At 39.1% G+C, this 57671-nt stretch carries 47 protein-coding genes and 2 pseudogenes (1 of these 49 running past the window's edge); 20 read left to right on the top strand and 29 right to left on the bottom strand.

The genetic code is table 11. The features are described from left to right. Positions 1-86: 86 nt before the first annotated feature. Positions 87-344, top strand: a complete 258-nt coding sequence (locus A33Q_RS07960) for a hypothetical protein (RefSeq protein ID WP_009036210.1) — start codon at positions 87-89, stop codon at positions 342-344. A gap of 5 nt (positions 345-349) precedes the next feature. On the opposite strand, the gene A33Q_RS07965 is transcribed toward A33Q_RS07960, so the two are convergent. The 11 genes and pseudogenes from A33Q_RS07965 to A33Q_RS08020 all read right to left on the bottom strand — a co-directional run bounded on the left by A33Q_RS07965 (position 350) and on the right by A33Q_RS08020 (position 5519). Then, positions 350-748: a hypothetical protein gene (locus tag A33Q_RS07965; RefSeq protein ID WP_009036209.1), complete on the bottom strand. Its 399-nt coding sequence runs from the start codon at positions 746-748 to the stop codon at positions 350-352. 102 nt (positions 749-850) lie between these two features. Continuing rightward, complete coding sequence (locus tag A33Q_RS07970; RefSeq protein WP_009036208.1) at positions 851-1360, bottom strand: DUF4199 domain-containing protein; 510 nt, start codon at positions 1358-1360, stop codon at positions 851-853. 111 nt (positions 1361-1471) lie between these two features. Next, positions 1472-1963 carry a response regulator transcription factor gene (locus tag A33Q_RS07975; RefSeq protein ID WP_009036207.1) on the bottom strand — a complete coding sequence of 164 codons (492 nt, stop codon included), beginning with the start codon at positions 1961-1963 and terminating at the stop codon, positions 1472-1474. Positions 1964-2038: 75 nt separating this feature from the next. Then, positions 2039-2191, bottom strand: coding sequence for a hypothetical protein (locus A33Q_RS22155; RefSeq protein WP_009036206.1), 153 nt, complete (start codon positions 2189-2191; stop codon positions 2039-2041). Beyond that, entirely contained in the window at positions 2188-2748 is a 561-nt protein-coding gene (locus A33Q_RS07985; protein ID WP_009036205.1) for a dihydrofolate reductase family protein, read from the bottom strand. Before A33Q_RS07985 ends, A33Q_RS22155 begins: the two co-directional genes overlap by 4 nt. Positions 2749-2847: 99 nt before the next feature. After that, positions 2848-3261: a VOC family protein gene (locus tag A33Q_RS07990; protein WP_009036204.1), complete on the bottom strand. Its 414-nt coding sequence runs from the start codon at positions 3259-3261 to the stop codon at positions 2848-2850. A 100-nt stretch (positions 3262-3361) separates the two neighbouring features. After that, positions 3362-3670 (bottom strand): RNA polymerase alpha subunit C-terminal domain-containing protein, encoded by a 309-nt coding sequence (locus A33Q_RS07995; protein ID WP_009036203.1) that lies wholly within the window; start codon positions 3668-3670, stop codon positions 3362-3364. A gap of 99 nt (positions 3671-3769) precedes the next feature. Continuing rightward, the gene (locus tag A33Q_RS08005) at positions 3770-4207 is read right to left on the bottom strand and encodes a VOC family protein (protein WP_009036201.1); all 438 of its coding nucleotides are present in this window, start codon (positions 4205-4207) and stop codon (positions 3770-3772) included. Then, entirely contained in the window at positions 4204-4566 is a 363-nt protein-coding gene (locus A33Q_RS08010) for an iron chaperone (RefSeq protein ID WP_040490253.1), read from the bottom strand. The genes A33Q_RS08005 and A33Q_RS08010 overlap by 4 nt, the downstream gene beginning before the upstream one ends. Positions 4567-4648: 82 nt before the next feature. Then, positions 4649-5005: pseudogene (locus A33Q_RS22375) on the bottom strand (four helix bundle protein). A gap of 121 nt (positions 5006-5126) precedes the next feature. Further along, the gene (locus A33Q_RS08020; RefSeq protein WP_009036197.1) at positions 5127-5519 is read right to left on the bottom strand and encodes a DUF1801 domain-containing protein; all 393 of its coding nucleotides are present in this window, start codon (positions 5517-5519) and stop codon (positions 5127-5129) included. A gap of 644 nt (positions 5520-6163) precedes the next feature. Here A33Q_RS08020 and A33Q_RS08025 point away from each other — a divergent pair. Then, positions 6164-6751, top strand: coding sequence for a GrpB family protein (locus tag A33Q_RS08025; RefSeq protein ID WP_009036196.1), 588 nt, complete (start codon positions 6164-6166; stop codon positions 6749-6751). Between the two features lie 282 nt (positions 6752-7033). Here the strand turns inward: A33Q_RS08025 and A33Q_RS08030 are convergent, their stop codons facing one another. Next, a complete protein-coding gene (locus A33Q_RS08030) occupies positions 7034-8107 on the bottom strand; it encodes a type 1 glutamine amidotransferase family protein (RefSeq protein WP_009036195.1) in 1074 nt (357 codons plus the stop codon). 440 nt (positions 8108-8547) lie between these two features. On the opposite strand from A33Q_RS08030, the gene A33Q_RS08035 reads away from it, so the two are divergent. From A33Q_RS08035 to A33Q_RS08065, 7 genes are all read left to right on the top strand, one after another. Continuing rightward, positions 8548-9147, top strand: coding sequence for an RNA polymerase sigma factor (locus tag A33Q_RS08035; protein WP_009036194.1), 600 nt, complete (start codon positions 8548-8550; stop codon positions 9145-9147). Between the two features lie 43 nt (positions 9148-9190). Further along, positions 9191-10111, top strand: a complete 921-nt coding sequence (locus tag A33Q_RS08040; RefSeq protein WP_009036193.1) for a FecR family protein — start codon at positions 9191-9193, stop codon at positions 10109-10111. 93 nt (positions 10112-10204) lie between these two features. Next, positions 10205-13516, top strand: coding sequence for a SusC/RagA family TonB-linked outer membrane protein (locus tag A33Q_RS08045; RefSeq protein WP_009036192.1), 3312 nt, complete (start codon positions 10205-10207; stop codon positions 13514-13516). Between the two features lie 96 nt (positions 13517-13612). Next, entirely contained in the window at positions 13613-15178 is a 1566-nt protein-coding gene (locus A33Q_RS08050; protein ID WP_040490257.1) for a RagB/SusD family nutrient uptake outer membrane protein, read from the top strand. A 4-nt stretch (positions 15179-15182) separates the two neighbouring features. Next, on the top strand, positions 15183-16118 hold the full coding sequence (locus A33Q_RS08055; protein ID WP_009036190.1) for a metallophosphoesterase: 936 nt from the start codon (positions 15183-15185) through the stop codon (positions 16116-16118). 807 nt (positions 16119-16925) lie between these two features. After that, positions 16926-20102, top strand: a complete 3177-nt coding sequence (locus A33Q_RS08060; protein ID WP_009036189.1) for a SusC/RagA family TonB-linked outer membrane protein — start codon at positions 16926-16928, stop codon at positions 20100-20102. 10 nt (positions 20103-20112) lie between these two features. Further along, positions 20113-21771 carry a RagB/SusD family nutrient uptake outer membrane protein gene (locus tag A33Q_RS08065; protein ID WP_009036188.1) on the top strand — a complete coding sequence of 553 codons (1659 nt, stop codon included), beginning with the start codon at positions 20113-20115 and terminating at the stop codon, positions 21769-21771. 159 nt (positions 21772-21930) lie between these two features. Here A33Q_RS08065 and A33Q_RS08070 read toward each other — a convergent pair whose 3' ends face one another. Both A33Q_RS08070 and A33Q_RS08075 read right to left on the bottom strand, forming a co-directional pair. Continuing rightward, on the bottom strand, positions 21931-22539 hold the full coding sequence (locus A33Q_RS08070; RefSeq protein ID WP_009036187.1) for a DUF6624 domain-containing protein: 609 nt from the start codon (positions 22537-22539) through the stop codon (positions 21931-21933). Between the two features lie 91 nt (positions 22540-22630). Continuing rightward, the gene (locus A33Q_RS08075) at positions 22631-22870 is read right to left on the bottom strand and encodes a hypothetical protein (protein WP_009036186.1); all 240 of its coding nucleotides are present in this window, start codon (positions 22868-22870) and stop codon (positions 22631-22633) included. A 51-nt stretch (positions 22871-22921) separates the two neighbouring features. Between A33Q_RS08075 and A33Q_RS21830 the strand changes: the two are divergent. Continuing rightward, a pseudogene (locus tag A33Q_RS21830) lies at positions 22922-23113 on the top strand (JAB domain-containing protein); the annotation flags it as partial. Between the two features lie 252 nt (positions 23114-23365). Here A33Q_RS21830 and A33Q_RS08080 read toward each other — a convergent pair. Beyond that, the gene (locus A33Q_RS08080; protein ID WP_009036184.1) at positions 23366-24097 is read right to left on the bottom strand and encodes a LytR/AlgR family response regulator transcription factor; all 732 of its coding nucleotides are present in this window, start codon (positions 24095-24097) and stop codon (positions 23366-23368) included. Positions 24098-24250: 153 nt separating this feature from the next. On the opposite strand from A33Q_RS08080, the gene A33Q_RS08085 reads away from it, so the two are divergent. From A33Q_RS08085 to A33Q_RS08110, 6 genes are all read left to right on the top strand, one after another. After that, a complete protein-coding gene (locus A33Q_RS08085) occupies positions 24251-26551 on the top strand; it encodes a GAF domain-containing sensor histidine kinase (RefSeq protein WP_009036183.1) in 2301 nt (766 codons plus the stop codon). A 351-nt stretch (positions 26552-26902) separates the two neighbouring features. After that, positions 26903-29212 (top strand): T9SS type A sorting domain-containing protein, encoded by a 2310-nt coding sequence (locus A33Q_RS08090; protein WP_160169344.1) that lies wholly within the window; start codon positions 26903-26905, stop codon positions 29210-29212. Positions 29213-29215: 3 nt separating this feature from the next. After that, positions 29216-30892 carry a histidine kinase N-terminal 7TM domain-containing protein gene (locus A33Q_RS08095; RefSeq protein WP_009036181.1) on the top strand — a complete coding sequence of 559 codons (1677 nt, stop codon included), beginning with the start codon at positions 29216-29218 and terminating at the stop codon, positions 30890-30892. Between the two features lie 494 nt (positions 30893-31386). Next, the gene (locus A33Q_RS08100) at positions 31387-37596 is read left to right on the top strand and encodes a DUF7507 domain-containing protein (RefSeq protein ID WP_160169345.1); all 6210 of its coding nucleotides are present in this window, start codon (positions 31387-31389) and stop codon (positions 37594-37596) included. Positions 37597-37601: 5 nt separating this feature from the next. Beyond that, complete coding sequence (locus A33Q_RS08105) at positions 37602-38570, top strand: PorP/SprF family type IX secretion system membrane protein (protein ID WP_009036013.1); 969 nt, start codon at positions 37602-37604, stop codon at positions 38568-38570. Positions 38571-38577: 7 nt separating this feature from the next. Further along, positions 38578-40539 (top strand): OmpA family protein, encoded by a 1962-nt coding sequence (locus A33Q_RS08110; protein ID WP_009036014.1) that lies wholly within the window; start codon positions 38578-38580, stop codon positions 40537-40539. A 123-nt stretch (positions 40540-40662) separates the two neighbouring features. On the opposite strand, the gene A33Q_RS08115 is transcribed toward A33Q_RS08110, so the two are convergent. From A33Q_RS08115 to A33Q_RS08180, 14 genes are all read right to left on the bottom strand, one after another. Then, positions 40663-41157: a hypothetical protein gene (locus tag A33Q_RS08115; protein ID WP_016254934.1), complete on the bottom strand. Its 495-nt coding sequence runs from the start codon at positions 41155-41157 to the stop codon at positions 40663-40665. Between the two features lie 337 nt (positions 41158-41494). After that, positions 41495-42031 carry an NADPH-dependent FMN reductase gene (locus A33Q_RS08120; protein ID WP_009036016.1) on the bottom strand — a complete coding sequence of 179 codons (537 nt, stop codon included), beginning with the start codon at positions 42029-42031 and terminating at the stop codon, positions 41495-41497. Positions 42032-42040: 9 nt separating this feature from the next. Then, entirely contained in the window at positions 42041-43507 is a 1467-nt protein-coding gene (locus A33Q_RS08125) for a cation:proton antiporter domain-containing protein (protein ID WP_016254935.1), read from the bottom strand. Between the two features lie 17 nt (positions 43508-43524). Then, positions 43525-45099, bottom strand: a complete 1575-nt coding sequence (tnpC, locus tag A33Q_RS08130) for an IS66 family transposase (RefSeq protein ID WP_009036018.1) — start codon at positions 45097-45099, stop codon at positions 43525-43527. Between the two features lie 170 nt (positions 45100-45269). Next, positions 45270-45620 (bottom strand): IS66 family insertion sequence element accessory protein TnpB, encoded by a 351-nt coding sequence (tnpB, locus tag A33Q_RS08135; protein WP_009036019.1) that lies wholly within the window; start codon positions 45618-45620, stop codon positions 45270-45272. Then, positions 45620-45910, bottom strand: coding sequence for an IS66 family insertion sequence element accessory protein TnpA (gene tnpA / locus A33Q_RS08140; protein WP_009036020.1), 291 nt, complete (start codon positions 45908-45910; stop codon positions 45620-45622). The genes tnpB and tnpA overlap by 1 nt, the downstream gene beginning before the upstream one ends. A gap of 11 nt (positions 45911-45921) precedes the next feature. Further along, complete coding sequence (locus A33Q_RS08145) at positions 45922-46383, bottom strand: cation:proton antiporter domain-containing protein (RefSeq protein ID WP_009036021.1); 462 nt, start codon at positions 46381-46383, stop codon at positions 45922-45924. A gap of 6 nt (positions 46384-46389) precedes the next feature. Next, positions 46390-46974 carry an NAD(P)H-dependent oxidoreductase gene (locus A33Q_RS08150; protein ID WP_009036022.1) on the bottom strand — a complete coding sequence of 195 codons (585 nt, stop codon included), beginning with the start codon at positions 46972-46974 and terminating at the stop codon, positions 46390-46392. An 11-nt stretch (positions 46975-46985) separates the two neighbouring features. Continuing rightward, positions 46986-47264 carry a GNAT family N-acetyltransferase gene (locus A33Q_RS08155; protein WP_009036023.1) on the bottom strand — a complete coding sequence of 93 codons (279 nt, stop codon included), beginning with the start codon at positions 47262-47264 and terminating at the stop codon, positions 46986-46988. A 320-nt stretch (positions 47265-47584) separates the two neighbouring features. Next, positions 47585-48463, bottom strand: coding sequence for a pirin family protein (locus tag A33Q_RS08160; RefSeq protein ID WP_009036024.1), 879 nt, complete (start codon positions 48461-48463; stop codon positions 47585-47587). A gap of 92 nt (positions 48464-48555) precedes the next feature. After that, a complete protein-coding gene (locus A33Q_RS08165; protein ID WP_009036025.1) occupies positions 48556-49152 on the bottom strand; it encodes a Crp/Fnr family transcriptional regulator in 597 nt (198 codons plus the stop codon). Between the two features lie 82 nt (positions 49153-49234). Beyond that, a complete protein-coding gene (locus A33Q_RS08170; RefSeq protein ID WP_009036026.1) occupies positions 49235-49837 on the bottom strand; it encodes a MarR family winged helix-turn-helix transcriptional regulator in 603 nt (200 codons plus the stop codon). Next, a complete protein-coding gene (locus tag A33Q_RS08175) occupies positions 49838-50101 on the bottom strand; it encodes a DUF2024 family protein (RefSeq protein ID WP_009036027.1) in 264 nt (87 codons plus the stop codon). Between the two features lie 123 nt (positions 50102-50224). Continuing rightward, positions 50225-50458, bottom strand: coding sequence for a thioredoxin (locus A33Q_RS08180; protein WP_009036028.1), 234 nt, complete (start codon positions 50456-50458; stop codon positions 50225-50227). Positions 50459-50837: 379 nt separating this feature from the next. On the opposite strand from A33Q_RS08180, the gene A33Q_RS22160 reads away from it, so the two are divergent. The 4 genes from A33Q_RS22160 to A33Q_RS08200 form a co-directional block, all read left to right on the top strand. Next, complete coding sequence (locus A33Q_RS22160; RefSeq protein WP_009036029.1) at positions 50838-51227, top strand: JAB domain-containing protein; 390 nt, start codon at positions 50838-50840, stop codon at positions 51225-51227. Between the two features lie 375 nt (positions 51228-51602). After that, positions 51603-54332: a DUF5695 domain-containing protein gene (locus A33Q_RS08190; RefSeq protein ID WP_009036030.1), complete on the top strand. Its 2730-nt coding sequence runs from the start codon at positions 51603-51605 to the stop codon at positions 54330-54332. 255 nt (positions 54333-54587) lie between these two features. Continuing rightward, complete coding sequence (locus A33Q_RS08195; RefSeq protein WP_009036031.1) at positions 54588-57629, top strand: SusC/RagA family TonB-linked outer membrane protein; 3042 nt, start codon at positions 54588-54590, stop codon at positions 57627-57629. 12 nt (positions 57630-57641) lie between these two features. Continuing rightward, on the top strand, positions 57642-57671 hold the 5' portion of the coding sequence (locus A33Q_RS08200) for a RagB/SusD family nutrient uptake outer membrane protein (RefSeq protein ID WP_009036032.1). The gene runs 1572 nt beyond the window's last position; 30 of the gene's 1602 nt are visible here — the first part of the coding sequence; it begins with the start codon at positions 57642-57644; its stop codon lies beyond the right edge, outside the window.

Below are 57671 nucleotides of genomic sequence, written 5' to 3' on the forward strand. Positions count from 1 at the left end.
AGAGAATTTCGAGGTATAACTTTAACTTCGTAAGTAGCTAAACCAACTTACACAGTTTTTGTCATAGTCCCTTTAAATGTTTTAAAATGAAATTACTATTATATCTAATAGTATTAGGATCCGTTTTAGCCTTGTATATTGATGGTATTCTTCTAACTGAAGATGTTCTTTATTTTCATCTGGCTGAGCAGTACTCCAATACGAGGATAGAGCAAATGCTTGAGTTTCGAGGAAGATGGCTTTGGTTGACTTACCTGATTGCTCCCATCATAACTTTCTTTAAGATTCTGATCCCTACCAGTTTGGTATATCTGGGGCTTTACCTTTCTAATTTGATTTATTGATTAATTTAGCTTTGGATCTCCTCAATTTCTGACATACCAGTTGAAAGGTCCCCGTTGGTCCATTGCCAGACTTCTTTTAAGCGGAGTCTTCCATCCTTTGCAAAGTATGGACTTGACCTGCATTTACCCGTGCGGATTGCCCCATCTACATTGATATGCTGATAGACCATATCTATATTTCCTGCTTCGTCTACCTTTCCTAAAATTTGTCCTTTGACTATTTCCCCTCCTTCATATTCAGCTTGGATTATTTTGCCATCCTGCCGATAATGAAAAGTGGTAGAAGCGGATGATTCTCCGTTTTTGCTGTTTTCAACAGCTTTGAATGTTTTGTTATTATAGTTCATGTTTTCTTGGGGCTTGAAATTCTTTTGTCTACAACTGATGGTTTCTTTCAAATTCATAATTCGAATTCAAAAACAATATCACCATTATTGGCCAATGGATATATCTTTCCAAAAGTACGGGATTTTAAATGTGAGGGGTTAAAGACTTTTTTTCTTATGCTATTCAGTTTTCTGCTTCTTTAAGATCAAAGCACTGATCAGTGTCACTGCCAATCCGAGAGGGACAACCTCTGCAAATGTAATCAGTATCATAAACAATGGATTTTCATACATCCGGGCAAAAGTCTCCATCTCTTTTGTCTTGGCTGCCAGGTCTTCTTCTGAAGTGCATTGGTACAAAACATGCTGGGTGTATACCTCCATAAAATCCGGGACAAACAGATAAAAAGAAAAGGACCAGATTATAACATAAATGACTCCTGCAATCAAAGTGATAATGGTTCCAATTTTTAATCCCTTACCAAATGAAATCCTACCGCCAAGTCCTTTGTCCCTGTAATTTCTGATACCTACAAATATGAGTGAATAAATAACCACCAATATGGCATACCCAAGCAGGTCATTGCTCTTGAAATCAGGATCGGTGTAGAGCATGTTCACCATGATGATCCAGGGGATGCATAGTAACAGTCCCAGTATGATGCCGAAAATCAATACATTATTTTTCATTGTAAAATTGCTTTGTTTGGGACAATGCTATTCATATTGAGCCGAATGGAGCTCATACTTTAGTACCATTTTCTGATTTCAGTACAAACTCCTACCAAAGTACTAAAAGGTTCACGGTACGATTTGGAGCTTTTTGGCCCTGTCAACGGCCTGGGTTCTTCTTTTTACATCCATTTTCACATAGAGATTGGAAAGATGGGTTTTCACTGTGCTTAAAGAAAGAAACAAATTGTCAGCAATTTCGGCATTGCTGTGGCCTGAACTTATCAACTGTAGGATTTCAAATTCACGCTTGGTAAGGTTGAGTGCTTCCAAGGCAGATTGGTTGATGGCAAAATCTTCCGACAATGGCACATAAACCTCTTTTTCCACAATGACCTGCTCCACCTTAGGCTTGGTCAACTGTGTGGCCAACCAAATACCCAAAATTGTAAAAAAGACCGCAATCAAGCCCACATAAATATCTATGGCATTGTCCACGATAAGGTATTTCCATTGCAACCATTTCAGGACAAATACCAGTATGGCCATAATCAGGGCATAACGGAGGATATGTGATAGGGGAAATTTGATATCTTGGATAGGCTGAATTTTTGAATCCAATTTATGAATTTTGAACCAATTTTTTTAAGCCAATCCAAACAAATTAATAATGAATTGGAGGCGAATTTGCTGATTTTATTTTCCCAAAATCCATCCATTCCAATAGGTGTTGTGCCTGAGCATTTGATAAAGGTTCATTTTTCCCCAAAGGGCAGTATTCGATTCATCCAGTACATTTATTCTGGTAATCAAATTTTCCCTATTGTCATTTTGAAATATGGTATTCATTCTAATTTTTCCTTAACTGGTTGATATTGCAAAATCACAGCTCCAAAATCCAATGTCTCGGTCTTTTCAAGTTTTAGATTAATCTTCTGGCTGATGTTTTTGAACAATGGCAATCCGTTTCCCACAATTACCGGGTGAACACAAAGTTGGTATTCATCTATCAATTGCAGATTGGTCAATTCCACTATCAAACTTGGGCTGCATACATAAATGTCTTTTCCGGTGTTTTGCTTTAGACCCAATACTTCTTCTCTTAGACTTTTGACCGCTAGTTTTGCAGAATCCCAATCCAATTTTTTCAAAGTGCTTGAAAAGACGATTTTAGGAGCTTTGTTAATTGCGGCAGCAAATGCATCAGTGGCCTTGTCTCCAGTGGGTTGCTTGGCAATGGGGATCCAATATTCCATCAGCTGGTAGGTGATCCTTCCATAGAGGAGCGTCCCGGCTTGGTTTATCAAGTCTGCATACAGTTGATGCATCTCCTCATTCCCATCTATGGAAGTATGGTCACAGAATCCATCAAGGGTCATATTGAATGCAGCAATTACTTTGGGCATATTTTGGGGATTTGCATGGTCAAAACCTTCCCGGTTTCAGGCTATTTCGATTTTATTATGCCACTTTGGTAAAAACCTGGAAGGTGTACAGTCACTTCATCAAGCTTGCTCCAAAGAAAGCATCCAACGCACACCGAACTTATCGATGACCATGGCGAACAGGGAACCCCAAAATTGAGGTTCCAGCTTTTGGACCACATTGCCTCCTTCTGAAAGTTTTTGGTAGAGGTGGTTTATTTCATCTTCTGTATCACAGGAAAGACTGAGCTGTACCGAATTGCCCTGCTTCAGATCTCCTTGGCCGCACATATCAGAGGCCATGAATTTAAAATCACCATTGCTTAGTGTGGAATGCAGGATTTGGTCATAGAGATCTTCCGGAAAATGCTCCTTGGCGGGAGATTCACCGATTGGCATGATTTCAAGGTTACCGCCAAATAATTTATGGTAAAACTGCATGGCTTCCTTGCAGTTGTCCTGGAAGTGTAGGTAGGGTTGTACTGGGTTTTTCATAGTATAATAATGATATTAAATTGATATTAGATATTCATGGATACTATTCTTAGTCAAATGTTTAAATCATTTTTATACCCAAACGGTATTTAAATGGTGATTATTTTTTTGTACTTTCTTCTTTAAAGCTTAATCCTTTTTCAGCCAAGGCCTTTCTCAAGATTGGTAAACTTGCCTTTCCCATTCCGTGTAGCTTCAGGATTTCCTTTTCGGAATACTTAGCTAATTTTTCCAATGTATCTATCCCCAGGTACTCTATCAGCGCACTCCTAGCAGGGGATGACAATAAAGAAAGGAATCCATCTTTAGGTTTATTTTCTTTTTCACATGTGGGACAGGTAGGACAATCAGTACTCTTGTAGTATCTGTGGCCTTTTTCACAGGTCCGAAGTGTCTTTTGTCTTTCCATCAAGACCAGGGTTAATGGGTTTCTTCGTATTCTTTGAAATTGTTCAAAATAGCCTGCCAGCCATCCTGCTGCATATCCTTGGAATGGCTTTGGTCTGGATCAAAACTGATTTTCACTAAAGTAATTTCTCCTTCTGGCCTGAATTTGATTAGGATCGCTGTACATGATTTCCCATTGGTGACCATCTGGGTCAGCAATGCAATCGTAATACATCCAGCCATGGTCTTCGGCATCCTTATAGCGGGTGGCACCGTTTTCCAATGCTGTTTTAACCATTTCATCAACCTTTTGCCGACTTTCTACTTCTATGGCCAGCAATACCTGGGTGGTGTTTTGGTCAGCAATTGGTCTATTGGTGAAAGTGGAGAAAAACTCCCTTTTAAGTAGCATGGCACAAATACTTCCTTCATTTAGCATCAGGCAAAGTGCCTTGTCATCAGAAAAACTTTCGTTAAAAGAAAATCCGAGTTCGGTCCAAAAGGATCTGGACCTTTCCAGATCTTTGACAGGAAGATTAACATAAATTGATTTTATCATGGTGCTTTGGGTTTTGTTGATTGCTTATTTTCTTCTACCCTAAACCTGACCATGTCGGTGATCAGACCATAGGGGATTTCCCGGTCAAGGGGAAATTGCACGGATCCTTTACCCTGTTTATAAATAGAAAGGGCTTCTATAAAGGATTCATGGCCAGTCGGTGTGGCATAAAAACCTATATGATGCTTGTAACCCGCAAAATACACCAAGGGCTTCCCATGGGTTTTATAGGCAGGCATGCCATAAGCCATGGATTCCACTGCATCAGGCGCTTGCCGCAAAATGATTCCCCTGATCTCTTTCAAGATGGTTTGGACCATCTCGGGAAAGTTTCCAATATAGGACTCCACTTCGTTCATAATTAATAAGGAATAAGTCATTAGTTGTAAGGGGTAAGTCAAAATTGGCTTTTAGAAGTTATTAAAACCGCTTTCTTGATCATCAACCTTTTAGGTTAAGGGATTTAATCAACCCTCTTAGTATTTTTGCTACCTCTTCCGATTTTTTTACCAAATTATAGGTTTGGTCATCCGTGGTGTATCCTAACCTTTGGGCAAGATAAACCATGGACTTCACCTCGCTACACTAAGCAATGGCTATGTACAAGAATCGGCAAAAATCCGAATCTGAACTTCGATCAAAACCTTCCGCAATGTTATTGGATACAGAAACTGCTGCACGGCAAATCTGATCCCGAAACCCAAAATCCTTCGAATGCTGGAAAATTCTATAAATGTCCACAGCCAAATCTTGCGCCTTCTGCCAACCAATTATGTCCTCAAATCTTTGAATTCCCATACTGCTCAACTTTTATTTACACCTCATTACACAATCTCCCCCTTGAAAATAGCATCATTTATTACCTCACCTCTTCACTTCCTCTTAATCACTTTTTACTTAAACCTAATCCCTTTCCCCTTCACCTCAACCTCACCAACTCTCCTTTCCTCTTGACAATATTCTTGTAATCCCATTGGATGGATCTGGACTTTTCCAGCCATCGAGCCAAATCCTCTTGGTCGATTTCAGATACATGTTGGTAGAAGATAGAAGCATCCTTGAATTTCTTCCCCAAGACATTCAGCGCCTTCTCCCCAAAATCTGCCCCACTCCAAAACATCAGCCGGACGCCTGGTTTTTGGATGCTAAAACCCACGGTAGGGTTTCCTTCCAGAAACCAAACCGGATGCCGGTGCCAGATTTTGCTTTCTGCTTCAGGCAAGTTTTCATCAATGATTTGGGCTAGTCTAAGCAAGATTTCTTTGAAATCAATCGTTTGGGATTCGATATATTCTCGGATTTCTTGGTTCATTTCTTAAAATATGTTTTACAATACCGGCAACAAGACCAGTCATCAATTGTAACTTAATGGCTGATTACCAAATGCCTTTCTCAATATCCCGACCTGCCCGATATGATAAGCCTGGTGATGGTTTATAGATGTCCTCAACTGGCCAACAGAATTAGAGACAGTATCAAATGGCTTCGGTGGTTTACTGTTGATCCGCTCCATTGTGAGTTTCTCCTGTCCTTCTCTTGTTGGTTGCTAAAGTCCGTTCCACTCAGCTTTTGTTTCAGTTATTTCCGAGTAAGGAAAATTGCCTTTTGCTCCTGGCTAACCCATCACTTCAATAACTTGCTGAACATATCTACATAACAAATATAGTGAAGTCTGAAAAATTCATGTATTGCAAAAACGACATTATAAAGTGTTGATTACGACAAATTTTACTGCCTGAATATGACTTTGAAAACAATTCCCTTGAGCATCTTGAAATTGGTGTTCATCGAGTTGTTAAAAAAAATACTTGTTAAATTGGGAATTCATCAAAATGCAAAGAATTTATTCTCTAGTTGGTGTTTTTTAGCAAGCAATAAATAATATGGGTTAAAAACTGCTATCATCTGACTGATAAGTTATTTAAAAAGTGGACCCATTAAAGTTTTGGAGGCTTTTTGCTGAAAATCATTATTGAAGATTACAATCCAAAATGGGTTGGATTATTCCTAACCAAGAAACAAAAATTGAAGGATCTTCTGGAGCAGTTTTCTCCTGCAGTAGAACATATTGGGAGTACCAGTGTGGAGAGATTAATGGCAAAACCCATAATTGATATTATGGTAGGGCTTAACCATGAAGAGCATTTGGATCAGGTGATCGGTCCGATGACCGGTAATGGCTATACTTATTTCAAAATCTATGAAGCCATTTTGCCTGAAAGACACCTTTTTGGAAAATTGAAACCTTTGGTACCTATTGAGGTCCCTGAAGTAATCGGTCTAAATGAGGAATATATTGCAGGCAAAGAGTTCTTTTCTTTAACTCATATCCATGTATTGATAAAAGACAGTCCTGAATGGATAAGGCATCTTGCATTCAGAGAGTTTCTAAGGGCACATCCGGAGAAAAGAAATGAATACCAAACTCTTAAGATTGAATTGGCCAAACAAGAGTTTCAACACCACTTTGAATATAATGCAGGTAAAAATGATTTTATAAAAGCCACTGAAAAATTGGCCTTGGAATGGTATCAGGAAGCTTAAGGGAAATTTGGGACAGATCATAATTTTCACAATTCAATTACCATTCTTCAAACAACTTGACTATTGGCTTTTCGAGCTCATATTGCCACAATCTGTATCCCCTGATATTCCAGCTCTTTTAATTTCATCCCTGCGAGCAACAATTGATCCGCTTCTATGCACTTCCTGATTTCTGCCATAAGAATGAAGTGGGATATTTTTTATTGTTGTGCTTAGAGATAGCGATCTTGGATTTTTTGATGCAAGTGAATTTCCTTCATTCTAAATTTTATAGGCTAAACTTCACCTTTCCATCACTAGTCCTTCAAACTCCTGGACTTTATCTATTTTAAAAGTGACTCTGCCATTTTGAAATGTAAAAGAAATTTCTTTTTCACTAACCATGCTCCAAATGCGTTTAGGCTTAAATTCAGTGTGAATTTCAAATTCTGTATCAAAGACCGGTAAAGGGTCAAAATAAGTATTTCCACTAAATCCTGTCAGATTGACTAAATGTAGGATCATACCGTCTTTTGCCTCATTGCCATAATTCTCAGGAGTGTTCAAGGCATAGTTTTGTAAAATCGCCTCAATTCTCGGATGGGCATTGGTGCGGATGAGTTGGTTCACTTCCGGAAAAATATGGTCTATCAAATCCAAGAATAGATTTTTATGCTGCTCGTAACCATGAAGATAATAAAGTTTCCCTAGATTGATGGGCATCAAAACCGCTTTTCCGCTATTCTGATTTTTAATGCCAACAGCATGGAATCCAGTAGGTTCATGACCGCCAATGATTTCAGGAGGTCCGGGGATACCCGGTGTTAAAATAGGAAGTTGCATTTCCACTGCTCCATCAAAATCATAAAGCCCTAGGTTGAATTTCCTGAACAGGAGAGATTGTTTGTCAAATCGAGTGAAGAGTTTTTTATTATCAGGTTGAAGGTAAAAACCTGCTCCGTCATGGTTCAGTTCCTTTATTTTGGCACCAAATAAGTCATCTAATATTTCAGGATGGTCTGAAAGAGAGCGATTGGTAGCAATGATATGGACTCCTTCATTGACCAATTTTTTCAAAGAAGCCAATGCACTTTGATCTACAGAAGATATCTCAGGCAAAATCACCACCTTGTATTTGCTAAGGGCCTTTTCCTGGACAGCGATTTGACTCTTTTCTATGATATCAAATTGGATATGTGATTCTAACAACATGAGCTGGATCCCTCTGTATTCCTGAGCTGCTTCACCAGAAGGCCAAGAGCCAGGTGCTATGACAGCGACTTTTGCAGGTGATTTGTAGTGGCCAAAATAAGGCTCATATTCTTTGTGGTGGGCGTACACTTTTCTGAAAACTTCAAATTGCCTTGTAAATAGCAATGGATCAAATTAATAGAAAAATGTTGTTAACCTTCTAAAATTTGGATAGGGGGATATTTTATTGGGACAAAGTGATGTGGTTTGGTAATAACTGTATGCTTTTTAGCAGTTCAGTGCGTGGAAAGGAGGGTTGCACAATCATGCTTAAGTTTCAATTTCCTTTTCAAAAGTTAAGCCTTTGCTCTGTTGGAAATTTTTCATTTTCAAAATGTTGGCTTAGGCGTAGAGCAGATTGGTTCTAAGGATATTATGTATGGACTTATATGATCGAAGAGCTAAAGCCATTTCGGTTTTGTCGGATATTTAATAAATATAAAAGCTACAATTTTCAAGAGATGTTAATATACTATTAATCCAAAATGAACTTTCTGTGACATTCTCATAAGTATCAATTCCCGATTCTAAAATTTGGTAACTTTGGATTTGAATGAATTTTAGAAATGTATAAGTCAGAGGGGAATTTATGGGAAGACCTGCGTTCCGGGAATGAAAAGGCTTTTGAGTATTTGTTCGATCAGTACTGGAGCTCCTTATTTCGATATGCCTTTTCTATTTTAGAGGATGAAAATGAAGCTGAAGATTTGGTTCAGGAGCTTTTTCTGGATATCTGGGAAAAAAGAGAAGTGCAACTTCCGATAAGGACTGAATGGAAAGTTTTCCTTTTCTCCTGCCTAAAAAAGAAAATCCTTAAAACCTTCAGAAGTCAGGGAATACGAAAAAAACATCTGGAACAGCTTGTTCATCAGATTGAAAAATCTGACCTGCCATTAAAAGACCTTCTGCATAAGGAATTGCTTGAACTGATTCATGCCCAGACATTGGTACTGCCGGAAAAAGAAAGGCAGGTCTTTTTATTACATGAATTGGAAGGCTATACTGCCAAAGAGATTTCCTTACTTAACAAAGTTTCTGAACAGACTGTACGCAATCAGATCGCATCAGCAAGACACAAAATCCTTCCTCAGATTACCAAAGTATTAACTACTTGTTACTATTCTACTCCAATTGCTAAGTTTCTGTTAATTCGATTTTTTGAATAGTTGAAATGGATTCCTCGGGGTACTTCTACCAAACGACGTACTCTTGGAAAATCACAAAATATCCCGCTTACTGGATAAATACCTCAATGGGACTGCCAACGAATTGGAAAAACAATTACTGGAAAACTGGTTGGATGGCATTGCAGCTTCAGGTTCCGAAAAGCCTGATGTTAATTTAGAAAAAGTGTCCAGGGCAAAGAAAAATGCCATGGCCGCAATCAGACCTACACGAAAAGTTTTTCAGTCCATTGTATTGAAAGTCGCTGCTATATTGTTGCCATTTTTGATTTTGACAATATTGCTTTGGAAAACTGTTGGCAGTTCATATCAGGAAGTAGTAGAAAGTACCCGGGTAGGGGAGTTCAAGGAGCTATTATTACCCGATAGCAGCTTTGTTCTTCTAAAACCAAACTCAAGCCTGAGCTATCAAAAGGGTTTTGAAAAGGAGAGAAAAGTAACCTTGTCTGGAAGTGCATTTTTTGATGTAAAAAGAAATCCGGATAAAGTTTTCAGTGTCACAGCAGATGATTCAAAAATAGAAGTACTGGGCACATCCTTCGAAGTACAGACTTATAGCCAGTTTCCCGAGCAGCGCATTACGGTAGCAAGTGGCAAAGTAGCCGTCGCCTACAAAGGGAATTCTGTAGCCACACTTGAGCAATCAGAACAGCTAAAAATCAATAAACAAAACGGGACTGTGGTCCAAAGCAAAACGGAGTACTATCAGGACCTGAAACTTAAAAGGCTTGTTTTTGACAATGCAGACCTTAAAGAAGTCGCCCATCTTCTTACAAGCTATTATGATGTACAGATCAGTCACCCGGATGGTACGGGGCTGGGATTAAGTGCCAATTTGGAAGCAGGCTTAGACCTGGAAGTGATAATGGATGTGTTGGGCAGTATACTCTCCAAATATGGCTTGAAAATCAAAAAAACAGGATCGAAAAACTACGAAATTCAATAACCCGACACCTGTTGGAGCAGGTGTCGGGACAGGCTAATTGAATGAAATGGTTTCCATCAATAACCTTTTATTAATTAATCAATCGCTAAAGTAATGAAAAAAAACAAATTGGAGAAAGCACAAATTCATCAGGGCTTTCTCAAGATCTGTGGGAGTTTTGCGCTCTTACTTTTGACCAATTATGCCATTGCCCAAGGATCAGGGACATTGGGATATGCAAAAGCTGAAGAAATCCACTTGTCAGAAGCGCTGGGTATGCTTCAGAAAAATTTCAATCTGAATATAATTTATGATGCCAAAGAGCTAGATGGATTAAAGGTCAGCAGTAAATCAATCCTAGCAAATGATGCGGAAACGTTTTTTTCCGAACTCACCAAATCCAAAGACATCCTTGTGGAAAAAAGAGGAGGGGTGTATTTTATACAGTCTGCATCAAAAAACGCCACTTCGAATACATCAAAGCCAAAAAAAGTTTCAATTGAAGTGAAAGGAAAAGTGATTGATGGGGAGACCTCCGAAGCACTTTTTGGGGTCACCATTCAGGTAAAAGGTAAAAGCAGTGGTCAGGTGACGGATTTTGATGGCAACTTTAGATTTGAAGACCTTGAAGAAAATGATGTACTGATATTTTCAATGCTTGGTTATGAACCTCTGGAGGTCCCGGTGGGCAACCGCAGTGACTGGACCATCAGAATGAGAAATAAGGAAAATCTTTTGGATGAGGCTGTAGTAATTGGCTACGGTGAAGTCAGCAGGGAAAAATTAACAAGCTCTATAACCAGTGTTGCTCCCAAAGAATTTAATAGGGGAGTCATTGCAAACCCCGAACAGTTGCTGCAGGGTAAAGTGGCAGGATTGGTGATCAGCAGAGACGGAAACCCCAATGGAGGTTCGAGTATTGTATTGCGCGGAGCTTCCACACTTAGAGAAGGAGCCGCACAGCAGCCTTTTTATGTCATAGATGGAGTTCCGGGTGCTTCTATCAACTTGGTATCACCGGACAACATAGTATCCATAGAAGTTTTGAAGGATGCATCTGCCACTGCAATATATGGAAGTAGGGCTGCCAACGGTGTAATTCTTGTCACTACAAGAAAAGCACAGCCTACATACGGCTTTATTTACCATGCCTATACAGGTGTAGAACAAGCCTCTAATTCACTTCGGATGATGACAGGAGACGAACTGAGGTCTTATCTTGCCAAAAACGGACAAAGCCTTTTTCCTAATGACAACGACTATTCAATAAATCAAGGAGATACTGCTTTTGTAAATACGGACTGGCAGGATATCGTTACAAGGACGGCAATCAGTCAAAACCACACCCTTAGCTATGGAGGAGGGACAGATAGAGCTACTTTCAATGCCAGCCTCAACTACTTCAATCAGGAAGGGATTATACGGGAATCCGGCAGAGAAAGGATCATTGCACAGTTTTCTTTAGACCAAAAGGGTTTCGATGATCGTTTGAATTTGAATTTTCAGTTGACCAATTCGCTTGATCGGCAGAAGCTGGTGAGAGGAGAGGTTTACAGGCAAATGGTCTCCTATCTTCCTACGGTCAATGTAAGGAATGAAGATGGAAGTTTTAAAGAAAATACCATCGACCATACTTCCAATTACTTTAACCCTTTGGGCATTCTTGAACTGAATCAGGATAGCAGGGAAAACAATACAATCCTGGGATTTATATCAGCAAAGTTTGATGTGACTAAGCAGTTAAATATCAATGTACTGGGTTCGTATCAGTTGGAAAAATTCGAGGGAAAGCAATACCAGAACAGTGAATCCATATTGCCGATAGGCTATGAAGGAACTTCCTATTCTGGCCAGCAGGTAGGTGGCATAGCCAAAAGGTTCAGTGTTCAGAACAATAGAAAGGTTTTTGAATCATTCTTTGAATATACTCCCCTGAACACGATGAACCAGGAACTGAAAATTTTGGGTGGATATTCCTGGCAGGATGACGTCAATAATGATGGCTTTCAGGCCACTAATACAGGCTTTGTTTCCGATGTGACAGGAGCGGAGAATTTGGCTTTGGGTTCCAATACATTGAGGGTGGATTATGGCAATTTTTTACAGGTACCACTGAGGATAATTTCATTCTACTCCAGGGTAAACTATTCTCTTTATGACAAGTATCTCTTACAGGTTTCCCTTAGAAGGGATGGATCCTCTGCATTCAGCCGGGACAACAGGTGGGGCAACTTCCCATCAGCATCTGTGGGCTGGTTGATCCATGAGGAAAACTTCCTTTCCGGTCAGTCATTGGTACAGCAGCTAAAGCTCAGAGCCGGATATGGTGTTACCGGTAACTCTCTTGGGTTTGATCCCCTTTTGACAGTCTTTAGGTTTGGTAGCTCTGGAACCTACTACAATAACGGGGTCTACGAACAGGCATTAGGTTCTGTAGCTAATGTAAATGACGACCTTAGATGGGAAAGAACTTCTATGTTCAATCTGGGCCTTGACTTTTCACTTTTCAGCAGTCGTCTAAATGGTAGCCTTGAAGTTTACAATAAGTATACTTCAGACCTTATTTTCAATTACCCGGTTTCTACCACTCTTTTTGTTCATCCCACGATGACTGCAAATGTGGGAGAAATATCAAATAAGGGCGTAGAGCTTACTTTGCAAGCCAGCCTAATGCAAAAAGGAAAGTTTGCATGGGAGGTTTCAGGAAATATATCGCACAACAGAAACAGGGTAGAAAAGCTTTCAAACTTTGAGTACCAGCTGGATTCAATTCCTACAGCAGGTGGTTCTGGAGCAGGAGTGAGCGGGGTATCCACCCAATTGATCAAAGAAGGCTATCCAATAGGTCTATTCAACCTTTTCCAATGGACCGGAAGAAATGAAAATGGCATTTCAACTTTCCGCACCGCAGATGGTGGGGAAACCTCAGCACCCAGATTTCCTGCTGATGCCGTTCTTATGGGACATGCACAACCCAAATTCACCTATGGTATAGGAAATAACTTCTTTTACGGAAACTGGTCTTTGAATGTGTTCATACGAGGTGTTTATGGAAATCAAGTCCTGAATTCTACCAGAGCTGTGCTCTCCAGTATCAGTCAGGCTTATTTAAGAAATATTCCTCTTTCAGCCCAGGATGAGCCTATGACAGATGTAAATAACAATTTTTACTCTGACCGCTATTTGGAGCCGGGATCATTTCTTCGGATAGACAATGCTACACTCGCCTATAATTTTCCTATGGCGAACAGCAAAAGTTTCAAAAACCTGAATGTCTACGTCACAGGCAACAACCTGTTTGTCTTCACCAAATATTCAGGAATCGATCCAGAGGTAAACCTTGGAGGGTTGACTCCGGGGTTTGATAATAATAACTTTTACCCTATGACCAGAGGGTTCCTGCTGGGATTGACCCTGGATTTCTAAAAACCTTAAAAAATGCTTCCACCCATAGGGCAAGCCCAGAAATATCTATGGAAGCTGAACCATTTCAGAATTCTTTGAATAAAAATTAACATGAAAATGAAAAATATACTAAGTGCTTTACTATTACTGGGACTACTGTCCTGCACGGACCTTGATGTGCCTATAGAGTCCAGCTATACTTCAGATGTGTTTCCAAGATCAGACGCAGAGTTTGCCTCCGTAACCGGGCCTGTATATGTACAGCTGAGAAACAATATAGCCCTTGACTATTATTACCTGCAGGAACTGACAACAGATGAAGCAGTCCTTACTGCCAGAGGAGCAGATTATTATGATGGGGGAAGGTACATACAGCTAAATCTACACACTTGGGATGAAACACACCCCCATATCAATTCCACTTGGACCTGGGCGTATAGGGGCATCAGCCTTTGTGGTGAAATACTGGCCGCCCTGGAAAATGCCAGTGAGGGTGAAATAAGGGACAGGACCGTAGCAGAAATCAGGACCATGCGCGCACTCTATTATTTCTTTGTGATGGACCTGTTTGGAAATGTTCCTATCAGCCCTGAATATGGGGAGCTTACACTACCTGGAAATTCAGACCGAAGTGCAGTTTTTGCATACCTGGAAAATGAAGTTTCAGAAGCTTTGCCTTTCCTGTCCAAAGAAATCGGGACAGCTACATACGGGAAACCAACTTATTGGATGGCCCATGCGCTTCTTGCAAAAATGTATATCAATGCTGAAGTATATACAGGGACAGCTAAGTATCAAGAAGCAGTGAACTCCATTAACATCATAATGAATGCCAGTGAAAACGGGGCCAACCAGCCCTTTGATCTTGAGGAGAATTACTTGGAAATGTTTGGCTTTAATAACGGACCACATATTAAAGAGACCATTTTCGCAATCCCATTTGATCAAAATTTTGGTGCCAATGGGATGAGGTTAGGGAGATTTCCTTTGCATCCACTTTCCAGAGTGAATTTTGGATTGCCGACTACCATTAGCGTTGGTAATTGTCAACATACCTGGGCAGATTTTTACTATTTATTCGAAAAGGATCCAGAGGACATCAGAAATGGGATTTGGTTGGTCGGACACCAATATTATAATGATGGTAGCCCCATGATGGATGGGGATTACCATGTGTTTTTGGACCCTGAGATTGCATTTGTGAATGTGGAAACCTTTGATAGAGGGCGATCTCCACAACAGATTGCCCAAGGAGCGCGAAATGTAAAATACACACCAGACCCAACATGGACTTCAAGCAGAGATTCCAGAAATGATTTCCTACTGTTCAGGTATGCCGACTTTGTCCTGCTAAAAGCAGAGGCTTTGCTAAGAGGAGCAAATGACCCAATGGGCCAAAACCCTTTGGAGCTAGTCAATCAGGTCAGGTCAATCCGGAATGCCAGCACCTTGGCTGCCATTGATCTGGATATTCTCTTAGAAGAAAGAGGCAGGGAAATGGCTGGCGAAACCTGGAGAAGAAATGACCTGATCAGGTTTGGGAAATTTGAAAGTGAGTGGGGGAGAGATGCTGAAACCAATTTACCCGTGAAAACCAACAATGAAACATACAGAAGGGTTTTTCCCATTCCTCAAGGTGAACTGGCAACCAACCCTAAATTGATTCAAAACCCCGGATATTAAAGTTATGCTGAAAAGGTTATTAATTTTCTGTTTGATATTTTCAGGCTTGGTATTAAGGGTAGAATCACAGACAATTGACCCAACTGTTAGATCCAATAAATTCATAGTTATTGGTGACTGGGGGAGAAATGGAGATGATCAGCAGCTGGAAGTTGCTGATCAACTTATCCATCAGGTGAAAAAATATAAACCCGATTTTATCATTTCATCAGGTGATAATTTCTACCCTAATGGTGTCAGAAGTATTCATGATCCCTTGTGGAAACATTCATTTGAAGATATTTATAAAAGCTATCATCTTCAGATAGATTGGTACGCTATTTTAGGAAATCATGATTACCTCGGTGACCCGGATGCTCAGGTGGAATACTCCCGCATTTCCAGAAGATGGAACATGCCTGAAAGGTATTACTCCAAAACTATTCCAATAAAAGGAAGTAGGAAAAAGGCTTTGTTTATTTATATTGATACCAATAGCCTAATACCTGAATTTTATGCCAATTCTATCTACGGTCCCAATGTTGCCAAGTCAGACTCCTCAGCCCAAAAAAAGTGGATGAAGAAACTCATTGAAGAAGAAGATGACGAAATTGCCTGGAAAATCGTAGTAGGTCATCACCCTGTATATACAGGTGGAAGGACCAATGGTTATGATACCAGGTCCATTAGAAAATCATTGGAAAATTTGTTGAGGCATTCAGAAGTAGACCTTTACATCAGCGGCCATGACCACAGCCTTCAATACCTTGAGCATAACGGCATCAAACAGGTGATTTCTGGGTCGGCATCAGAAGTTACCCAAAGTGATACGCTGCCATATACAAAGTTCACCGCATCAGAGGCAGGCTTTATCCTGTTTTCCTTGACTGAAGAAAAAATTGAGTTTGATGTCATCAATAAGAGTGGAGTAACGCTCTACCATAGCAAAATCGAAAAGTAGTCTTAAATGTATTTATCTATAAAGTGTTTTTGACTATTATTTAAAGTTCCGGATGATTAAACGTTTTCATCCGGGATTTCTTTTAATCGAAAGCCAAAATTTTGGATAGAATAACTGTTTCAAATCACACAAAATCCAACTGCGAATTTCAAAACTATTTTGACCCCACCTCATTCTTGGAAAGCAATTATATCTATTCAATAGGTTTGGTTTGTTCATTCAGTTTAATAAAACTTTTATTGATTTTTACTGATGTATAAGGATCCAAACTTAACTTAAAGTTCTACTCCGATTCATAATAGAACCTACTGTATAAATCAATTTTTGTTCCTGATATAAGCTTATCTTTTATATGAACTGAACTCATGGATAATTGACCTTCCAAATAAAAACAATGTCATTTAATTGAAAAAATTGTTTACACATATTCACTTTGTTGAAAAATTTTAATATTACCAATTATTTACTATTAAATATTAATTAAGTTTTTTTCTGATTTTTTGAAATAACCTGCACATAAAATAAAATAAGCATAACCTGAACTGGTATAAATGCAGTGTTTATTTAAAATAGATTTGCAGGGTGATATCTGATTAGTTCACCGTGTTCTTTAAAACCAAATTATCAAGAATTTTTTAGTCTAAAGTTTTGGGGCTGTGGCTATCAATATCATCGCTTGAAAGAATGTCTGAAAAATCTAATCCTATGTAAGCCTATGTAACAAACAAAATAAGAAAACCGGGCTGCGCCAACAACCCGGTTAAAAATTAAGCTATAAAACGACTTATAACATTAACATTTAAATTTATGAATTTTATTTTACTTAAAACCAAGTATACTGCAATCAGTAGCTTGGGGATAGTGCTATTTTTGGCACTTATCTGTCATTCATCTTTCGCCGGGAATCTAAGCCCGATATCGAAAGGTTCTCCGGATACCAATAACCTCTTTTATCAAAAGGAAGTCAGGGGAAAAGTCCTCGATGCAAAAAGGAATGAACCCGTAGTAGGTGCTTCTGTATTCGTTCCCGAAACCAATATTGGTACTATTACAGACCTTGAAGGGGAGTTTTTGATCATGGTCCCTAATGAGACCAAGGAACTTGTCATCTCATACATAGGCTTCAGAAGTCAGCATGTTGCGATAAGCAATGAAACTTCAATCCTTGTATACCTAGAAGAAGAAGGAGACCTTCTGGAAGAATTTGTTGTAATGGGCTACGATGTCCAACGAAAAAAAGACCTGACAGGTGCTGTTGCGGTGGTCAATATGGATGAAATTAAGAATATTCCGGTGGCCAACGTTGAAAACATGCTTGCAGGTAGAGCCCCAGGGGTACAGGTACTCTCTGATAATGGTCCCGGAGGAAATGTTTCAATCAGGATCAGGGGGTTTGGAACCGTCAACAACAATGATCCGCTATATGTGGTGGACGGTACACCAATCTCAGGTGGCCTCAATTCAATCAACCCCCAGGATATTGAGTCCCTGCAAGTACTCAAAGATGCTTCTGCCGCTTCCATTTATGGCTCAAGGGCTGCAAACGGGGTGGTTATTATCACAACAAAAAAAGGAAGGAGCGAAGAAACTTCAGTTAGCCTGGATGCGTATTCCGGGATTCAACAGGCCTTCAATTTGCCAAGAATGCTTTCAGCCCAACAATATGGAGACATGCTTTGGCAGGCATCTTTAAACGATGGAAGAAATCCAACTTCGGATATTTATGGAAATGACCCTCAAAGGGCACAGATTCCAAGTTTTCTGAACCAAGCTGAAACAATTCCTTCCGGAGATACCGACTGGGTCAGAGAGATTTTTCAAAATGCCAAAGTGAACTCTTATAATTTGAATGTGTCCAAAGGGGATGAAAATTCCAGACAACTGCTCGGCCTTGGATACTTTAATCAGGAGGGAATTATCAGACATACCGGCTTTGACCGGTTTTCAATAAGATACAATTCAGAATACAGAATAAAGAACCGCATTACCATAGGTCAGAATTTTACCACATCTCTGACTAGAACCAATGATGTTGGAATCAATAGCTCCCTTGGAAGTATAGTTTATGATGCTTTTCAGTTTCCCTCAATCGTGCCGGTAAGGGATAACCAAGGGAATTTTGCAGGTAACCCTCTTAATGATATTGCCAACCCTCTGGGCTCATTGACCAGACAAAAGGACAATACCAGAAACAGGATAAAAGTTCTGGGCAATATTTATGGAGAAGCCGAAATCCTTAAAAACCTTTCTTTCAGAACAAACCTTGGTCTGGATTATGAAAACTACAACAGAAGGGCATTTGCCCCTTTGTATGATGAAATTTTATCATTAAGAGTAGTAAACAGCCTATCCGATAACAGCTCATTTTATTATCAGCTGGCATGGACCAATACCCTGAATTATAATATTGAATCAGGAAAAAACAGACTGGATTTCCTTCTGGGACAGGAAGCCATTGAACAATACGCTGAATCAAAATCTGCATACAGGGAAGGATTCCTCTATGAAGACCCAAATTTCAGGTACCTGAGTTATGGTACAGATAACCAACAGAATACAGGGGTTGCCGACCAATGGAATTTACTTTCATATTTCGGTAAAGTAAACTATTCCTTCGCCGATAAATATTTGCTTTCTGCAACAGTAAGATATGACGGAACCTCAAGACTTTCCAATAATAAATGGGATATTTTCCCTGCGTTTTCAGCTGGATGGAGAATAAGTGAAGAAAATTTCATTGACCTGGGAAGAAGTGTCAATGAGCTGAAAGTCAGGGTTAACTGGGGGATGACAGGGAATCAGCAACTTCCTGCATACTCAAGCCTTGCAAGCTTTCAGAACAATATCCATCATTCCAACTATGCCATAGATGGTGCACAGGAAAGTGTTGCGATAGGTCTCGTGGAAACAAGAGTAGCTAATGCCAACCTGACCTGGGAAACTACTACTCAGTCCGGAATTGGTGTAGATATAGAGCTGTTTGAAAACAGGTTGTCTGTTTCTATGGATTATTTCAATAAAATTACTGACAATCTTTTAGTATATGCTCCAATACCACCAACGTATGGAGGAACAAATGACGGCGTTTGGACAAATGGCGGAAAAATGAGAAATACAGGGCTTGAGATCGGTGCAAAATATTCCGGAAATGCAGGAGCTTTGTATTACAACCTGGGTCTGAATTATTCCTTCTACAGAAATGAACTCATGGAGCTCAGTGATGGAGTAAGTTATCTTGGAATTCCAGGCTCTTCCCTTCATTCTGTTAATTTTGGTCAGGAGGTGTCCCGAACTTTGCCCGGACAGGCCATTGGCTCCTTCTTTGGCCATGATGCCATAGGTATTTTTCAATCAGTGGAAGAGGTTGAGTCTTACGGTCTACAACCGAATGCCCAACCCGGCGATCTTATTTTTAGAGACGTAAATGGAGATGGGGTGATTGATGCCAATGACAGGACTGTAATAGGTTCTCCCCATCCCAAAGCAATTATAGGATTTAATGCCAATTTCTATTACAAGAATTTTGACCTTAACCTCTTCTTCAACGGATCTTTTGGTCAGGATATCTATAACCTTACCAAATACAAAACCCACTTCTTTAACCAGTCTGCTTACAACAAATCTGTTGATCTATTGGGAGCATGGACCCCCGAAAATCCGGGAGCTACAATCCCAAGACTTAGCCTTGATGATCAAAATGAAAATATCAGACCCTCTTCATTTTTTGTGGAACAGGCATCATTTATCAAGCTGAACAACCTGCAAGTTGGGTACAACATTCCTCCTCATAAACTGGGAGGACTTGAACTTAGGGTTTATGGACAGACAAACAACCTCTTTACCCTGACCAATTACAGCGGTATGACCCCTGAAATCGGCCTTCAAAATTACTCCAGCTCCAATAGAAACCTGGACATTGGAGTGGATAGAGGTGTATACCCTCCCTCTAGAACAATAATTCTTGGGCTCAATATCAAACTTTAAATAAAGAAAAATGAAATCTTACAGAATAATAATCTTATACATTTTAGGAGCAATGCTAACGTTGGCATGTTCCCCTGAGTTTTTGGAAGAAGTCCCGTTTGGAGAAGTTTCTCCCGCTGAAATGACCAGGCCTGAAAATGTGGAAAGAGCCATAATTGCTGCTTACAGCGTATTGAACGGTCAGTTTGACAATGCTACAAGTGGCTTCAATTCCCCCGCTTCCAACTGGAGCTTCGGGGATGCCGTTTCCGATGATTGCTACAAAGGAGGAGGAGGTACAGGCGATCAAAACCAGATCCACCAAATGGAAATCTTCAATACAACGCCAGTCATAGCCGATATCCAAAGAAAATGGCTGGCATTGTTTGAAGGTGTAAAAAGGACAAACTATGCATTGCACCTTTTGGGAAATTCGGAAGGTTTTAATGCGCAGTTGAAAGATATTAGGACAGGAGAACTGCTGTTCCTTAGAGGTCATTATTATTTTGAATTGAAAAAAATCTATAAAAATGTTCCGTTTCTGGATGAAGAGGATATCGAAATAGACTCATTCTACAAAGGCAATAAAGATCTTACAGATACAGAGCTTTGGTCAAAAATTGAAACAGATTTTAGAAATGCCAAAAACCTTCTTCCGGATAGCCAACAAGACATAGGCAGGCCAAATCGCTACACTGCCTCAGCCTACCTTGCTAAAACATACGTTTTTCAGAAAAAATGGGATGAAACCATTCAGGAAGCAGATGAAGTAATCAATTCGGGAAAGTATAGACTGCTGGATGACTTTAGAGAAGTATTTCTTCCGGAAAACGATAACAGTGAGGAAATAATTTTTGCAGTCCAGTTTTCCGTAAATGACGGAGAACCAAGACATTTTAACGGTGCTATTGGGGATAGACTTTCAGCTCCGGGAGGCCCACACTATCCGCAATATGGCTTTCACAGGCCAAGCCAAAACCTCATAAATGCCTATAAAGTTGATCAATCAGGTATTCCTGTTGCCGGAAATAACCTTTCTGAGCAGGATTATGTGGATCCAAGATTGGACCATACGGTGGGTAGACCAGGTATTCCTTACCTAGATCTGGGGATTAATTATGAAGCTTCTTGGGCAAGAGACCTGAGTACTTATGGCCCATTTGCTCCCAAGAAAAGAATTGTATCGGCTTTGTCCAGTCTTCAGGTAAAGGTATGGCCCTATATCAGCTCCCTTAACTATTATGTGATACGATATCCGGATCTCTTACTTTGGAAAGCAGAAGCCTTGGTGGAAACAGGAAATTTGGAAGGGGCCAGAGAATTGGTGAACCAGGTAAGGATCAGGGCCAAAAATACTAAGCCTGTTTTGGCTCTGAATAGCCAAATGCCTGCAGCCAAGTATGCCATAGACAGCTACCAAAGCCCATGGAACAACGCAGATGTAGCCAGGAACGCAGTAAGGTTGGAAAGAAGACTTGAACTTGCCATGGAAGGACATAGATTCTTCGATCTAGTCAGATGGGAGATCGCTGATGAAGTAATGAACACTTACTTTGATTCAGAGAAAAATCTACGCTCTCACCTCACTAATGGAAGGTTTGTCAAAGGAAAACATGAGTACTTTCCTATTCCACAGCTATACATTGATATTGTTGGGAATGAAAACGTTATCCAGAACAGCGGGTATTAGGGTTTTACATATTTTGAAATTCCCAAGCGAAGTGTCAATGCAGTTTGTAAAGCACCTTTCTTTTAGAGAGGTGCTTTTTTTGTGTTATTTCTAAAGCCCAACCTTTTTTCTTTCAAGGCTTTTCTCAATATCAACTTACCTGACTTCCCTATTCCCCACTTAATTCTTTTGTTTTATCCAACCTACCTGTTTCTTCCAGGATTCAATTTCCTTTTTTCTTAGTTCAAAATCTGAAGGAGGTATCTGGTTTTCATTTTTTACCTGATTTCTCATGAGATCGGTCTGTTCTTCCAAGGAATTAAAGCCAATGGATTTTCTTCTTTTATTTACTCTTTCCAGGCCGTCATGGGGGGATGGATGTAATAGTCCTTTTTCATCCCAATCGAACTGTGTTCCGTATAGTTGTGGTTTTCCTTCAAACACAGCTATCCTGTCCATAAGATAAGCCATTTGTCTTCGCTCCTCCAAAGTTTGCTTCACCTGTTTGCCCATCATTGTCAGGCATTTTCTCATGAACTCCGGTTTACTGATAGCATGTTGGATAATTAACCAGGCTGCTTCATTGGCTTCCTTCCCAACTTTTTCCATGCTAGGAAATCCAATGGATTCAATAATTTCATTTAATTGATCTACATTTTTTATGTGCAGGGCTTCCATTTCTTTGTTGTAACCCTTGTGGAGCTGTTTGCTTTGAATAAGCCTGTTCCTCAATGCCATATCAGCATTTTTCAGTGCAATTATTTTTTCAGCTGCAGATCTAATATCCATGTTGGAGTAATGATGGGGGTTGATTTTATTTTAACTCAAGAGACTGGTCGGTTCTAGGTGAAATTTATCAAATTCTTACAGGTTTTTGTACTCATTTATTTACAATATTAATCCCCTGAAATTCCAGCTCTTTTAATTTCATCCCCGCAAGCAGCAATTGATCCGTTTCTATGCACTTCCTGATTTCTTCCATAAGCTTTAAGAGTGACTTTCCTTTATTGATCCGCTCAAAGGGAAAGGGATCCGGATTGGATGAAATGATGCTGTCCAGCCTTTTATTGACCTGTATTTCTTTTTCATCCATAAGGGTAAGTATTTCGAAAATATCCATTGTTAATATTATTGACTTTTTTGTGTCTATATTTTAAATATTATTTTTTGTTTGGAAAACCAGAGCTGCTCGATGGTCCTGGTCCACAACCATCCCTCAGGAAATATCAGACCCTCAGAGCAGGACAGAAGACTGACCAAAAAACTCTCTGAGGTCGGGAAGCACCTGGTCATCATTGTGCTGGATCATATCATCTTTACAGACTGTGCCTATTTCAGCTTTGCTGACGAAGGCATGATGTAAAGGAAAGGGGAGGAAGGCTCCCTTTTTTACTTTTAAAATAGGATTTAATTAACAAATTGATAGCTGTAATTTCGGACTCTCAACGATAGAAAATGGATATGAAAAAGAGATCAATTATCAAATTGAATTTGACTTCTTATTAGAGAAAAGCATTTTGCTGTTGTTTTAAAGGATAAATGTAAAATTGGTTGAGATTACACTATTCAAATTTATTTCCCTGTGAATTATAATAGAGGTTATTACAGCTTAACCCTATTCATTTAACTTTTGAATCATTTTTTGAAGCTCAGAATGGTAGTTTCTGCCTATTGGAATTACCTCTTCCTTTATCTTTAATTCTTTGGCACATAAGGCATCAATTCTGTTTAGATTAACAATGTAAGATTTATGTACTCTTTTAAAGTCATTCTCGGGAAGATTTGGGGCAATATCTTTAATTGGGCTCCTGAGTGTGAAATTCTGGGTATCAGTGATAATATGTGTGTAGGTGCCTTCGGTTTTAATATACTGAATATCTTTGATTTTTATTTTTTTTAACCAACCTCTATCTCGTACAAAGAATGTATCATCCCCGTTTTTGGAGTGAGAAATTGAATTACTTGGCTGCTTTTCAGTGTAATATTTGCTTAAGACAAGCTCTATGGTTGTCGAAAGGGTTTCCTGACTGAATGGCTTGATAATGAAGCCTTCGGGTTTAACTTCTTTAACCCTTTCTATTATTTCGGCATCCGAAAAGGAAGTGACAAAAATTATCGGAATATTAAGATTGTTTTTTATTTTTTTTGCAAGCTGCACACCATCGAGATCTCCTTCTATTCTGATATCCATCAAAATCAGTTCTGGGTTGAAACGGTTTAAATGGGATTCGATATTTTCACCTGAGCTGAGTGATTTGACTACATTATAGCCATTCAATTCAAGAAGTTCTTTTATGGTTTCTGAAAGTAGAATATTATCCTCTATTAACAGGATTTTACTTTTCATAACTGATTTAAGTTGTTTGATTACTTATTTTGCGTCGCAATTTAATTTTTAATCATTGAAATGTTAATATGTAATAATATAATACTTTTTATTATTTACGAAGTAAGGGGTATTAGAGGATTTAGTAAGTTAAAATATTTGAAGAAAGAAATCATGCTAAGTAAGTTTGACAGCGAGGATTATGCCTTTGATACTGAGTCGGGAGAATTGATAAAAATGAGTAGAAGACTCATTTATGTATTTGGAGAAGAAATTAAAAATGTCCTTCAGAATATTGACAGCTTCGAGACGGCACTTTTCGATTATAAAAAGCATCCCATAACAAAAAAAAAACATTCTATAGAACAAGGCAAGGAATATAAATCTGACTGCCTAATTAAAATTGGGAATGATTTTTTAGAAATAAGGGATGTTTTCTGGAGAGATTTTTCAAATGGGCAAATCAAAGGAAATTTATTCTTAAAAGATGTTAGGGAAAATGACACATTAACTTGGGAAGCAATTCTTATGAACCTTGATAAATTCCCTAATCCTTTTATGATTTTTGACAGTCAACTTCAGGAGGTTTTACTTGCCAATAGAAAAATCATAGATTTAATACCAATCGAACTATTGGATATAGAAATTTGCCCCCCTATTTCAAAATTCTTCAAGGACCATGATTGTTATTTGAAAATTTTGGATTGGTTAAAAGGCTCGGAAACATTTTTAACTGAGTCAGTACATTTAAAATTGGGTGAAAATCAATCCAAATGGTTTAAAATTGAAATGCATAAAGTTTCTTTAGATGGTTTAAGCTGCGTTTCTGTAAACCTGATTGATATTAACCCAATAGTCGAGATTGAAAAAAAATTAACCCGATCGAATAAATTACTAAATGAACTGGTTAAGATTCAACAAAAATTTTTAGAAGCTGAGAAATTTGATGAACCTTTTTCTGAATTGCTTCAAATCATCTTGGGGCAGTCAGATGCAAGTATGGGTTTTATAGGAAGAGTAAATATCTCAGATAAAGTAAGGCTGAAGTTGGATGCTGTTTCTGATTTCTCCAATCACTCAATGAAATCGAAGAAATTGTTTAACTCATTTAAAAACAAGGGCTTTTTATTTGAGCATCCTGACAACTTTATAGAAGATAGCATTCTTAGCAAAGAAGTGTTAATCATCAATAATTTTCCTTCAGGGAGAAAAATTGATAATGAAATTATGGGACATCCAAAGTTGAAGAACTTTATGGCCATCCCTATCCTCAATGAAAATGAAGTCGTGGGTCTGATAGGTCTGGCTAATAAAGTTAATGACTTTGGACAGGATGATGTTGATACACTGGAACCTTTACTTTCATTTTACAAGACACTGATCAATGTGGTCAGGATTAGAGAAGAGAGCTCTGAATTCAAAAGACTGAAAACAGAGAAGGAGTTTTTGTTAAGTTCTACGCTTGAGAATACACATGACCTTATTTTTATATTGGATGAGGACTATAATGTTGAATTTTTCTCTAATGCTTTCTCTGTGATCCTAGGAGAGATGGCTTCTTCTAAGATTTATGACATGGTGCAAAGGATTCTACGTAGAAAGTCAATTGCAGGTAAAAAAATCATCAAAGTAAGAGAAGAAATAAAAAATCCATCCAGCAGCATTTGGTTGGATTTGTCATTGGATATCATCAGAAATGATAATGGAGAACCCAAGAAGCTTTTGGGAATAGCAAAGGATACAACAGATATGGTTAACTACCAGAAAAAACTGGAAGAAGCCCTTGAAAAGGAAAAAAATATCAATTCATTCAAATCCCAATTCTTATCTATTGTTTCCCATGAGTTTAAAACACCATTGACTATCATGAAGTCCAGTTTGGATATTCTTAATATCTATGCTAAGTCCATTGATCAACCGACAGAAGTTAAACCCAAAATCTTTAAAAAGATTTTGAAAATAGAAAATGAAGTCAATATGCTGAACAGACTTGTGAATGAAGTTTTGAGGCTGGAATTGATGGAGTCTGGAAACTTTTCAATAAAAAAGAAGAAAATCAAAACCGGAGCATTTATTGAAAAAGTTGTTGGCAAGTTTAACTTGGCTGATAAGGTAAAGCTTTCAAATAATATCCCATTGAATCACGAAGTAAACTGGGATCCGGTTTTGATGGAAAGTGTTATAGAGAACCTGATTGAGAATGCAGTAAAATATGGAGGGGATAAACCATTTGATTTTCGGTCCTATCAAGATGGCGGACAGGTTATTCTTGAAGTTGAAGATTATGGTATAGGTATTCCTCCAAACGAAGTAGAAAATATTTTTAATCCATTTTACCGAGCAAAAAATTCTGAGAATTTCAAAGGAACCGGTTTCGGTTTAGTTGCAGTTGAAAAATTTATTTTCCAGCATGATGGTCATATTAAGGTGAGTTCTAAATTGGGTAAAGGGACCAAATTCATAATAGTAATTTAATGTTTTATCTTTTTTTATTTCAAAAAAAATATTTAATTATTGATTAAAGGTTTTTAATTAGTCGAAGAGTTTAGAATACAATTTGCAACATATTAAATTTGTTCGCAAATGGCCTATTTCTGGTATTAAATAATTACCTCTTGTTATTATAGATAATTTCACCTCTAAAAACACTAATTTAACATCTCCTTTTATGAAGTTTATCGCCTGATTTGTGGGTTTTATTTTCAGAGGTTTTTCTACTATTTTGTTGGGTATTTTTTAGATCTGATGATTTATATCTTAGCTCAAAGATGCTGAGGGTATATGATTTCTTCTTTTAGACCAAAAATATTACTTAAATACAGTTTGTTGCTATTATCATTTGTCGATTTATCGATTCAAAGGGTTACTGCTGAGAAAGTTTATGCAAATCTGGTAACCTATACTAGTGGAAATACACAATCAAGTTTACTAGGTTGCGGTTCTTTGGGTTTAGCTCCCTGCTTTAAACCTACGGTAAATAATCCCTTACATGCGATTTCAAGTGAGTCCAATTTTGCAAGACTGTTGGCAAGTCCAGGGCTATTGGTGGGTTTGGGAAATTTCGAAGGTGTTATTGAACTTGAATTTCCTTCAACGAGATCGGCAAACAGTACAGTTTATATCCGCATAGGTCAAGAAAATGGCCTTCTGGACTTTTTAATAGGAGGAAGTCTTGGTGAAAGTCTTGCAGGGTTGGCTGGGTCCTTATTGTTTGGAAACCAAATAGTAAGTGTGCAAGCGAGGAATGGAACTTCAGTAGTAGGAACCTTTTCCAGTAGTTCTGATTTTGGAAGTGATAGGGCAAAAATAGCGCTTGATAAGAATGGGGATTTTTACATGGCTATCACACCAGCCTCTGAGTTTAACCGTGTCAGGATCGTCAATTCAGCCAGCTCGCTTGCCGGACTTGGTTCAGAGTTTACCCTGGATGTATATCATGCCTTTTATTTTTCAGAATCCAATTGTGTGACTCCTGAATTCACCTCCTTTGATGGAAGTTCCGGATTGGATTTGCAATTGCTTCCTTCAAATCAGAACCTTGGACAAGCCATAGATGGAGATGTTGATACCTTCTCTGAGTTCTCATCAGGTTTGATTGGAGTTGGACTTACATCCCACCTTGTTCAACACGTGTATTTTTCAGGGCCTAGCCACCAGAATGATGACCTGAACCTGACTTTCAGCTTTTCTAATCTACTGGCAAATGTGGGTTTGTTACAAAGTGCATTGGAAAGTGTACAGATTGAGGCCTTTTTGGAAGGGGAGTCTGTATACATTGAGTCTTTGGATGTTTATGAAGTGTTAGGTCTATTGGGCATTGCAGATTTGGATTTATTAGGACTATTAGGTGACTATGGGTATATACAGATACCAATAAAAATAGACAGCCCATTTGACAGGGTGTCAGTAACCTATCAGTCATTTATAGAAATTAATGCAATAGGCGGTTTTAGGCTTCATGATGTTTCAGTTTCTTACGGTTTCCCAGAAACATCAGAGGATTTTTCGCTATCTCATGAAATCTGTTCTGGACAGGATCTTTCAATTTTGACACCTGATAATCCGGATATGATATTCGAATGGTACGATGCTCCCTTTGGAGGAAACCACTTAGGTACCACCCAAGCCGGAGAATGGTTGGATTTTGAGAATGTTGAGGAAAGTATTGGCCTCTACGTAAGTGCTAAAAGAGAGGGGTGTCTTCAGGAATCTGTAAGGGGATTTGTTAACGTTTCTGCATTTGAAAACCCAAGTCCGGTAAATATAGAAATCGAACCACAAGGCGAAGCCAGTATTGATGATTGGGGAAATCTTGTTTATGAAGAAGGTAGCGGTGTTGTTAGGTTGATTCCCTCATACAAGGAAGCGTTGGGCGGTAATTTTACATGGTTTTGGGATGAAGATTTGTTGATACCGGTTATCAATGGCTACACAGATGATGACGGGGTTCAGTACTTTCTGGATGATGGAGAAGTTTTTGAAATACATAACCCAGTATACAAGGACGGAGAGGACGCATATACTTTTTTTGTTGAATACCTGACACCCAGTGGCTGTTATACAAGTAAAGAAGTTTCATTTGAAAACCTTTCCATCATTCTGCCGATTGATCCGGTCATCGATTTTTCAGCTCAGATGTTAAATCATTTTGAAATAGAGCTGAGGTGGAAAACAGAAGCAAGGTATGGAAAGCTATTCTTGGAAAGAGCTGATGATCAATTGGATTTCAAATTACTGAAAACCATTGATATGAATTTAGTGTCCGATTCAAAATACAATTATAAAGATTCAGATTTCCATATAGGAAACAACTATTACAGGGTCAAATATTTAGACCATTTGGGGCATGAGCATTTCAGTGCCTTACAAAGAGTTTTCGTGCCAGATGACCTTGATTTAAAAGTAGTTGTATTTCCTAATCCTTTTACTGATCAGATCAGCGTCAGTTCGAAATATTCCGAAAAGGCGTTTGAGCATTTCAGCTTAACTACTGTTCAGGGAGAGGTAATAATCTTTGGGAAGTTAAATAATCAGGCTACAGTTTTAGACCAACTCAGCTACCTGTCCAAAGGGATTTACCTCCTCCGGTTAATATCACCAAGCTCCACCAAGACCATTAAACTTTTAAAGAATTAACATATGGAAATAAATGTAGTAAGCATCTTATTGGTACTGATTCCTTTATTTTTGAATTTGGTGTTAGGTGCTTATATTTTATTAAAATTCCATAAAGACGATCAGAATAATGTCTTTTTATTGTTTTTGGGAAGCTTGATTTCCTGGCAACTTCTGGAAGTCTTAATTAGGCTTCGGATCAATGAAGAAAGTAAGTTTTTGATAGACTCTTATTTGTGCTTTGGCTGGATTTTTTTAGGTGCTTTTTTATTACATTTTACAGTGCTTTTGGTCAGGTCACCATTAAAAAACAGGAGACTTTTTTTTGTAATAAACTATGGAGTAACATTTATATTTTATCTGTTATATATAAATTATCCGGAACCTGTTGCTTTTAGTTATCACCCATTTTTTTCCGATATACCTGTAACCAGACCAGGTTCACCTGACACATTTAAAAGAGCTTGGATCATTCTCCAAGTATTTTCGGCTTTGTTTATAATGGGATATTTTATAAAGAACAGTTTAAGGCAAAAAAGACAGTTAAATCGGGTCAGACAAGTTAGACTGGTTTTTATCGGTGTTTTGATACCTGCTATAGTAGGTTTTTTTACACAGTGGTTGCTTCCGTTGTTCGGTGTCGAAGACATTGCCATAACGGCTACATCCATGACAACCATTTCAGTTTTTACTTTCTATGGGATGGTCAGATATAACCTTTTCAATTATTTTGAACATATTTCTTTTGAAGAAGTATTTAAGAAAATGAAATCGGTGATGGTTCTTTTTGACAGTAATCTTAATGTTCTGCTCCAAAATGAATACACCAGTACAATCACAGGAGTTGAAATATCTTCGGAGATAAATTTGAGGGAATTGCTGGATGACAAATCCAGGCTGGCTTTGGATTCAGCGCTAAAGAGTCAGTCTAAATTGAATGAATTGATAGAGCTGCTGATCAAAAATAAAGAGGGTAATGAAATTCCGGTTGAGGCGTCTGTTCATAAAATAGGCGTTGTAATGGGCAATGAGCTGTTTTTACTTTTAGGAAATGATATCAGAGAGACTTTTCAGTACAAACAAAAACTTATGGTTTTCAATAAGTACTTTAAGTATTTTCTTGAAGCCTCTAATGAATCTTTTTTCGAGCTTAATCCTTCAACCAAAGAAATTTCTTGGAATGATACCGAGTTCAAGATATTTGGAGAAGAAAAAATAGAATTATTGTATTCATTTACAGGTTTGGAAAGGTTTTTCAATGATGCTAATCCAAATTGGGAATTTGTAAAACTCAAAAACTGGATCTATGGTATGAATAGAAAGCCTATTTCTTTATTTTTTAATTTCAAAAAATGTAATGGGGAGCATTTATATCTTAGCCTGAACGCAATAAAAGTAATAAATGACCAAAAAGGTAATTACAGGGTAATAGGTACTGTTAGAGATACAAGCTCTGAATATGAGTACTTTAAAAAAGTTGCTGAAAAAGACGTGATTTTAAGGGAAATTGCCTGGATTCAATCCCATCGGATAAGGGCTCCGCTAGCGAATATTCTTGGCTTGGTATGGATGCTAAAGACAGATAGGGATATTGAATTGGAAGAAAGAAATGAACTGTTGGATGCACTGGAACTCTCTGCTGAAGAATTGGACAATGTCTTAAAAGATATTGTTAACAAAGCTAATGAAATTGATGCTTAAGTAACCCGAGATTTAATTTTTGGAATGAAATTTCATATTGGTTTTTCCTTAAAGGTTTTGCATAGTGTTGTTTTTTAAATAGAGGTTTTATATCGGACTATCTTTTTCATGTATCCCAATAAATAGTAGCAAATGGATCAAAATCACAAACTGCTTCACTCCTTTTAAAAATAAAAAGGGAAATTAATATCCGGATTTGGTACTTGTTTTTGAGATTATTGAGGAAGAGTTTGGCTATTGTTTTAGAATAATTTTAAAATGTATTTTCAGGTTTTTTTCAACTTATTGTATTGTGTTTATTGATATAAAATTTTTATAAAATTTAAATATCAGAAATCTTATATTGGATAACAGGATTTTGCATTTGGATAACAATCAAAATATCCTAAAATGCCAATCCTTCTTTTGTTGTTACATTTGATTCTAAATGTAACGAGTATTATATGAGATATTTTCTACCCTATTTTAAAATTTTTGTACTTCTTTTCATTTTTATGTGTTTTTTAAGTGGAAGAACGTACAGCCAGTCAAAGATTCTTGCCAATGAAATCACTGTTTCCAGCAATTTTTCACATAGCGGAAACAATGCCTCAAATGCGCTGAATGATGATCCCGGAAGTTTTGCCAGATCCGTTTCTTCTCCAGGTTTGTTAATCGGGGCAGGGGCTGTTACAGGAGTTTTGGAACTTCAGTTTCCGGAAACAAGACCTGCCGGCAGTGTTTCATATATCCAGATTGATGGAGATGAAAATCTTTTCAATGCCTTACTTGGAGGTTCCTTAGGTGATGCCCTTTCGGGGGTTTTGGGTGCCATTATTTTAGGGAATCAGGTAATTACTGTAGAAGCAAGAAATAATACTACTACCGTATTGTCCAGAAACAGCAATCAGGGATTTTCTATAGATGCAGTCAGGCTTGTTCAGGACAAAGACGGTAATTTTTATTTGGCCCTTAGACCAGGATCGGATTATAACAGAATCAGAATAACCAATGAAGCCACTTCTCTAGTAGGTCTTTTTGCTGGATATACTTTGGACGTTTATAATGCATTTCACTTGGCAGACGAAGATACCTGTGGAAGTCCATGGTTTACTTCATTTGATGGCTCAGGACTCAATCTGGATCTGCTTGATATAGGGAATGTAGGGGTCAATGATTTGGAAAATGCCATTGATGGTGATTTTGATACCTATTCAACCATTAGTCCTGGTTTGTTGTCCCTTGGAGGTAGTCTTAGCCAGTTTTTTGATTTTGGAAGCCCTTCAATAGAAAATGATGAGATCCAAATTACTTTAAGTGGAACTGAAGGAGTCCTTGACCTTACTTTGCTTGGAAGCATTCAGTTTAGGGCCTATAATGGTACTGATTTAATCTATGACGAAAACCTGGCTGCCTTAAACACAGAGATTCTTGGCCTGTTACAAATTGACCTTTTGGGACTTTTGGCAGATGGGAATGTAGTGACCATACCTATACAGCCAGGTGGAGTTTTTGACAGGTTTGAAATAATAGTTAATGGGGTATTAAGTGTAGGGACGAACGAATCGCTTAGGATTCATGAAGTCTTTCAGACTCCAGGCAGACCGACTTATGAAAATCCGGAAGATGCTAATTTGGTGGTGTGTGCCACGGATGATGTAACCATAAGCGTAGTAAGTCAGGCTGATGAAACTGTACACTGGTATGCCCAACCTATAGGTGGTGAAATTTTGGAAACGGGAAATACATTTAATATCGGTAATGTTTCCCAGAGGTCAGTATATTATGCGGGAACTTCAAGAGATGGCTGTCCGGTTGAATCTTCAAGAGTTCCGGTCACCATAGAAGTTGACAATAATCCGCAAATAGCAATTCTCGGCTCTCAGGTATTTACCCTTCCGGTTGGAGAATCATTACAGCTTCCAGAGGCAGTGGCTTTCAATGAAGATGAATCGGAAGTTGATACCGAGATTACTCCCTTGGATGGGGCACCCTTCCAGGGAGGTGGTATAGCAGGACCTTTTAACAGTCCAGGTGTTTATGTATACCGCGTTTCTGCTACAGGTGATAATTGTACCAATTTCCTTGACATAACGGTAAATGTGCAGGATTTCGAAGATTGTCCCTTGGTGCTTTCGCCTGGGTTTGCGAATGATGGTACTGAGTTTACTACAAGTAGCCTGTTGGGTATCCAACTTGGAACGGTCACTAATCCCAACAATGCTGCAGATGGGGATTTGTCTACCTTTTCTCTATTGGAAGAAACGGTAGGGACTACTTTACTTGGATTAACAGGTGAGACCGCACAATTTCTGAAATGGAATATTCAACAGCCTGCTGGCAACACAGTCACCGTAAAACTAGGTAGAGAATATGCAGGTACAGCGCAATTAGCTGCAGGCATCTATATCCAACCGTTTGATAATGGTCAGCCAGTTGGTAATAGAACATTTGCTGATGTAAATCTGGTATCAGTATTGAACGGTTTAAATGAATTCAATTTCACTTTTGTCCCTACAGATTTCTCCGGACAGCCGGTTTCATTTGATGCTGTTAAGGTTTCTTTAGTCCCTATCTTGAACTTTGATCAGGTGGTACGGGTCTACGGTGCTTATACCAATATCGCCAGTGTGGATGCTCCTGTCTGCGAACCTGTTGTGCGGGAACTGCAGACCGGTTTTGTTTCCTTGATTGGTGCACTGGATGTGGCCACTTCATTGACTGGGGTGTTTAATCCGGAAAGAGCAGTTGATGGAGACCTAACTACCTTCGCTTCAATCACCAACGCTGTTGGTGTAAATGTTTACAGTAAACTGGAAGTTGCTTACAATTACCCGATTTTGGTAGGGGACAGTCTTAAAGTTACGCTTGGGATTCCAACAGGGCTTTTGGACTTGTCCTTACTGGAAGGATTGATTATCCAGAGATTTTTGGGAAATGAAGCTATTGGCGAACCAATTGATGCAAGTTCTTCTTTGTTAAGCTTGAGATTGTTGACTGGTAATTCTACTGGGGAACTATCGTTTGTATCGGAAGTACCTTTCGACAGGATCCGGATTTTATACGGTGGCTTAGCCAGTGTGCTTGAAGAAGTCAGGATTTTTGAAATTGAAGCCATTCCGAATGTCAGCATAGAAGGAGAATTTTTTGATGAGGAAGATGGTATTTGGAAGTTGGAAATCTGTGAAGGTGAAACGATTGAATTGGAAGAGGGGGATTGTGGAGAAATAAGACTTTTTGCTGAAGCTGAAGGAGGTGATGAAATTGACCTTGCCAGTATATCAGCACTAGAAAGAGGTGAAACCCTTAATGTCTTTATCCAAGTGGATAGGTTTGGTTGCGAATTGGATTCCCACAGAAGGTTGTTGGAAATTACAATTACCGGATCTGCTCCTCCTGCGGGAGAGGCTGAGCAGTCTTTCTGCGAAAGTGATAACCCTACAATTGCTGACCTTATCATAGCAGGTGAAAATATCAAATGGTATGATCTTGAAGAAGGAGGGGAAGCTTTGGAAGCGGGTACTCCACTTGTCAGTGGTGAAACATATTATGCTAGCCAAACTGAAGAAGGAGAGTGTGAAAGTATTGAAAGGTTTGCTGTTTTGGTAGAGGTTCTCACTACCCCGGCACCTACTGCTCCGGCTTTGATTCAGGAATTCTGCTCTTCAGACAATGCTACTTTGGCCCAAATAGCTATTGAAGGTGAAAATATTCAATGGTATGCCAGCGAATCTGATCAAACACCTCTTTCCATAAATACTTTACTGGTAGATGGTGCCACTTTCTTTGCAAGCCAGACTGATCCGGAAAATGGATGTGAAAGTCTTGAAAGAATTGGAATCACGATAACTCTTGTGGATTGTGAACCTGATTTAGCTACCCTGGGGATTACGAAGACAGCGGGTTCTTCGACGGTTGTGGCTGGAACGGAACTGAACTACACGATTACGGTCAGCAACACGGGTACGGCCACAGCTGGGTCGGTGAGTGTGAGTGACGAACTTCCTGAGTTCACGGAGTTTGTGTCCACTGACAACGGCGGTGAGCTTACGGGCAATACGGTCAACTGGGATCTTGGAGATCTTGGAGCAGGTGAATCGGTGACGATCAATCTGGTACTGTTTGTTCCTGCTGATGTTGAAGCGGGCACGATGATCAGGAACGTAGCTGTGGCTGATAGCCCGGACGATCCTGACGGACCTGTGGACAATGATCCTGATCCTGAGGATGATGTAGAGGTGGTGACCGAGGCAGATCTATCTGTCATGAAATCTGCCGATGTATCCCTTGTACAGGCAGGAAGTAACCTGCGCTATGTGATCTCTGTGACCAACAACGGTCCGAGTGATGCGCAGGATGTAAGTGTGAGCGATGTACTGCCGGCGGGAACCACCTTTGTGTCTGCCGACAACGGCGGTACAGAGGACGGGGGCACCGTAAGCTGGAGCCTTGGTACCATGACCCCTGGTCAGAGCATTGAACTGGAGCTGATCGTGGCAGTTGGTGAAGACCTTGAGGACGGCACGGTGATCAGGAACACCGCTGTGGTCGATAGTCCTACGGATCCTGACGGACCTAAGGAGTCCGATCCTGAGGACGTGACAGTGGAGAATGATGCGAGGGCCAAACTTGAAATAGAAAAGACAGCCGGATCTGCTACAGTAGTAGCGGGCACGGAGCTGAATTATACGATAACTGTAAGCAATACTGGGACTGCGACAGCTACCGGTGTGACCGTATCCGACGAGCTTCCTGAGTTTACGGAGTTTGTGTCCACTGACAACGGCGGTGAGCTTACGGGCAATACGGTCAACTGGGATCTTGGAGATCTTGGAGCAGGTGAATCGGTGATGATCAATCTGGTACTGTTTGTTCCTGCTGATGTTGAAGCGGGCACGATGATCAGAAACGTTGCTGTGGCTGACAGCCCTGACGATCCTGACGGACCTGTGGACAATGATCCTGATCCGGAGGATTATGTAGAGGTGGTGACCGAGGCAGATCTATCTGTTATGAAATCTGCTGATGTATCCCTTGTCCAGGCAGGAAGCAACCTGCGTTATGTGATCTCTGTGACCAACAACGGTCCGAGTGATGCGCAGGATGTAAGTGTGAGCGATGTACTGCCGGCGGGAACCACCTTTGTGTCTGCCGACAACGGCGGTACAGAGGACGGGGGCACCGTAAGCTGGAGCCTTGGCACNATGACCCCTGGTCAGAGCATTGATCTGGAGCTGATCGTGGCAGTTGGTGAAGACCTTGAGGANGGTACAGTGATCAGNAACANCGCTGTGGTCGATAGTCCNACGGATCCTGACGGGCCTAAGGANTCNGATCCTGAGGANGTNANNGTNGANAATGATCTTAGAGCGTTATTGACTATTGAAAAAATTGCAGGATCTTCTTCTATAGCCGCTGGAGCAGAATTATCCTATCAAATCACTATAAGTAATAGAGGTACTGCATCAGCGTCGGATGTTACCGTGACTGATCCTATTCCGGAAGGGACTTCATTTGTTTCAGCAAATCTTGAAGGCAGCCTTTCCAATGGAATAGTGACCTGGAACCTTGGGACTATTGAACTAGGTGCATCTGTAGTGCTTGAATTGACCGTGATGGTTGATGAAACGCTGGCTGCTGGAACAGTCATAAGCAATATCGCGACAGTGGAAAGCCCAGATGATCCTGAAGGTCCTAAAGAAAATGATCCAACAATAGTAGAAGTGGAAGAGGGTGATCAGGAGCTTACTTCAGTTCAAGTCGAGAAATCAGCGGATGTAGAATTTGCTTCACCTGGAGATATGGTGGAATTTACTATCAGGGTTACCAATACAGGCAATCATCCGGCAATTAATGTGGAAATAGTAGATCAGGTTCCAGCTGGGTTAATGCCGATAAATGCAAATAGAGGTGGTGAAATCGAGGGTCAGACGGCTATCTGGAGATTTGATTCGATTATGCCGGGTGAAACAGAAACAGTGATTCTCACTGCAATGGTAACAGCTGAAGAGGGCTCCATTGTAAATAATGTCAGGGTTAGTGGTGATAATTTTGAGGATGAAGATGATGATTCAGACCCTATTAGCCTTAATAAAGTTGACTTGGCAGTGATCAAGGAAGTCTCTTCAAACATAGTAGGGGTCGGAACCCAATTCCAATACAGGATTACGATCTCCAACAACTCTGATACTGAGGCCACAGAAGTTGAAGTCAGTGACTTTTTACCTATAGGAGTAAGATACCTTGACTCCAGAGTTGAAAGAGGTTCTGTAAGTTACGATGCAACCTTGAGAGTTTTAACCTGGGAATTAGCCTCTCTTGAACCTGGGGCTTCCTTGACAATGGAAATGGATGTCTTGGCTGAAACGCCTGGAGAGAAGTCAAACACTGCAAGGGTGAATTCTAGAGAGTTGGATCTCAATGAAACAGACAATACGTCAACTGTCAGTCATACTCAAATTGAATTTGAGATTCCAAATGTGTTCACACCAAATGGTGATGGAATCAATGATACCTGGGAAATCAAAGGTATTCAGGAGTTTTTCAGTTCAAACAGCTTATTGGTGGTGAACAGATGGGGTGTTGAGGTTTACCGTTCTGAAAACTATTCAAATCAATGGGATGGAGGCAACCTTTTGGAAGGTACTTACTACTATCAATTGACAGTAATAAGGCTTGATGGAACTGAAGAAGTATTCAAAGGTTATGTGACAATTTTAAGATAAGCATTATGAAAAAGATTGGTTTAGTTTATATAATATTAATATCCGTTATCTTCTTGCCCGATGCATATGGACAACAGGTTCCTCAGTTTAGTCAGTACATGTTCAATCCTATATTCATCAATCCTGCTTATGCAGGTTACAAAGAACAGCTTTATGTACAGACCTATTATAGAAAACAATGGGCAGGAGTAACCGGAAGTCCTGAAACCATAGCTATAGCCGCAGATGGGTTTTTGCCTGATCAAAATATTGGTGTTGGGATTGTAGGTATGACAGATAGGTTGGGAGCGATGAGGAATAATTCTATTTATGCAAAATTGTCGTACCATTTGAGACTGACAGAAACGGGGTATCTGAGTTTTGGCCTTGGGGTAGGATATGTGAGCTCATTGATAGATGGTAACCTTCTCACGCCTGGTGATGTAAATGACCCCACGGTACCGGGTGCAAGAAACCAGATTGCTTACCCGGATTTAAAAGCAGGTGTATTTTATTATGATGACAAATATTTTGCCGGTATAGCCTTTGACAATTTGTTGACTCCAATCCTGGACTTTGATAATGGAGAGGTAATGGCTGAACCCAGAAACCACATGAATTTATCTGCTGGAATGTGGATCGATGTCAACAGTGATATTGCCTTCCGACCTTCATTTATGTTCATGGATGATTTTCGGACGCCCTCTAGACTGGACCTTAATGCATCTTTTGTGTTTGTTGATAAATTTTGGGTTGGCGCTTCTTATAGGACAGCTTTAGATTATGCAGGAAGATCTTTGTCTGAAAATCTGAAAAACAGTACAGGGATAGTAGGGCTTATAGAAATTTTTGTGACAGACGGTTTAAGGGTGGGGTATGCCTATGATCATAACATTACAGGGTTTAATGTGAGGTCTTTTACAACCCATGATATTTCCATAGGTTATTTGTTACCGGCACGAAGGGTAAGGTCACTTTCTCCACGAAACTTCTAATGAATTCATGATGAACAATTATAGAAATGTAATTATTGTTTTCTCTTTAATTTTATTGAATGGTTGTACTCTTTTTAAGGGAGGGAACCTTAAAACTGCAAAAGAGAACGAACGGATGTTCAATTATTCAATAGCCAAAGAATCATATATGGCTGCCTATGAAAAAAAGGAAAGTGAAACAGCCCTTAGAGGGCTGGCAAATACGAGCTTAAAGCTGAGAGAGTTTGAACAGGCAGAGTCTTGGTTTTCAAGACTTGAACGATCCGGTTTAATGGAGGCTATTGATTATTACCAATATGCCACAGTTCTTCAGGCCAATGCTAAATTTGATGAAGCGCTGCATTTTTTGGAAAAATATAAAAGCTCCGGAGATGAAGAAATTGGAACGGAAAAACTTACTGTATTGGAGGAATCCCTGAAAATGGGGAAGACAATATTGAATTCTGAATCCAATATTGCCTTGGAACCAGTAGCTGGAGTAAACACAGAATACTCGGAGTTCGGGTTTATTTACGATGAAAATAGGCCACTTTTTGTTTCAGACAGACTGGATAACAAGGATGGCAGAATTAATACCAGAAATGCATTCAAAAGCGAAAGATACGGTTGGACCGGTAATGGTTTTCTTTCAGTCTTTACTTTGTCTTATGACTTTGAAACAAACTCAGGAAGTACTGTTGAAAAGGTTGAAGATTACCAACATCCCTATCATATTGGACCGGTTTATGAAAGTGAGGTGCACAAATTTCACATAAAAACAGAGCCTGTAAGTGGGGGTAGTCCATTTTCTTTCAAAAGAAATGATATAACCGTATTTCCAGGAATGTATCATGCCCACCTTCAGGAAGATGGAGAGTGGTCAGAAGAAAAAGGGTTTGGATTTAATTCCCCTTTGGAATATATGGTAATAGACCCTTTTTGGGACAAAGATGGAAAAACCCTATTCTTTGCTTCTGACATGCCGGGAGGCTATGGAGGTTTGGATTTATATAAAGTAACATTGTTGACAGACTCCACTTGGACTGAACCTGAAAATTTAGGCTCTAATTACAATACTATCGGAAATGAGCGCTCTCCGTTTATTTATGACGAAGACTTTTATTTTTCTTCAGACGGACATCCAGGTTTGGGTGGACTTGATGTTTTTTTGATAAGGGATTATAAAAACAATAGGGGAACAATTGAAAACCTAAAAGCCCCAATTAATTCCAATAGAGATGACTTCTTTTTTACTAGAACTGATACGGATTATGCCTTTCTTTCATCTGACCGTGAAGGCGGAAAGGGTAGTGATGATATCTACAGAATACAATACAATATTCAGGAGTTTGTATTATTAATGGGGGAGGTGTTGGCTAAAGATACAGGAAACCCCATATCAAATGCTGTGGTTACGGCAGTTAATAAAGATACAGGTGTAAACTTTAGATATGTTACCAACGAAGAGGGGAAATTTGAATTTCAAGTGCCTGTTAGAACACCTTTTGGGATTTCTGCTACAGCCACAGATTACATGCGTGCTCAAATAGACGAAGCCCTTAAAGGAGATAAGAGTGAACAGGATGCCGGACAGAAATTTGTTCAGTTGTATCTTGATAAAATGGAAAGAGAAAAAATTTATACGGTTGAGAATATTTTCTATGATTTTGATAAATGGGATATTAGGGAAGACGCTAAACCTGAATTGGTTAAGCTAGCTTATATTTTGCTGGAAAATCCAACTTTGAAAATAGAACTTCATTCCCATACTGATTCGAGGGGGACAGAAAAATACAATCAGAGGTTATCTGATAGAAGGGCCCAATCTGCTGTCGACTTTATAGTGTCATTGGGTGTGAGTAAAAACCGGATTTCAGCCAAGGGTTATGGAGAGTCTCAATTGAAAAACCATTGTAAAGATGGTGTAGATTGCTCTGATGATGAGCATCAGGAAAACAGAAGGACTGAATTTAAAATATTGGATTATTAAGGAATTTCAATTCAAAACCAACTTGTTCTTTCTTGAATCAGTTAACTTATATTTTCTGAATATTGAATATGGAAATTAAAGGTCCATCAGCCTTGAAAAAGAGAACTGATGGACCTAATTTATTTATTCTTCGCTTGCCTCTGAAGTTTCCAAAACATAGGCTGTAACAGTTCCTACGGTCATCGTTTCCAGTTGGTCATCTCCATGATTGGCTGTGTAGGCGTAAACTATGCATCCGCTTGCATCAGAAGATGTTACCTCATAGTTGAAATCGATGAAACCCTCCTCAGACCAATATACCCTAAAGTTGTTGTTACCTTCCTCAAGACTAAGTTCAGATAATTCTGAAGAATATATGTAATGCTCATCTTCACTTGATTTCTGAACTTCAAAATCGACTTCTGACTCTTCCTCGCCATCTAATGCAAACAGCCTGACCTTTTCAGTATCAAAGCCCTCCTCATCCATTATTAGATTGTCATCTTCATCAGTCAGCACCATAGCAAAAGACCTTAAAGTCTGATCTGTACAAGGATCAGGATCATCATCGCTACAAGAAGTAAGATAGCTCATGGATAGGACTGCAATCAGAATTGGTAATAGTTTTCTTAAATTCATTTTGAAATTTTTTTTGTTAAACATTGAAATGATTTAAGAGCGCTCTTGTTTACCAAACGGGTGATTATGGGTATGTGCTACATGTAGATGATAAAAAATGTAAATTTGAGCTCGATACTTAAAATTTTTGATTGATATTGAAGTGCTATTTTATTGTTGTTCAGAGGTTTGATGAGGGTAATTGATTTGAAAAAAAATCAACAACTATAGATAAGGTTTATCTTTTTGATTAGTTGCCATTTCTAATCAGATTTGAGAAAATTGTGACCCTATAAAAACCTTAATGGATAGAAGGTAATCAAATTGCTAGTATTATTCGAAGTAACAAGTAGTAAACTTAAGACTGTAATAACATTTCTTTAAAAGAGTGTACTCTTGAGGAGTGAGCAGATGCATGCTCCTTATTCACAATTTCCCCACCACTAAAATTTTGATTGAAAGAAGGTAAAGAGAATGATTCTATAATGTTTGCACCACATTTAGGGAAAAAACTTTTTGCTGCTGCCATCACATTACCACCTCCAAAACCACCTGGTGAGGTGCTCATAAGGAGCATAGGTTTATTTGCAAAGATATTCATATCAACCCTGCTGCACCAATCAAAAATATTTTTAAAGGCCACTGTATAACTTCTGTTATGCTCTGCAAGCGAACAGATAATACCATCTGCTTCGGATAATTTGGCCCTAAATGCAAAAGCCTTTTCAGGGACTCCATTACTTTTTTCTTTATCAATAGAGTATAAAGGCATTTCATAATCATTGATATCTATAAGTTCAATCTCAAATTCCGGAAATGCTTTTAGAGTGTAATAGACTAATTGCTTATTTTTAGAATTTATGCTGTTACTTCCAGCGAACGCGATTATCTTCATTTCCTATATTTAATTTTCTCTGTGACTTTTATCCCAAGCATTATCATCATTAGATTTTTCCAAAAACAGCACATCTTCTTGAAGCAGTTTTTCTTGCTGCTCAATTTCTTCTCGTAGAAGGCCGATGTGATCTTTACTGTTTCTGTTTTTGTAAAGCTTTTCTAAAGCCATATTATCATATTTAATAAAATCTTGTGCTTTTCTGTGCAAGGTATATTTACGAAATCCTAACTCAGCCAGTATGTCTACCCCCATATAAACCGAATCAATCAGTGATTCACGGTGAATATGTTTTATTCCTTTATCCATTAATTCATATGCATCATACCTGTTTTTGGCTCTGACAAATAGCTTAAGATCAGGGAAATGCTTTGGGAGCAGTTCTGATAGTTCAATGTTGGTATGTGAACCATCTATTGCTGAAATAAGTATTTGTGCTTCCTTTGCACCGGCAGATTCAAGTAAATCAATCCGTGTTCCATCACCATAAAATACTTTGAAACCCATTTTTCGGAGTAAATTGACACGATCACTGTCGTTGTCAATAATGGTCGCATTGATATTATTGGCTCTTAGAAATCTCCCTATTGTGCTACCGAAATGTCCAAATCCGATAAGAATTATCTTATTGTGAGCATCAATTTCATCATAGGTTTTTTCTTCTTTCTCTTTAATGCCAAATAGAGGAGCAACAAACTTTTCATTTATAAAAAGCAACAAAGGGGAAACCATCATACTGATGGTTACAACAGCCATAAATAAATCTAAATCTTGCTTTGGAACAATGCCTAATTGTCCAATGGAACCTAATAGCACAAATGCAAATTCACCAACTTGGCATAGCAGAAAAGCAAAAAGAATGTTTTGGTCGGAAACTAATTTAAATCGTTTTCCTATAATAAAAAGAACCCCCCATTTCACTAGCATGAGTACCAATACAATTAGAAAAACTTTTAATGGTTGTGTGGCTATGATATCAAAGTTTATAGTAGAACCGACAGCTGTAAAAAATATACCGAGAAGTAAACCCTTGAAAGGATTGATGTCGGCCTCCAATTCGTGACGAAACTCGCTGTTTGCAAGTAAAACACCTGCCATAAACGCACCCAATGCAGCACTGATTCCAACTGCTTCCATTAACCAGGCGATACCTATGACGAAAAACAAAGCTGCCGCAGTGAATAACTCACGCATATGCACTTTGGCAATTAAGTGTAGCATAAAAGGCAAAAGATATTTGCTCAATACAAAAACAAAACCTACTGCCAATAATAAAAGTAAACTGGGGAATTCATTCAAAAAAGAGAATATTTCAGGTAAATGATGGAGTTCGGAATCTTCAGCAAAAGAGTTTACGGCCAATAAGGGAAGTATTGCCAAAATAGGTATTACTGCTATGTCCTGAAATAATAAAACAGAAAATGAATTTTGACCTGCTTGTGTTTTATCCAATCCCTTTTCTTTGAGAGTCTGCAAAGTATCCACCTGACCAACTACAGGTGGGCTTTAAAATTTTGGGGGTATAGGCTTTTAATATTTTTATGGTTTGTTGACATTATATTTTCAAGCACGTGTTTGAGCCATTGGTATGGGTTCACTTCATGTTTGTTGCAGATGGCAAAGAATGAGTAAATCATTGCTGCTCTCCTCGCAGCACGGTGTGAGCCTGCAAAGAGGTAATTACGTCGTCCCAAAGCTACTTTTCTTATTGAGTTTTCGACAGGATTGTTGTCTATAAGCAGCCTTCCGTCATAGAGGTAGTTGGAGAGTTCATCCCATCTTTCTGCACTGTACTGTAAAGCCTTCCCTATGGCACTGCCAGGGAGAACCTTTGGATCCTGCAGCTGCTCCTTTATCCATTTGGACATTTTGTTGATAACGGGCAGGGATTCTTCCAGCCTGAGACTTTTGATCTCTTCGGGCTCTAGTTTTAGTTCGGTTGCCTTTCTTTCCACCGCATACAGCTTTTGGATAAACTTCAGTGCTGTTTCTGCTCTGTTTTTATCGTTATTCTGTGCTTCAAAAAATGGTCTGCGGGCATGCGCCCAACAGGCAAGGTGCGTAACACCTTCCTGTTTTCCCAGTTTTTTGTAAGTGGCATAGCCGTCTGTCTGAAGGTATCCTTTAAAACCCTTCAGCATATTCTCGGCAGCTTCACTTTTCCGGCTGGGCTGGTAATCAAAAAGAACGGTTTTCTCCAAGGGATTATGGTACACCCAATAATAGCCCAGGTGGCAGGCACCTTTTTTGGCACTGTCCATGACTTTGATGGTTGTCTCATCCGCCTGAAGGTAACCCATCGCTTTGGTGTCTTCAAGCAGGCAGTCATATAAGGGTTCCAGCCTTTCCAGCGATTGCCGGACCCATCCTTCTATGGTTGAATGGGCAATCGGAATGTTTTCCCGTCTGAAGCGTTCCACCTGTCTGTACAGGGGAAGATGGTCCTGATATTTGTCCGTGAGGTTGCTTGCCAGAAGGGCTGAACCGGGTATGCCTTTATCAATGACACGCTCGGGAAGTGCTCCGATCATAACTCCCGAACCGCTGTTTTTGTCCTTTGGGGCATATTTGAAGCGGATGTACCTCCTGATAAGATATTTCGCCGGAACATAATCAAGTTCTTCGGTCACTTCTTTGCCGATGCATACCATATCGCTGAGATCTCCTTCCGGATAGATTTCCACTTCCTCCACGGGAAGATGGGCGGGAAGGGCTACACGGCCACGGTGTGCTGAGGACTGTTTCTTCCTTGTATATGCTATCTTCTTCTCAAACTGCTCCTGCTGTTCCTGCTGCGCTGGGCCGTCTGTACCGAAAGGCAACGGGAGCTGGTCCTTGTTGCCTTCAAACCTTTCCCTTGTCTGTGCAAAGGCCATCCGCTTGAACTTATCGATCAGGGCCAGCAGCTGGGAGGCATAGGCATCCTTCTCTCCGATCACACGGTCACGCTCTTCAATGGTCAGCTCATATTTTTCAATGGTCCGTTCACGTTCTTCTATGGAACGTTCCCGATCCTTTAGAAGAGTAATCAGTTCCTCCTTTGAAAGATGCTCCAGCCCGGTGTTCATGATTTAAAAATAAGACACTTATCGTCCATTTCAATGGATTATTTCTCCACAAAGGCTGTGGATAACCCACCATAAAAAACGGATTTTAACAGTCTTCAGACAAAAACCGCCTTTATTGGACACATAGGGGCAACAGGCTTAAAATATCTGACCTGAAGTCAATAAAATAATCAGTTCTCCGCCAGCTCATACCGGGGTTTTTGCCTGAATTTTTCAACCTGAATGCCTTCAATCATCATTACCAGCTCCGGCCAGCGGATACTTTGTGGACCAGAGGAGGGAACAGGAGGTACAAAGGTTCCCCTTTCAAGCTTCTTGTAATAAATAACAAAACCGCCATGTTCCCAGTGCAGGAGTTTGATAAGATTCCTGTTCCGGTTGAGGAACACAAAGACCTCTCCTGAGGTGGGCTCCTTACACATATTATTTCTTACCAGTCCTCCGAGTCCGTTAAACCCTTTCCGCATGTCCACCGGGGAGGTGAAAAGGTAATAGCGGTGGGATGAGCCAAGACTGAACATCAGTATAGGGCTACAAGGTGGGACAACAGTGCCAGGTCCCCTTTGGGCACTCTTAGCTTTACTCCGTTGGGATATTCAAGTTCAAACTGCCCTGTAGAACTTTCCGCCCTGCCGGAATCCACACGTATAAAGCCGGAAGATGATACGTCTTCATTCTCTTTTTTGAATTTTCTGAACCAGTAATTGAATTGATGGAACCCCAAACCTTTCGAGGCACTGAATTCTTTCTGGCTGAGGCCACTCTTGGTAAACTCTTCGACCAATCGGATCATTTCTTCTCTCTTGTCCATATCTTTTGTTTTTATGCAAAACTATGGCCAAGGACTTTCTTTGTAAACATGCACTTGGTGGGGTGGATACTCTGCAAAACTATTGCCGTTGATGACATTGCAAATGACATTGATAAGGCAAGAGAAGCGCTTAAAGAAAAAGAAAGCAGAAAATAGAGAAGTGGAAAAAGTATCAGGCCTGTAAATAGCATTTGCAGGCCACCTAACCCTAGAATTCTTGTTCTCATTTTCCAAAATTGGGCAGGGTTTAGTTCCAGTCCGATTACAAATAACATCATCACCACTCCAAACTCGGCCGTGTGCATTACATCATGTCCTTCTTTGCCAATTAAACCCAGTGCAAAAGGGCCAACCAAAATGCCTCCAATTAAATATCCAAGCACACTCCCGATACCCAATTTCTTTGATATGGGAACAAAGACAATGGCAGTTCCGAGATATATAAGTGCGTTTTGAAATAAATCTGATGCCATAGTCTTTTATTTTAATTCGTTCAAATACAATATATTTTTTAGCGCAGTAAAATCTGTTTCGGAAGTAATATAATCTCTAAGGATTTGTTTTATTTGACTACAGTGTTTTTCTAAATCAAGTAGGTCTAATTTGTTGGCTTTGGGAATAATATATGGAGGAAGTTTTTCCATTTGGCAAAGTCTATAAGTCAATTCGAAAGGGCGTAGTAGTTCATTGTAGGTGTATGAATTTTTGCCTTCGCTGCAATAAGTTTCAAATCCACCTCCACTACTAATGATATGCATGATGTTTTTGTCTTTTAATTTATTGCCTTTCTTTCCATAAGCCCACCCGTGCTCTAATACCAAATCAATCCACTGCTTTACTAAGGGAGGGGCGGCATACCAAAAAAATGGATGTTGGATAACTATTAAGTCTGCCTCTAATAAATCTTGCTGCTCGGCCTTTACATTTATATTAAAATCTGGATATAACTCATACATATCTTTGACTACAATATGCGGTTGATGCAGCAATGAGGTCATTAAAAACTTGTTCACATTGCTTGACTCTAGCCTGGGATGAAACATCAAAACCAATATTTTCTTCATTATTTCAAATTTTATAAAACGTCTCCTATTTCTGCTTTCTTACTAAAAACACTTTTAGCAAACGGGCATAGTGGAATTATTTTTAAATTGTTATCCCGTGCAAAGCTCACGGCAGCCATTACAAGTTGCAAGCCTACATTCCTACCTTTGAAGTCAGGATTAACCTCAGTATGATCTATTATAAACTTATCTTTTCCTGCCCAAGAGTAGGTCATTCGACCTGCTTCTTTGCTATCCTCGGTAGCCTTAAAAAAGCCCTTTGTTTTTCTATCAAATAGGTCTATGTTCATAATTTATTTTTTGGATTCTTCATAAACTCATGCTGCGCAGCATTTTTTCCGTTCAAACAGTGTAGATCCACTTATCAGGTCTGTGTTTTTATCAACCAATACGATTTTTGTTAGGCACGAATTTTCTTCTTTTTTGCATGCAAAAGCAGCTTAACAGTTGCAAACAATGCAAGAGAAGCAGATACCGGCTCGGTAAGCGAATAGGCTATTTCTGCTCCTCTCAGTTCTTTTCGTGCATCAGTTACTGAATGAAATCAAACGTTTGAGACACTTTTCATAATTCCCGCATATGTTACCGTCATTCTTTTCCTGACCTATTATTAGTCCTCCAAATGACCAAACCTTCCCATGTTATAATCTTCAATTGCCTGAACAATTTCCTGATGCGTATTCATAACAAAAGGTCCTTGAGCCGCAATGGGCTCATTTAGAGGTTCACCGCTTAGAATCAGGACTGTAGCATTTTCATTTGCCTGTAGAGTGAAATCATTGCCATTATTTTCAAATAGAACAAAATGGTTTGTTGGTGCATTTTCTTCTCCATTTATCCTTACACTACCCTCTATAACAAGTATTCCGGTATTATAATGACTTGGAAAGCTAAATGCAGCTTTTCCGTCCATATTCAACTTGGCATTCATCACATTTACAGGAGAAAAAGTACTGGCAGCACCTTGATTACTTTGATATTCACCCGCTATAACTTCTACGATACCAGCTTTGTCAGACAATTCAACCTTTGGAATTTCATTGTTTGAAATGCCTTGATATTTTGGTTTTGACATTTTGTACTTCGCAGGAAGGTTAACCCAAAGTTGGACCATCTGAAATTCACCTCCTTCTTTGCTAAATGTTTCCTCGTGGTATTCCTTATGCAATACACCGGAAGCGGCTGTCATCCATTGTACGTCACCTTCACCAATTACTCCACCGCCACCACTACTATCGTGGTGAGCTACCCTCCCTTTGTATGCAATTGTAACTGTTTCAAAGCCACGATGGGGATGTACCCCGACACCTCTAGGCTTATCGGTTGGAGGGAAATAAAACTTTGAATTATAATCTAACATGATAAAAGGGTCCATTCTTTTCATATCCATTCTAAATCCACTTGGTATAAAATTGTGGACCCTAAATCCATCACCAACAAAATGAGGTTCTCTTGGAGGAGCTAGTAATTCTATGTTCTTTGTATTCATGATAATTGTTTTTGGTATCAACTCAATTAATAATGAAACAAATTTACGAGAAGCAGAAAGCCTGCGCATTGATGTATGGTAAGAACTGAATTTTACTTAAAGTTTTTTTCAGCAAGTCCTTTTCTTACCCTACTAAGGCTTTCAGGCGTTATCCCTAAGTAGGAAGCAATCATCCATTGTGGGATTCTTAGCGTTAAATCCGGGTACATCTTAATGAAATGTAAATAGCGTGCTTCCGCTGAGGCAGATATCAAAAGGTTTACTCTTTGTTGTAATTGTCTGATGTGATTCTGAAGAATAAATTCATTGTGATTTCTAAATTCAGGACTGATTGAAGAGGCTTTTGGAATAAAATCCTGCATTAACATTACAACTATGGATTCTTCTAAAACATCAATGTGAAAATCGGATGGAGTTCCGAAATACAAACTTTCTCTTTCACTCAAAAGCCAGTTTTCTGGTGCAAATTGAATTATATGCTCAGTTCCGTTTTGATCAATAGAGAAAAGCCTTAGAAGACCTTTTTCTACAAAAAAAATATGGTTACATATACTTCCTTTTGAAAGTATTATGTCTCCCTTTTGATAATTCTTTACCGAAAAATAGGGGAGAAAAGCATTATAGTCCTCTTCTTTAACACCAGCTTTTTGTGTTAGGTATTTGTGAAAGTTGTCAAGCCTATCATTCATTTATTGCAAATTAAATTTTTTGAAATATATCTTTTCTATCAGCTCATTACAATTAGAAAAAATTTAAAGCCAAAACTTATACCTACGCTGACTCATGTTCAGGGCAATCAACTCTCAATTCTTCGGTTGTTAACCTGGATTGAAGCAGTTTACAATAGTGTTCGCCTTTAGTGTTTTCATAATGTGAACAGGTGAAACACATCCTTTGAAGGTTTATAACACCTGCCTTGTTCAACTCATGAATGAGTTTGAGTAATCCAGAAAGAATTGTTTCTTTTTGATCATCGGACAATGAACTCAAAGGCTTTTCAATGGGGAATGAAAAATTAGAAGATTTTTCCGCTGCTTGCTTCCCTTTGTTTGTTAAGCCAATTAGGTAACTTCTTGTGTCAATAGGTGAATCAAATTTTTGTACCAGTCCCTTTTTTAATAACAGTTTTACGCTATCGCTAATTGTAGCTTTAGTCATATTAAACTCTTGGGCCAAATAGCTTACTTTACACTTATTTTGATTGTGAAAAAGTAGGAAAATCAGTATCTGAATTTGTATAGGACTTAAAGCATTTTCTTTACTCTCGTTCCATAATAATACACGGAATGCTTCGGATATACGCTCCAAAGCCACTACAATTTTGCTCTCTATATTGTTATTATTCTGTCGGTTTAAATCAAATGCTGATTTCATCTATTGGCAATTTTCCATTTCAACTATAATGTAACCATTTTTTCTTATTTCTATTTCCCATTCTTTTCTCAGGGTTTCTATATGGCAAAGCTTACATTCTTTCGAAGTTATGGGTTGACCTTTTTGTTCCTTTGATTTAAGGTATTCATTACCATAACCGAAGATTTTGCTTTTGTCTTTTATTTTTTCCGGGACTAAAATATCAAAGTGCATTACGCTGCCATCTTTCTTTGTTACATAGGTGTCCCAAACTGCTACTTCCATTTTATTTATTTGCGATTACTGAATTTGTATATTACACAAGGATGATCAATTAAAGTATAATCAACGGCTTTGAAATTAAAGTTACCCCACAAAGCTGGATACCCTAACAATGTGGGGTAAATTTCAACCTTTTACATCCGATATAGAAGCACCAAAGTTAAGGTGAAGTACATTGCCGCTTGGGGTCAGCAAAGCAGGAACTGATTTAACACCTTTTGATTCAGCTTCATCAATTCTGCTTTTTTGTTCACCCAAATGAACGATTTCTACTTTATCGCTCCCAATAAGCGATACAATGTCCTGTTCTGCACTTACACATACAGGACAACCCGCGTGGTAAAACACTGATTTTGTCATTTTGAAATGGTTTAAGTTTATGGAAATATTACTTTTTCAAAAATAGTAAGGATTCCTAACAAAATCAATTGAGTTTATGATATTATTGACTTTTTGTGTTGACATTTTAAACATTATTTTTTTTCGGGAAAGCAGGCAGACAGAATTTTTAAAAATTTCAATTTATTACTTCCGGCCTTTTGAAAGCCAAATGTAGGAGCCCTGAAACCACACATGGCAGATGGGTTTTCTGAAGGGGCCAAGGTTTTACGGCATAAACAGGAAGGGTTTTCTGAGGAGGATTTATTCCGTTCCACCGTGCATTCAGTGGTTTGCAGACTCCCGGGGAGGGGCTAAACAAAAGCTCCAGCGCAAGGAGTGAAAAGTCTGCAACAATATCATGGCTACTTCCAGAAACATCCTTAGAGAAGAAACTGAAATCCTTTACACCAAAGGAAGATCAGCCCTTTCCGATTACCACCCGATTGCTGCATTAGGAGGGATGACCTCAGAACAGGCAAAGGCAATACTGGCAGCTGAAAACTACAGTCTGGCAGCTTTGGCCAAATACTCCCTACATGACTGGATGAAGGTAGGAGGTATTGGTGAAGCCAAAGCAACCGCATTGGTACTGGCTTTAGAAATGGGTAGGAGAAGAATAAAGGAACCCGAACAGAAGAAGATGAAGATATGCTGCTCCTCGGATATCTATCAGATGATAAAAGCAGAACTTTTGGATGAAATGGTGGAACACTTCTGTTTCATTCTCTTGAACAAAACCTTCCATTAGAGTCCACTTTTTTCTTTCAGGAGCAAAACCACGTTGAATAAATAAAAGATTATACTCCTTACCGTCAAATCCAAAAATAATGCAGTCGACAGCTACTAAAACCCATTTTGATTTGAATATTTCATGGGCTTTACATTTTCTTTGATTAATCATCAAAGCAGTAAGTCATTAAAATCTATATTGAATTACCAAAAATATACGGTTAGTTTATTTTTTAATCATTTGTTGACCTAAAATAACGACTCGTTTCACTTACTTATCAATATGGTATTATACTCCGTCAAAGACCTATGATATCTGTAATAAGTGTTTTTAATACATTTGTTAAACTTGATTTTATCAAGTAATTATTTCTTTAATGATAAGTAAGAAGTTATGGGGTCAAAATTTAAAAAAAGTACTTTTTTTTGGACTGTATTTGCCTTTTGTTTGGTAACAGTTTATAGTCATGCGCAAAGAAAGAGCATATATGACAACCTTGAAAAGAGTCCTGTAAAAATGGACGCGACTGTCAAAAAACAGTTCACCACTGATAAGTTCCAGATTGAAATTCTTGAGTCAACCCAATTAGCAGCCTCTTTAAGACCAAAAAGTGAATCCGACTTCGACTTTTTGCCTTCTGAAGTAATGGAGATTAGAAGCCGGGATAGTTTATACCATTTGGGTGATATCAATCTAATGATAAAATCCCAAAGTGAAACCTCCTGGAATACTTTATCTTCAGCTAGAAACAGAAAAGCAATAGAAATTCTTCCTTCAGGAGGGTCAGTAATGGCTGCAGCTAAACTAAATGCTTCCTTAGGCTCAAATCTTCCAATAGAAGTGGAAAGGAGATGGGAAAACATAGAAGGTAAATTAGTCTTGACCTTTTTGTTAAGGAATACCTCAAATGAATCCGTTGAAATCGGATATTTAGGAATCCCCATGATCTTTGATAATATACTTCACCATAAAAATCTGGAAGAAGCCCATTTGGAAAAAGTATTCTATGATCCATATATAGGTAAAGATGCAGGGTATCTACAGGTTGTAAGGTTAAGTGGAAAAGCTCCGGTTTTACTGGTGTTGCCATACCAAAATGCTGGTTTTGAGGCTTATAATCCACTATTGGATGACCGTACCCCTAGAAATATAACTTTTGAAGGTTTTCATGACTGGGTAATCCACAGTAAAGCAAAAGCTGAAATTGACTGGAAAGGTGTTGAACAATGGAATGAACCGACATCAACTACTTTAAATCCAGGTGAGGAGAGAAAATTCTCCCTTTCTTTTGTTTTAACAGACAATGTAAAAAACATTGAAAAGACCTTGAGGGCCGAAAACAGACCCCTGGCGGTGGGTATTCCTGGCTATGTAATTCCAAAAGATGTTAATGCACGTCTGTTTATCAGCAAGCATAGAGAAGTTAAATCCTATTCTGTATACCCCCAAGGATCAATTAGCTTGAAAGCTGTAGAAAATTCGAATCTTAATGAATGGGTTGAATATGAAGTGCAAGGATTGTCTTGGGGAAGATCCAGAATTACATTGGTGTACGACAACAATGAAAAGCAAACCATAAACTATAAAGTCATCAAAGGTGAAGCTGATGTGATAGCTGATTTTGGCAAGTTTCTTACTACTGAACAATGGTATGAAAATCCGGAGGATCTCTTTGGAAGACATTTGTCTGTTATCTCCTATGATTACGAGAAAAAGGAAAAAATATTGGAAGACAGCCGTGCGTGGATTGCAGGATTGAGTGATGAGGCAGGAGCAGGTTCATGGCTTTCAGCCGTCATGAAGCAGTACCTTGACCCTGATCCTGAAGAAATGGTTAAAATCAAACAGTTTTACTATCAAACGCTTTGGGGTGGTATTCAGTATTCAGAAGGTGAGAAAAAATATGGTGTGAGAAAGAGTATGTTCTATTATGAGCCGGACTCAATGCCAGCAGGTACTTACAGTGATGATGTCAATTATAGTACTTGGTCAGCTTGGTCTAAGAAGGAAGCAGAATCTACCGTAAGATCATTCAATTATCCACATGTTGCGGCAGCTCACTGGGTGATGTATAGATTGGCCAGGTTTCACGAAAACCTTGTCAATACGCACCCCTGGTCATGGTATTTGGAAAATGCTTTCCATACAACTGTAGCAATGGTCGATCAGGCACCACATTACGCGCAGTTTGGACAAATGGAAGGTACAGTATTCCTAAGGATATTAGAAGACCTAAAAAGGGAAGGAATGAATGAAATGGCTACAGAGCTTGAAGAGCTCATGCGTAAAAGAGCCGATGTATGGGCTGAGTTGGCATTTCCATTTGGCAGTGAAATGCCATGGGATTCAACAGGTCAGGAGGAAGTTTATATTTGGACTGAATACTTTGGATATGATCAAAAAGCTCAAGTGACCCTGAATGCTGTTTTGGCTTACATGCCCACAGTACCTCATTGGGGTTATAATGGTAGTGCTAGAAGATATTGGGATTTTCTTTATGGAGGTAAACTACAGAGAATTGAAAGACAGCTTCATCATTACGGATCAGCAATGAATGCCATTCCTGTACTGGAAGGGTATCATAAAGCTTCAGAGGATTTGTATAAGCTGAGAGTGGGTTACGGAGGTCTTTTGGGCGGAATTTCCAACATTACAGAAGATGGCTTTGCTCCTGCAGCCTTCCATTCATATCCTCAAACTTTGGAAATCGATGGCATCTCAGGGGACTATGGATCGGGTTTCTTCGGCTACGCCATTAATAGCAGGGCATATTTAGTGAATGATAAAACTTTTGGATGGTTGGGATTTGGTGGAAACGTTTCTTCAAAAGGTGATTGGGTGGAGTTGGAAGTTACAACAGCTGGGAAGAATGCTGTTTTCATAAATCAAGCTGATTTGTTGATAGAAACTGATGCAGGTGAGATTCAGAAAGTGTCTTTTAATCAGAAAAACGGTGAAGTCAAAGTTTCACTTGGTCCTAAAAGTAAGTTTACGCCTAGAGCTGTATTGCGCATCAAAAATTTCGGTCAGAGAGAATACAGTATTGATGGGAAAACAGCTGGAAGTGACTCTAGATATTACCTTGACCTAGGTACAACAAATCTGGTGATAAATGTAAATTAAAATTTTGTAGGGTAATAATTATTTGGATAAGGAACATGCAGTGCATGTTCCTTATTTTTTTTAATTAAAAAACTAAATAATTATTTAAATGTTTATAAATGTTAAAATAAATCAATATTGTATTATTTTACGTCAATTAGGTTCTTTTTATGAATAAGTGTTTTAAGTACATTTAATAGATGCTTTACTAGGGTTAAATAGTTAAAGCAGAGAGATAAACCAATTAAAGTAACCTTAACCTTTACTAAATTATTTATGAAGAACTTTACTAAACTGTATCACAAAATAGTGATACTTTCCTTGATTTGGCTTGGGTTTACCTTGCCGCTCAAGGCGGACACAGAAGCAGACTTTAACATTAGGTCTGGAGACAAATTGGATGCTGAAACTCCTTATGAAAGGACCATCAGAGGTGCAGTAATATCATCAGAGGATAACCTTCCCATGCCAGGTGTGAGTGTTTTGATCAAGGGTTCTACAAGAGGAACCGCCACAGATCTGGATGGGCAATATGTACTGGATGTTCCCGACCAGGGAGCTGTTTTGGTATTCAGTTACATCGGTTTTAAAAATCAGGAAGTAGTGGTGGGAGCTTCCAGTACAATAAATGTAACACTTGAACCGGACCTAACATCGATGGATGAGGTCTTAGTAGTCGGCTATGGAACCATGAGAAAGGGGGATATTACTTCTTCTGTGGCCCAGGTCAAACCTGAGGAATTTATTACAGGTGCTGTCAGGAATGCAGGTGAATTATTAAGAGGAAAAGTGGCAGGTTTGGCCATAAGCTCTTCTTCAGGAGACCCGGCAGCAGGTGTTGAAATATCACTTAGGGGGATTACTTCAATTTTTGGGTCATCTGCACCTTTGGTTTTGATCGATGGGTATCCCGGGAGTTTGAATGTTATTTCTCCTATGGATATTGAGTCTGTTGAGGTTTTAAAAGATGCGTCTGCTTCTGCTATTTATGGAGCAAGGGGAAAAAATGGTGTTATTCTCATTACCACCAAGCAAGGAAAAGTAGGCAGGCCTTCCGTCGAATATTCCAGCTTTATGGCTACCTCCACCTTTGTCAGGACTGCGGATTTTATGTCTGCAAGTGACCTTCGAAACAAAATCGATCAAGGACTGATAGACCCTTCAAATGATCTGGGTTATGAGACCGATTGGTTTGGAGAGATCAGCAGGAATACTCCATTGAACCATTTTCATAACATTTCTGTGCGTGGCGGAACCGAACAGACCAAGTATGTGGCCAACATGAGTTATCAAAATGAGCAAGGTGCTTTCATAGGTTCTGGAAATGAGGAGTTTAAATTCCGAACAGATTTGACACAGTTCTTTGCGGACAACCGGGTCCGTGTCAATTTAAATGTATTAAAAGGCATTCAGAATATTGATGGCAGATTTGGAGGCTGGGCCTACAGACAAGCTTTGATCAGAAATCCAACCGACAGGATATTTAATGATGAAGGAGGATTTCAGGAAAGACCAGAGCAATTTCAGTATGAGAATCCCCTGGCACTGATCAAAGAGCAGGATTATAGAAATGTGAATGATTGGACGTGGTTGACCGGATCTGTTTCTTATTTTCCAGTGGAGGAGCTAGAACTGAAAGTAGTAGGTTCGCAACACAGAACCATCAATGATTTTGGTAACTATCAGAATAGAAACCATATTTCGACCATAAGAGACAACAGAAATGGGGTGGCAAATGTAAGTAACTCCCTTACTGTTGAAAATTTTCTTGACCTGACTGCTGATTACCAAAAGATTATTGGTGCCCATAGGATTATGGGTATGGTTGGGTACAGTTACATTGATTGGACCAATACAGGCATGTCCATCAGCAATTTTGATTTCCCTTCGGATGTATTCAGCTTCAGAAATATACAGCAGGGCCGTGCGCTTAGGGAGGGCCTGCCAGGAACTTCGGCAAACTCTTTTTTGAATGATTCGAAACTGATTGGATTTTTTGGAAGAGCTGGTTACGGATTTAAAGATAAATACAATATCCTAGGTAGTTTAAGGTATGAAGGATCTTCAGTATTTGGAGCCAATCAAAAGTGGGGGTTGTTTCCTGCAATTTCTGCTGGCTGGACAATCAGTAATGAAGGGTTTTTGAAGGAGAATTCAACAATTACATTCTTAAAATTAAGGGCAGGCTATGGAGAAACAGGTTCTGTTTCCAGTAATCCATATGCTTCATTGACCAGGTACTCTTACAGTCCGACGCAGTTTTATTTCGATGGGCAAAACTGGCAGAGTGTATTGAACCCTGTAGCCAACCCCAATCCAAATTTAGGTTGGGAAACAAATATTGAATATAATGTTGGACTGGAATTTAGCTTATGGAATAACTTTATGAGTGGTACCATAGATTACTATGATAGGACACTTGTAGATTTGGTTTACAATTATCCTGTTCCAGTCCCACCAAACCTTGTAGGTACTACTCTTGCCAATGCCGCAGCTATGAGAAATACAGGCATTGAACTCGCATTGAACTTTGATTTGATCACAAAGAAAGATTTCGAATGGAAGACAAATATCAATTTTAGCACCAATACCAATGAACTGACCAGGCTTTCAAGTGAAGAGTTCCAGTTACAGAATGACTTTTTCTTTGCAGGAGGTACCGGTGATCCTATCCAAATGAGTACCCACAAAATAGAGGAGGGTCAGCCAATAGGGTCTTTCTTTGGATATAAAAGTGTAGGCTTGCTCAGTGATGCCCCAAATCCTGCTAACAATGGTACTTGGTTGATAGAATCACCAGATGGAGAAGTGAAGTCAATATTGGATGCCACACCTGATGACAGACAGATCTTGGGAAATGGAATACCTAGGTTTTTTGCCGCATGGAATCATTATGTGAGGTATAGAAACTTTGACTTTAACCTGACGATGAGAGGGGCTTTCGATTACCAGATTCTCAATTTTCAAAGGATGTTTTATGAAAATCCTACTATTGTCTACAACAGACTTAACACAGCATTTGACCCTATTGATGGTCAAATACTTAGAAGTCCTCAATCTTATGTAAGTCATTATATCGAAAACGGTGATTTCTGGAAAATTGACAACGTTTCTATTGGCTATTCCTTCCCAACGGTCAATAGCAGGGCATTTCAAAGTGCAAGAGTATATATAGCAGCTTCCAACCTTGCAGTCATCACCAATTATCAAGGTTTGGATCCAGAGGTTCCCCGTTCTGGCCTGGATCCCGGTAATGACGGACGTGACAAGTATCCTACACTTAGGACTTTTACAATAGGAACAGACATACGATTCTAAAAATATAGAACTATGAAAAAGATAATTAAAAAATCATATAAA

Source organism: Indibacter alkaliphilus LW1, assembly GCF_000295935.2.
GTDB lineage: Bacteria > Bacteroidota > Bacteroidia > Cytophagales > Cyclobacteriaceae > Indibacter > Indibacter alkaliphilus.

Excerpts from the sequence above, each read along its gene's own strand:
- A33Q_RS07960 (WP_009036210.1), top strand. The coding sequence starts at position 87 with ATGAAATTACTATTATATCTAATAGTATTAGGATCCGTTTTAGCCTTG.
- A33Q_RS07965 (WP_009036209.1), bottom strand. The coding sequence starts at position 748 with ATGAATTTGAAAGAAACCATCAGTTGTAGACAAAAGAATTTCAAGCCC.
- A33Q_RS07970 (WP_009036208.1), bottom strand. The coding sequence starts at position 1,360 with ATGAAAAATAATGTATTGATTTTCGGCATCATACTGGGACTGTTACTA.
- A33Q_RS22155 (WP_009036206.1), bottom strand. The coding sequence starts at position 2,191 with ATGAATACCATATTTCAAAATGACAATAGGGAAAATTTGATTACCAGA.
- A33Q_RS07985 (WP_009036205.1), bottom strand. The coding sequence starts at position 2,748 with ATGCCCAAAGTAATTGCTGCATTCAATATGACCCTTGATGGATTCTGT.
- A33Q_RS07990 (WP_009036204.1), bottom strand. The coding sequence starts at position 3,261 with ATGAAAAACCCAGTACAACCCTACCTACACTTCCAGGACAACTGCAAG.
- A33Q_RS07995 (WP_009036203.1), bottom strand. The coding sequence starts at position 3,670 with ATGGAAAGACAAAAGACACTTCGGACCTGTGAAAAAGGCCACAGATAC.
- A33Q_RS08005 (WP_009036201.1), bottom strand. The coding sequence starts at position 4,207 with ATGATAAAATCAATTTATGTTAATCTTCCTGTCAAAGATCTGGAAAGG.
- A33Q_RS08010 (WP_040490253.1), bottom strand. The coding sequence starts at position 4,566 with ATGAACGAAGTGGAGTCCTATATTGGAAACTTTCCCGAGATGGTCCAA.
- A33Q_RS08020 (WP_009036197.1), bottom strand. The coding sequence starts at position 5,519 with ATGAACCAAGAAATCCGAGAATATATCGAATCCCAAACGATTGATTTC.
- A33Q_RS08035 (WP_009036194.1), top strand. The coding sequence starts at position 8,548 with ATGTATAAGTCAGAGGGGAATTTATGGGAAGACCTGCGTTCCGGGAAT.
- A33Q_RS08045 (WP_009036192.1), top strand. The coding sequence starts at position 10,205 with ATGAAAAAAAACAAATTGGAGAAAGCACAAATTCATCAGGGCTTTCTC.
- A33Q_RS08050 (WP_040490257.1), top strand. The coding sequence starts at position 13,613 with ATGAAAAATATACTAAGTGCTTTACTATTACTGGGACTACTGTCCTGC.
- A33Q_RS08055 (WP_009036190.1), top strand. The coding sequence starts at position 15,183 with ATGCTGAAAAGGTTATTAATTTTCTGTTTGATATTTTCAGGCTTGGTA.
- A33Q_RS08060 (WP_009036189.1), top strand. The coding sequence starts at position 16,926 with ATGAATTTTATTTTACTTAAAACCAAGTATACTGCAATCAGTAGCTTG.
- A33Q_RS08065 (WP_009036188.1), top strand. The coding sequence starts at position 20,113 with ATGAAATCTTACAGAATAATAATCTTATACATTTTAGGAGCAATGCTA.
- A33Q_RS08070 (WP_009036187.1), bottom strand. The coding sequence starts at position 22,539 with ATGGATATTAGATCTGCAGCTGAAAAAATAATTGCACTGAAAAATGCT.
- A33Q_RS08075 (WP_009036186.1), bottom strand. The coding sequence starts at position 22,870 with ATGGATATTTTCGAAATACTTACCCTTATGGATGAAAAAGAAATACAG.
- A33Q_RS08080 (WP_009036184.1), bottom strand. The coding sequence starts at position 24,097 with ATGAAAAGTAAAATCCTGTTAATAGAGGATAATATTCTACTTTCAGAA.
- A33Q_RS08085 (WP_009036183.1), top strand. The coding sequence starts at position 24,251 with ATGCTAAGTAAGTTTGACAGCGAGGATTATGCCTTTGATACTGAGTCG.
- A33Q_RS08095 (WP_009036181.1), top strand. The coding sequence starts at position 29,216 with ATGGAAATAAATGTAGTAAGCATCTTATTGGTACTGATTCCTTTATTT.
- A33Q_RS08105 (WP_009036013.1), top strand. The coding sequence starts at position 37,602 with ATGAAAAAGATTGGTTTAGTTTATATAATATTAATATCCGTTATCTTC.
- A33Q_RS08110 (WP_009036014.1), top strand. The coding sequence starts at position 38,578 with ATGATGAACAATTATAGAAATGTAATTATTGTTTTCTCTTTAATTTTA.
- A33Q_RS08115 (WP_016254934.1), bottom strand. The coding sequence starts at position 41,157 with ATGAATTTAAGAAAACTATTACCAATTCTGATTGCAGTCCTATCCATG.
- A33Q_RS08120 (WP_009036016.1), bottom strand. The coding sequence starts at position 42,031 with ATGAAGATAATCGCGTTCGCTGGAAGTAACAGCATAAATTCTAAAAAT.
- tnpC (WP_009036018.1), bottom strand. The coding sequence starts at position 45,099 with ATGAACACCGGGCTGGAGCATCTTTCAAAGGAGGAACTGATTACTCTT.
- tnpB (WP_009036019.1), bottom strand. The coding sequence starts at position 45,620 with ATGTTCAGTCTTGGCTCATCCCACCGCTATTACCTTTTCACCTCCCCG.
- tnpA (WP_009036020.1), bottom strand. The coding sequence starts at position 45,910 with ATGGACAAGAGAGAAGAAATGATCCGATTGGTCGAAGAGTTTACCAAG.
- A33Q_RS08145 (WP_009036021.1), bottom strand. The coding sequence starts at position 46,383 with ATGGCATCAGATTTATTTCAAAACGCACTTATATATCTCGGAACTGCC.
- A33Q_RS08150 (WP_009036022.1), bottom strand. The coding sequence starts at position 46,974 with ATGAAGAAAATATTGGTTTTGATGTTTCATCCCAGGCTAGAGTCAAGC.
- A33Q_RS08155 (WP_009036023.1), bottom strand. The coding sequence starts at position 47,264 with ATGAACATAGACCTATTTGATAGAAAAACAAAGGGCTTTTTTAAGGCT.
- A33Q_RS08160 (WP_009036024.1), bottom strand. The coding sequence starts at position 48,463 with ATGAATACAAAGAACATAGAATTACTAGCTCCTCCAAGAGAACCTCAT.
- A33Q_RS08165 (WP_009036025.1), bottom strand. The coding sequence starts at position 49,152 with ATGAATGATAGGCTTGACAACTTTCACAAATACCTAACACAAAAAGCT.
- A33Q_RS08170 (WP_009036026.1), bottom strand. The coding sequence starts at position 49,837 with ATGAAATCAGCATTTGATTTAAACCGACAGAATAATAACAATATAGAG.
- A33Q_RS08175 (WP_009036027.1), bottom strand. The coding sequence starts at position 50,101 with ATGGAAGTAGCAGTTTGGGACACCTATGTAACAAAGAAAGATGGCAGC.
- A33Q_RS08180 (WP_009036028.1), bottom strand. The coding sequence starts at position 50,458 with ATGACAAAATCAGTGTTTTACCACGCGGGTTGTCCTGTATGTGTAAGT.
- A33Q_RS22160 (WP_009036029.1), top strand. The coding sequence starts at position 50,838 with ATGGCTACTTCCAGAAACATCCTTAGAGAAGAAACTGAAATCCTTTAC.
- A33Q_RS08190 (WP_009036030.1), top strand. The coding sequence starts at position 51,603 with ATGGGGTCAAAATTTAAAAAAAGTACTTTTTTTTGGACTGTATTTGCC.
- A33Q_RS08195 (WP_009036031.1), top strand. The coding sequence starts at position 54,588 with ATGAAGAACTTTACTAAACTGTATCACAAAATAGTGATACTTTCCTTG.